The organism is Aeromonas sp. 96A, assembly GCF_051919165.1.
GTDB classification, from domain to species: domain Bacteria; phylum Pseudomonadota; class Gammaproteobacteria; order Enterobacterales; family Aeromonadaceae; genus Aeromonas; species Aeromonas veronii.
In genome coordinates this window covers 973,245-1,030,915 of record NZ_JBQBFE010000001.1, presented here as the reverse complement: position 1 = coordinate 1,030,915, position 57,671 = coordinate 973,245, and the positions used below count along the sequence as shown (strand labels likewise).

Below are 57,671 nucleotides of genomic sequence, written 5' to 3'. Positions count from 1 at the left end.
TTTTGGGGTCGGTCTTGGGTATCACTTGGGCTATTTATACGAACAGTGTAAGATCGGTACTTTATTTCTTTTTGAGCCAGACTTAGATCTCTTTTATGCATCTCTTTTTTGTTTCGATTGGGACCTTCTGCTAGATTATCTTTATCAGGAGAACCTCGGTTTACATATTCTATTAGGGCAAGACGAGAAAACAATCATTACTGATTTTGGCTCTGCAATTCATAGTCGTGGAGCATTTCTTATTGCAAACTCTTTTATCATGTGGGGATATCAGAATGACACGATAAAAAGTTTAATGGAAAAAGTTAAACTTGAATATCACCTTTTAGTTATGGGGTGGGGGTTCTTTGACGACAATCTTATTGCTCTCTCACATACAATAAGCAATATTGAACAGGGTGTGCGATTTTTAAAAAATAATGAAAAAATATTTAAAGAACAGCAAGACATACCTGTTTTTGTTATTGGTAATGGTCCTTCACTGGATGAGACACTTGCTGTTATAGAGAAAAATAGAGATTGCGCTATATTAATTGCTTGTGGAAGTGCAATTACTGCATTGCATAACGTGGGTATAAGGCCTGATATTTATGTCGCAACAGAGCGAACCAAAAGTGTTTATGATTTTCTGGTCAGTATGAATGACCCAGAATATTTAAAAGAAATCATTTTTTTAAGTTTGGATGTGATCCATCCATATTGCGCCACGTTATTTAAAAATTCGGCTTTGTTATTCAAACGCTCGGAACCAGGTGTCATGTTGTGTAAGACATTTTTTCCTGAAACAAGACTTTTTACCGATTTAGGTGGTGTGAACCCTATGGTTGGTAATATTGGTGTCAGCGTACCGATCCATCTTGGATTTAAGAATTTATATTTGTTTGGCTTGGATAATGGTTATAAAGATAAAAGCCACCATCATTCAAAATTTAGTGCTTATTATAACAGCGAAGAGGGGGCGAAAGCTCTAACGGAGATAGTATGTGGTGAGCGCCAATTAATAAGAGAAGGCAATTTTGGTAGTGTTGTTATTAGTGATGCAATGTTCGATACATCTCGAAAAGTTATAGAGCAGGTATTGAAAATTCATGATGATGTGCAGTGTTTCAACTGTAGTGATGGCGCTAAGATAACAGGTGCTACACCTCTCCGTAGTCGTGTATTAGGCCAACTCCAGCCAGTAGACAAATCATTTTTACTAAGTGAAATTGTAACACGCATGTCTGCTCCGTTATCGTTATCAAAGCAAGATTTTTACCCATTACTTGATATTGAATATTTCAATTACTTTGTTGATAAAATGATTGATGAATGGCAGCAGCATTTCTCATCTAGAAATGAAATTAATCAGCTGATGCTACGACATTTTAATTATCTTCATCAAATAGCAGCGACTCAGCAAAAGCATATCACGATATTTATGATTGGTTCTATGAATTATGTATTCACTCTATTAACATCCATTGCTTATTCATTTGATGGGGAGAAAAAAACACTTTCACTAATTGAACCAGCAATTGACATTTGGTTGGATTTTCTTCGTAAAGCAAAAGAAATGTATCCAATGGCTCTCGACAGCGTAGATATGATAGATAATGATGTGGTTAATTTATTTAAAAAGTAAAATGTTATGGCTATGTAATTATCTGTTCAGGTGAGTGTTGAAATTATGTTATGCCCATGCACTCTGTGTTGCTTTCTTGCAGAGTGATGGAAGATAATTTATAAAGAGAGGTATCTAAATGACTGATGATGACAATAATATATTCAATAAGCTTTACTTGGAAAATGGTGCCGCTTCACAGCGGCGCTATCCGAATGAAAGCTTGATAGGTTTTTTGGCCTCCAGTTTATTTCATCTATCTAAAAAAGAACGAGGTGAGTGTCGAATTCTTGAGGTAGGTTGTGGCAGTGGGGCAAATATATGGATGCTGGCAAAAGAAGGCTTCGATACTTGGGGGATAGATTTATCATCAGCAGGTATAGATCTTTGCAAGCAAGTTATTGCATCTTGGAATGTTAATGCTCAACTTGATGTCGGTAGCATGACAGAATTACCATACCCTGATAGTTATTTTGACGCAATAGTCGATGTAGTATCCATGCAGCACTTAACCCTTACACAGCATATTGCAACGATCTCTGAGATATATCGCTGTCTAAAACCAGGGGGGTATTTATTTTCCTACCATCTTGGAAAAAACTCTTCTGTTTGCCAATCTTCTGGCCTTACTTGGTGTGATGATATATCCATCACTGATATTCCGATGGGGTATCCACTGGCAGGAAATGGACTGACATCATTCCTTGATGTTCAGACTGCTGAAAAGTTGTATTCAGACTTCAATTCCCTAGAGATTGCATCAATCCGAAGGGAATATGCTAAAAGTAGTAATGAAGTAGAGTATTTAGTTATTAGTGCTAAAAAATGAAAATAGAAACCTTATCTAACAGTGAATTTGAGAAGTTACTGGGTGTACGATTACTTGAGTTCGGTGGTTTGAGGACTCCTGGGCATATTGAGTATTTCAAGAAATATTATAACTCATCCTTTGAAGACTTATCTTTTGGGGTGTTCTATCCAGAGGGTGAGATTATTGTTTTACTTACTCGCCATATTGTAAATGACTCTGCACATTATGGTTGGTATGGACAATCTGCTTTGCTACTTTGCAAGGGTAAAGCAGAACAGCAACGCCAAGCTGAGTTAGTGGCTCAGGCCCATATTCTTTCCTTATTGCAAGAAGGAGGCGTTATCGATTTTCAGGAGTCTTCTAGTGAAATAAGTTTTGTCGCTAGAACTCTATTAGTGTTGGGGATATCACCACGAGTTTATTCTGAACAAATTATTAGGCTGGTTAGTGATGAATTAATGCTGAGTGATATGCGAAAAGTTTTCCGCCAAAATATCAACTGGGGAGCCCGTCATCTGGAGTGCAAGATTATCGATGCTAATAATGTAACAGAGCAAGATTTTCTGGATTTCGAAGAGTTTCATGTCGCTGTTGCTGGTAGGCGAACCCGAAGCCATGACTCTTGGGTAGAACAGATGAGGTTAGTACAGACTGGAGAGAATTTTCTTGTTGTTAGTCATTTAAATGAAACGCTGGTTGGCATGTCTTTGTTTGCAGCATCAGGGAAACTTGCCTATTACTCTGTTGGTGTGTATGAGCGAGAACTGTTTCACTTCCCTCTTTCTCATTATCCGATTTGGCTAGGTATTTTGCACTCCAGAGATATGGGATGTGTTGAGTTTAGTATGGGGGAGAGTGTTTATAATAATGTGATTAACTCTCTTGGCCATTTATCGACAGAGAAGGAATGCAATATTAGTCACTTCAAGCGAGGATTTGGTGGCGATATCAGGTCGTCATTACGTTTTTATGGTGACTTGAAAGTTTAAAATAGTCATTGGCTTATATGTGCCAATGACTGTTTTTTATAAAAAAATATCTTTAAGACTGACGGCTTGGCCGCGATAAATATCTTGGCGAGCTTTTTTTCCCAATATTTTTGGCAATGCTTCAGGTGGCAACCCATAACCTGGCCGGATCCGTCGGATGTGTTCCGGTTTTATGGTGGTGCCCGCTGGAATGTCGGTAACAAAATACAAAGAACGACGAAATCTCAGGTTTGCCTGTTCAGCCTGGTTGTCACCACTTTCTCCTGACCCCAACGCTTGCCAGCAGAGTTTTGCCTGGCTGCAGAGCTCTTTAAGTTCACCTGGTTCAAGTGAGAACTCGGCATCCGGGCCGCCATCAGCGCGAGCCAAGGTCAGGTGTTTCTCGATGGCCACAACGCCCAATGCTATTGCCAGCTGAGCGGCGGTATTTCCCATCGTGTGATCAGAGAGACCAACGGGTACTGAAAATGTCTCTGCCAAGCGGGTAATCCGCTTGAGATTGATATCAGCAAGAGGGGTTGGGTAGCCACTGACACAATGAAGCAGCAGGATCTGTGAGCAACCATTTTCACGCAAAATGGTTATTGCCTTGGCAATTTCATCTTCAGTTGACATGCCAGAAGAGATAATTACCGGCTTTCCTTGTTGAGCTATGTAGCTGAGCAGGGGAAGATCGGTAATTTCGAATGAGGCAATCTTGTATGCAGGAGTACCCAGCTCCTCCAAAAAATCAACAGCACTCTCGTCGAAGGGAGTGGAGAAAATAGTCAATCCGCGTGACTTTGCTCGTTCAAAGAGAGGCTGGTGCCATTCCCATGGGGTATGGGCTAGGGTGTAGAGATCGTAAAGGGTATGGCCATCCCATAAACCGCCCTGAATATGAAAATCCGGTAGATCACAGTCGATTGTCATGGTGTCAGCGGTATAGGTTTGCAGCTTGATGGCATCAGCTCCCGCGTCGGCAGCCGCATCTACCAGCGCCAGTGCCCTCTCCAGCTGGCCATTATGGTTGCCGGAGAGTTCGGCAATTATATAGGGAGGGGTATCTGGACCGATTATACGTCCATTGATTGTAAATTCAGTCATAGTTATCATTAAATCCTTGAAACAATTTTGATTTTAATCGTTATGTTTCTGTATGCGAACATGTGCTTCTATATCTCCAGATAATCGCATTATCGGATGCGAAAAAATTAACCTATATTTACCAACGTCAATATAAGCTGGAGGGTAACCATCAACATCTAAAACTCTTATTTTATCAAAAATATGTTCAATGCTGTTATTCATATCAATATTGCTTTGCTCGTTTTTTCTACGCTCAAATAATGTGACATCCCCAATTTGTGGTATTGGCGTAGGGAGTTCATGCAATAGTTTATTCATCATTGATATGCTAGCGAGATAGATCCTTCTGAATACCTCCTCGCCACCGCCAAGTAGGGATACATCTTGGCGTAAATATATAGGGCCGGCATCTAGCTGATTTGTCATTTTAAGTGCCACTACTTGAGTAGTTTGATGTCCATTCAGCACCATATTCTGAATGGGGCTACCTCCTCTGCCGTAGGGTAAAGGAGTGCTATGAAAGCAGATGCATGTACATTCTTCTATTAACTTATTAGAAACAATCCATGACCAATGTGGAAAAAAAATCAAATCTATATTTTTTTTAGACAACAGGAGTAAATCCTCTTGATATTTACAAATATAAGCTGCATTGTTAAGCAACGCAGGTGATTTTTCCTGTAGCAAACTCCAGAATGAGTTGCTTTTGCAAGCAATAGCATATTTCATTTACAGCGACCTCGATTTAATTATTTCAAAAGCTTCTGAATAATTAAAGCCAGCCTGAGAGCCTCTAACTCTATTTATATTTTCTATGGAGGATATTGATCTTGGGTGAGGTATATCTCTCATCTCCATCCAATAACAGTTGAGCGCTTCAATTTTTTTATGCATAAACTTATCGATGTTTACAAATAAGTTAGGGTTAAAGGTACGAACTCCCCATTCTGTTGAGGATGCAATTTCATAAGCTCTTATTTCTTGCCATGACTCATTTGGCTGAGCTCTAAAAGCAACTAATGTTGCCTCATGAACTCGCCTATGATTGATGTTAAGATCTGCAGACGAATGAGTATATATTATATCAGGAGATATATGTTTTTTTACTTCCTCTATATATCTTGCTAATTCGAGGAGTGGCACAGTATCAAGCATATTATCTGGAAATTGACCTCTTCCAATCCAAGTGAATCCAATGGTTTTGGCTGCTAGATCAGATGCTTGCTTTCTCTCTTGCGATAAATTTCCATCGTCAATATTATTTACTCTGGCACCGATACCATTAGTAAATGATAATACATATACAATATCACCTTGGTTAATGTGTTTGGCAATAGTGCCACCACACCCAATGGTTTCATCATCAGGATGGGCTGATATAACTAAAATAATTTTTTCCTTATAATTCATCTCACCTCCTATTTTTAGTAAGTTCCATTTCTAGGAACCCCTCATTTGAGCCTCTTTCGAGGAAGTTAGATTTTTTATATAGTTTAAAAGCTACATCATTAGTTACTTTTACACACAAATTTAGCTTTTCTAAATTTGCTATATCAAATGCGATATATTCTATTGCCTGAAGTATTTTATTTCCAAACCCTAACCATTTATCACTAGGGTGTCTATATATGTCTAACCAGGCCTCTTTTTTTATCCAATCGATTCTATGTAAAGATGTAGAACCCATGATTTTATTTTCATAGAAAACCGCATAGTTTAAATTGCAAGGATCCTGTTCTTGACTTTTGATGAAGTTAATATGAGAGGATATTGATATACGCTTTGTGTCATGCATTTCTTTGCGAACTTTATATCTATTCCTTATAGATAAAACAGTTATTTTTTCAGATTTATTTAATTGAGTGAATGGGATTAATGTCAACTCTCTATAAGTGATAGCTGTAGATATTTTTGAATAATAAAAAAGTAAGTGAGATAGTCGTTGTGCCCCGTCAGGAATAGGATATTTACTCATGTTCACAACATGATTTTTTCTTGTTTGAAAGTCATTTAATATCGACATAGAGGTTATTATTTTTTCTATGATATTATCATTTTCCCAGTTGTCAATAATTTCAAATAAGTTATGGCTAGAGATACTCTCTAGTTGTGAAGACTGGTTTTCGGCTGTTTTTATAATAATTGAAGGTAGCAAAGATGCTATTAACTCAAAAATTGTCTGCCCTGCAGCACAAATAGATATGTCACTTTGATACATTAACTCTGCTACCTGTTTGGCGCTAAGGTTAGAGTAATAGATACAATTTGATGAACATGCTGTCTGTATATTTGTTATTATGTGTATTGTTGCAGTTGGATATATGTCTTTTGTGATGTTAACTATACGGTTAGTTATCCCCAGAATATCTGTTCCACCCATCATAACAAGAATATTATTAATGGTTTTTTTTGGTGCTTTATTCCTTTTGCGGATGTCAATGAAATCTGGTCTGATGGGTTGCCATGATGTGCCGATGAGCCATCGAGATGGATGGTTTGTAATTTTAGTTACGTTTGGTGTGGGATGTATAACTAGACCTTTTGGATATTTCACGCGAAAAGTATCATCAACATATGCTGTTATTTTAAAAAACGATGATAACTTTTTAAGTTGTGTTACTGATGCTGTATAGCTATCTATAATAGCAATATCCATGTTCAAGGAAATCGTTATTTTTTCGAACTGCCATTGTTTCCATACTACGTTATTCCCATTAATAAACTGATGTGCAATTGAATCGCCATCAATCACCCATTGAACTTTACCACCTAATTTTTCCCATGCAGTGGCATATGAATGACATCGACTTAGATGCCCCAAGCCTCTCTGTTTATCACCCTCGGTAAAAATCCAAAGTGTCATCATTTAGCGTACCTTGAACACTGGCTGTATAGGTTTGCCGTGTAGTTTGGCTGTTAGAGATTTATCGTGATCATGGTGGATTAGCGCTGGCAGTATGTCGCGATAGGCGGCCAGCAAAGCGGCCACATCCTGTTCGCTATGGGCCAGATTCATATTGTGACTGCCAAGGGTGAGGATCCCTCGCTTGCACAACTCCTGGATCAGATAGCTCTTGAGAAGCCAGGTAGAGTGGTTTACTGAATCCGCAACCAGCAGAAAGCTCCAACTCGGGTGTCCGGCGGTGTGCAGCCAGTCCGGGGCATCGATCTCTTTTAGTAAGCTATCGAGCCCATCCAGTACCTGTTGTCCCCGCTCTGCGAGCCTCTTTGGTACATCCAGTCGCCTCATCTTTTTGATGACGGCGTTGGCTGCAGCGAGGGCAATTACATCCCCGCCGAAGGTGCCGGAGAAGAAGATATCTTCCATCCGTTTCATATATTGGCAGCGGCCAACAACGGCGGAAATCGGGAAACCATTGGCCATGCCTTTGCCGAACGCAGCAAGATCCGGCGTCACACCAAAGAGGCTCTGTGCCCCGCCCAAGTGGTAGCGAAAACCTGTAATGGTCTCATCAAAGATGAGTAGTGCGCCATGGGCATCGCAGAGTTGGCGCAGACCAGGCAGAAAATCCGGGGTTGGCCAGGTTACATTCATCGGTTCCAGAATGACGGCTGCAAACTCGCCCGGGTGAGCTTCCAGCAAGCGCTGCAGCGAGGCAAGATCGTTGTAGTCAAATCTGTGGGTCAGCTCTCTCACACACTCGGGGACCCCCAAATGGCGGGTGGTTGAGCCGATGTACCAGTCTTGCCAGCCATGATAGCCACAGACTGCTACCCGCTCGCGGCCTGTGACTGCTCTGGAGAGCCTGATACAGGCAGAGGTGGCATCAGTCCCGTTTTTGCCAAAGCGAACCATTTCGGCACAGGGGATAAGCTCAATGAGCTGTTCAGCGACTTCAGTTTCCAGCCGGTGGGGAAGGGAAAAGATCGAGCCAAGACTGAGTTGCTCCATTACCGCTTCATTCACATCCGGATCGCAATATCCAAGACTGATGGCCAGTAGGCCGCTGGCAAAATCAAGATACTCGTTGCCATCTACATCCCAAACATGCGCCCCATTGCCGCGCTCGATAAAGAGTGGGGCGGCGCCATAGGGGAAACAGAGGCGACTTTTGGAGAAGGTTTGGGAGCCGAGTGGAATGCTCTGTTCCGCCCGTGCCGAGAGAGCAAGTGAATGTTGATAACGTGAGGTCATATATGATTCTCCTTGGCCAGCGAATTAGCCAATCCTTCGTTGCGCTTGTGTCGGGTATTAAGTGTTGTCAGCTCCGGCTGCTGCGCCAGCAGGGCGAGGATATCGTCGGTCGTAAAGGTTGGGTTGGCAGGATAGAGAGCCTGATAAATTCGCTCTACCAGTTCAAAGTCGGCAGGCTCATCGACAGTCCAGCGCAGGTGGGCCAGCGAAGGCGAGCGCTGCAGTTCGCCGATAGAAAACTGTTCGGAATGACAGCGAACGTAATAGGTGACATGTTCCCGCTCGGTCTGCGTGGTGGCCTTTTCCTGCAAGGTTGCCAGAGTCGCTCCACTCATGACCTCGGCATCCAGCCCATCCGGATAACTGGGATGGCCGCAGTTGCTGCTGTAGTCGAACTTGCCCGAGAGATGGAGGGCTATCAGCTCGTCTATTACCATAGGATCAGCCAGTGGGCAGTCACCGGTGAGACGCACAACATGGGTCGGACTGTAGGGTTGGGCCGCCAGATAGAAACGCAGCAACACATCGTCAAGAGGACCGCAGAAACAGGGGATATTCAACCTCTCGCACAGATCGGCAATGGCGCGATCTTCCGACTGATCGCTGGTGGCAACCAGCAGCTTGTCCAGTAGCTTGCTCTGTTGCAACCGTTCAATCTGCCTTGCCAGCATGGGTGCGCCCAGCAGTTCCTTTAGTACCTTTTTGGGCAGGCGGGAAGAACTGGTTCTGGCCTGCAGAATACCCAAGATCATCGTGTTCTCCAGAGTCCGGGGTTGATAAGTTCCTGTTCCATAGACGCCAGGTGTGCGATATCGGCCTCGTAGCACTCGTGCTGTACTTGACTGGCCGCAACGATGGCGGCCAGCTCTTGGGCATGACAAACACCGACAACAAAGCGGCTCACCTGTGGTAGGGCTGTCATGATGGAGAGGGCTCTGCCAAGCGGGGCCACCGAGGGATGCCAGTGGTCAAACCGTTCAAGTGCGGTAGCGAAACGCTGAAAATAGTCAGGTCGCTGCGCTGGTTGCATCAATAACAGGCCCTGTAAAAAGAGCGAGCGAACATGGATTTCACACCCCATATCTACCAGTTTGTCGAGCCATCCAGTGCGTAAAAAGCGTTGATCGAGCAAATTGGCAGGTAATTGCACCAGTTCCAGAGGATAGCCAGCTGCGCTCCAGGTATCGAGCTCCTCCGGTGAGTAGACGGAGATCCCGAGTTTTCCGATCGCGCCCTGTTGCTGCAAATCGGTGAGTAACTCGAACAAGGCAGGTGAGGCATCTTGGCTACGGTGCAGCAGCAAGCCATCGAGCCGTTTTCGCCCCAGCCAATGCAAGCTGTTGTTGAGCGCGGCCTTAACATCGGACAGCAGTAGCCCTGGTGCCAGCTTGTCGATGAGAGTGAAGTCGGTGATATCTCTTTGCCCCAGCCTCTGCTCGGCATTGCCATAGGCTTGCGCCGTATCCAGGGTATCGATACCTGCTTGACGAGCTAACGCAATGATCGCGTCGAGTTCCTCATCGCTGACTTGTCCGTCGTGATTGCTGATCCCGTAATCCAGACCGAATTGCACTGTGCCCAGAGCTAGCCGCATAGAGCCTGCTCCAGCGCATCTACGACCTGTTGCTGCTCTGAAAGAGTCAGAGCCGGGAACAGTGGAAGAGAGATTGCTCCCTGATAGTAGGCTTGTGCGCCCGGATAGTCTGCTGGGTCATGTCCCAGCCCACGGTAGTAGGGCTGGGCTGGGATAGGAATATAGTGAACGTTGACGCCAATGCCGGCAACACGCAGGCGGGCAAACACCTGATCGCGTTCAGCCACCTGAATGACATAGAGGTGATAACCGCTCTGGCGATTATTACTCTGCTGCAACGGCTGGACTGGCAAGAGGGATAACAGCGCGTCATATCGCCTGGCAAGTTCACGACGCTGGGTAATGAACTGATCAAGACGGCTCAACTGACTAAGCCCTAGTGCCGCCTGAATGTCGGTCAAGCGATAGTTGAAGCCCAGAAGTTGTTGCTCGTAATACCACTCTCCGGGAGAGGGCATGAGCAGCGCTTGCGGATCTCGAGTGATTCCATGGCTGCGATAGAGTCGCAATTTGTCGGCCAGCACCTGATCTCGGGTGGTGACAGCGCCTCCTTCTGCGGTCGTAATCGGTTTGACTGGATGAAAGCTGAAGACCGTCATATCGCTGTGACGGCAACTACCGATAGGTGACCCCTGATAGTGGGCACCCAGTGCATGGCAGGCATCCTCGATCAGAACGATTCCGTACTGGCGACAGAGCGCACCGATCTCTTCGAGATCGCAGGGCTGTCCGGCCAGATGTACAGCAATCAGCGCTTTTGGAAGGGAGTGGGTGCGCATAGCTTGCTGCAGTTTCTTATCCAGTGCCACTACATCGAGGTTACCGGTAGCAGGGTCAACGTCGACAAAATCAACGTTGGCATTGTAGTAGCGAACGCAGTTCGCCGACGCAACAAAACTGACCGCAGAAACCCAAACTGTATCTTGGGCGCCAATATCCAGTACTGCGCAGGCCAGATGAAGCGCAGTGGTGCCGTTACTGCAAGCAACCACATGCGGCACTTGGCAGTAATCGGCCAGTCCTTGTTCGAAAGCGGGAACGGCTTGGCCTTGGGTCAGATAATCAGATTTCAGTACGGCAACGACGGCTTCTATATCGGCATCGCTGATCGATTGGCGGCCATAAGGGATCATTCGGACAATACCTGCTGGTTCATGCTCTGTAGTTCGGCTATCGACAGAAAGTGCTGATTATTTAGGGAATTGTATTCAAAGCCCGGAGCAACCAGTGTGGCTGTTTCACCTAGAGCATTAACGCTGAAATCATTGTTGCGGCTGGTGAAACTGATGCTGGGTGCAATCACGTAGTAATCGTTGAACTCATAAGTGTGGAAAGAGTCGTCAGCCGGACACATCACCTCGTGCAGCTTCTCCCCCGCACGAATGCCGATGATCTCCTGCTTAAGGGTCGGAGCCATGGCTGCCGCCAGATCGGTGATCTTGACCGACGGGATTTTCGGCACGAACAATTCGCCACCGCGCATACGCTGGAAGTTGCTAAGAACAAAATCTACGCCTTGCTGCAAGGTCAGCCAGAAGCGGGTCATCTCGGGGTGGGTGATAGGCAGCGTACTGGCGCCGCTCTTGATCAGATTGTCGAAGAAGGGAACCACGGAGCCCCTTGAGCCGACCACGTTGCCATAACGTACCACCGAGAAGATAGTCGGGTTCTTGCCCGCCATATTGTTGGCAGCGACAAAGAGCTTGTCAGAACAGAGCTTGGTTGCCCCGTAAAGGTTAATCGGGTTGGCAGCCTTGTCGGTCGATAGTGCAATGACCTTCTGTACGCCATTGTTGAGCGCGGCCTTGATGACGTTTTCGGCTCCTCCAACGTTGGTCTTGATGCACTCCATCGGGTTGTATTCGGCTGCTGGCACTTGCTTGAGCGCAGCGGCATGCACCACAAAGTCGACATCGCGCATCGCCATGTCGAGGCGCTCGGCATCGCGAACATCGCCGATAAAATAGCGCATGCAGGGATGGTTGAAACACTGCTGCATTTCAAACTGCTTGAGCTCATCACGGGAGTAGACGATCAGTCGTGCGGGTTGGTAGCGGGATAGCACGGTTGCAATGAATTTCTTGCCAAATGACCCCGTGCCACCGGTAACTAGGATTGTTTTTCCATTAAACATGACGGTGTCCCATGATGAAGATTGGTATCTATGGAATTCTAAAGCACTTTTTATGCCATTTGCAGACGTAAATTGGAAGGCGTGATCTGAATGGCTGTTTTTTGGCTATTTGTTGCTGCGTTGGGCAATGGCTCGGCAAACCTGCTCCACCGCATTGAGGGCTCTCGGGGTGAAGCGGTGCAGTTCATCTGAGTTGATCAAATCGAGTCGCTGATGCTGCACCGCGTCGAGATTAGGCCACTTCAGCCAGTGACGCAGAGCGTCAGGATCTTGACTCCCTGCCAGGATCAGCGATGGGTTGGCTCTGATCACCTGTTCCATGTCCACTTGAGGGTAGGGGGTCTTGGCATTCGCCATGATGTTGATCCCGCCGCAAAGTTCGATGGCCTGAGCAGGCCAGGCGTTGCTGCTCACGCTGGTGAGCGGTGGGTACCAGAGCTGGTAGAACACCTTGACGCCGGTTGGTTGGCCATAGCGCTGTTGTAGCTCATGCAGACGTGCCAGATAGCGATCGGCGGCTTCGTTGGCACTCGTTTCCACTCCCAGCAATTTGCCGAGAGCCCGCATTTCGGTCGCCAGCGAGGCAAAATCGGTAGGCTCAGAGTAGAAAACCGGGATACCCAGCTGCTCCAGCGGTGCCAGCATACGTGACTGGGCCGAGCGCCAGCCGAGAATGAGATCCGGCTTTTGCGCCAGCACAGCCTCGACGTTGATGCTGCGATAATTCGCCACCTTGGGCTTGTTTTTCACTTCTGCGGGATAGTCGGAGGCATCATCGATGGCCACCAGCTTGTCACCGGCACCGATATCGTAAAGCAGTTCGGTAAGATGGGGTACCACGCTCACCACCCGGCTCGGAGTCGCGGCAAACAGAACACCGGGCAACCAGGCAAGCAGCACGCAGGGCAGCCAGACAGGCAAGCGCAACACTCTACCCATGAAATAACCCCGCTACCGTGACAACCAGCGCCAGTATCAACCAGCCCCAGCCGCACCCTTGCAGAATGTTGAGCACCTTGCGCGGTGTCTCGCTATCTGGCTCAGCACCAGTGCCGATGACGGGCCAGCGCTGGAGTGCTCCCTGATAGTAGCGAGGGCCACCAAGGCGGATCCGGCACTTGTCTACCAGCAGAGTGAGCAGCATTCCCATGGCGGGATAGGGCCAGCGCGCGCCACTGCGCAGCAGCTGTGCGGCCTGTTTGAGACGGCTTGCCAGCAGTGGCAGCCCCAGCAGCAAAATGACGGAGGCATTGAGCCCCTGATAGAGGGCGCTGGCGGCGCGACCAAAGTGGTCGAAGGCGGGATCTTTGCGACTCCAGCTCAGGTTCATCAGCTGCACCAGCCGCCAGAGCAGGGCGCCCTGTACGCCAGCCAGGGCAAATCCCAGCAGCGGGCCAGCCCATTGGCCGACTAGACGCAGTGCGCAGCTCTCCGTCACCGCTTTGGCGAGCCCCATGGCCGAGAGTTTGCCAGTCTCCCGCTTGAGCCAGGGTGTCGCCTGCAATCTCGCCAGCGGCAGGGTCTCCTGGGTGGCGAGCGAGCGGGTGGCATGGGCGAGTTCGCGCAGCGGGCGGGATTCGAGCATCAGCAGCAGGAACAGCAGGTCGAAGACTGGCTCGCTCAGGGCCAGATTGCGCAGCGACCAGAGCCCGGCGGCGCAGGGGAGCCAGACTACCAGCATTGCCAGCAGGCCGGCCTGCATTTGCTGGCCGGGTGAACCATCGGGTCTGTGTACCTTGTGCCCAAGCCGGGTCAGCAGGGGCGTGACGGCCGAAAGACGCAGATGGGATGGCCACGGGATCACCGCCTCCAGTAGGGCCGCCCCCACCAGAATGGCCGCCGTCGTCGAGAGGAGGGCGTCGGCCATCAAATCAAGCGAGCCGGTCTCGATCACAGTTTGCCGAGCATCTTGATAATCACTTCGGCGGAGTGCTTGCCGGCCACTTCGATGAAGGCATCGAAGGATTCAACCTGTTCCTTGCCGGCGATATCGGACATGGCGCGCACCACCAGATAGGGCACTTTGAACATGTGGCACACCTGACCGATGGCGGCACCTTCCATCTCGACCGCCAGCATCTGCGGGAAGTCGGCGCGAGCCTTGGCGATGGCGTCCGGTTTGCACATGAACTGATCGCCGGTGCAGATAAGGCCAACCTTGGTCTGGTGCTTGCCCTGCTCGGCGATGCAATCCTGAGCGACCGCGATGAGTTTCTCGTCGCAGGGGAAGGCGGCAGGTTGCTGTGCCATCTGGCCCATCTCGTAACCAAAGGCTGTCACGTCTACATCGTGGAAACGCATCTCGCTGGCGATCACCACATCACCGATGTGCAGATCCTGGGCAAAACCGCCTGCAGAGCCGGTATTGATGACGCAGTCGGGGGCAAATTTTTCCAGCAGCAGGCTGGTGGCCACGCTGGCGGCGACCTTACCGATACCGGAGCGGGTCAGGATCACCTCTTTGCCTGCCAGCATCCCTTGATAGAACTCGCAGCCGCCCAGTTGTAGGGTGGTGGGGTTGCTCATCTGGCTGCGCAGCAGGGCCACTTCTTGCTCCATGGCGCCGATAATACCTACTTTCATTGCTGACCTCGTCTTGATAGCCGTGTGGCTGAATTTAAGTTGCTGTAGATCATAACAAAAGATGGCGTCGGCGCCGAGAGGCACGAGCGAAAGGTGAGATGAAGTGCAGCGCTCCATATGGGAGCGCCGCAGGTGACAAAAAGCATTGATGAGAGAGGGGCTAGTGTCTTTAGCCGAGCGCGGTATCGAGGGTCATCATCAGGGCAAAGCCCGCCATCAGGCCGAGGGTGGCATAGGTCTGGTGACCGTTGCGGTGAGTCTCCGGGATAACCTCGTGCGAGACTACAAACAGCATGGCGCCGGCGGCGAGCCCAAGTCCGATGGGGTAGGCGATGGCAAGGCCGCTGGAAAGCCCCACTCCGAGCAGGGCGCCAACCGGTTCGAGCAGGCCGCTGGCGATGGCAACCAGCACGGCGACAGAGGGGCGAAAACCGGCGGCGCACATGGCTAGCGCCACCGCCAGTCCTTCGGGAATATCCTGCAGCGCGATGGCGGTGGTGAGCGGCAGCCCCACCGACATATCCCCCTGCGAGAAGCTCACCCCGATAGCCATCCCCTCCGGCAGGTTGTGCAGGGCGATGGCAAAGACGAACAGCCAGACCCGGGAGCAGCTCTCGTGGCCGGGACCGCAGGGGCCGGTCTTGTCATGCTCGTGGGGGGTGAACTGATCCAGTCCCAGCATCAACAGCACCCCGAGGGTCATGCCGACCACCACCACGGCGGCGGCGCTAAAGCCGTTGCCGGTGATCCCCTCGGCGGCCTCCAGCCCCGGCAACAGCAGGGAGAAGGCACTGGCCGCCAGCATCATGCCGGCGGCAAAGCCCAGCATGGTGTCCTCTACCTTTTGCGGCACCGAGCGCAGAAACAGGGCGGGCAGGGCGCCGATGGCGGTGGCGGCAAACCCGGCGGCACCACCGACAAGGCCATAGCGCACGCCGCTGGTCACCTCGCCGGTAGCGAGCATGATGAGACTCTGCAACAGCAGCAACAAGACGGCAGCCAGCGCGATAAAGAGGCCGAGAGCAGTGAGCGGGCGGCTTTGCATCTGGCTGCGCAGTTGCTGTGACCAGGATAACGGAGGAAGAGCTGAGAGATGGTCCATGGCATGACCTCAAGGTGTGCAAAGTGGATGGTGGCATTACATCCACTTGGCCGCCCCTTGTCCATGCCTGCAAGGCGATTGCCGCTATCTGAAAATCTGGAAAGAGTTTATCTAGGCAAACACATGGGAACTCTTATCGGTAGCCAAAGGCGGGGGGCAAGAGGGGTTGTCTGCAAATGGCTGAAGTGGATGTTGAGTGGCAAGTGGGGATGCATCGCGAACTCTTTTAAATCAGCTGTAGATGTCTGCCTTGGTGTTCGGATAACAGATACAAGAAAACCGGCTTGCGCCGGTTTTGTTATCTGTCTGCTCGAAGGCTGGCTTATTTCGCCAAGGACTCCGGCAGCTCTTCACGGATCTTGCCCAGCATCTCTTTCAGGACGCGCGGGTTGGCAACCACGATGTTGCCGGAGTTTTCGTAGTTGTGACCACCTACGAAGTCGGTGACGATGGCGCCAGCTTCTTTGGCCAGCAGTTCACCGGCCGCGGTGTCCCAGGGTTTCAGGCCGATTTCCCAGAAACCGTCGACGCGACCGGCAGCCACGTAGGCCAGATCCAGTGCGGCAGAGCCGGAGCGACGGATGTCGGCACATTCGATGAACATGCTCTGGAACATCTTCAGGTAGGACTCGATGTGGTGCTTTTGCTTATAGGGGAAACCTGTGGCCAGTACGGTGCCAGCCAGCTCTTTGGCTTTCCCTACACGGATACGGTAGCCGTTTAGCTGGGCGCCGCTACCACGGGTAGCAGTAAACAGTTCGTCACGGATGGGATCGTAAACAACGGCTTGTTCGGTTTTGCCTTTCACACGCAGGGCGATGGAAACGGCAAAGTGCGGAATGCCTTTGACAAGGTTGGTCGTGCCATCCAGTGGGTCAATGATCCATTGGTAGTCCGGATTGGTACCGGCAATCTCACCAGACTCTTCAGCAACAATGCTGTGCTCCGGGTAAGATTTTTTGATGGTGTGAATGATGGCCGCTTCGGCTTCACGGTCAACGTTGGTCACGAAGTCATTGCTGCCTTTTTGGATAGCCTCAATGTTCTCGGGCTGGGAGAAGGCTTTTACTACAACTTGACCGGCGTTGCGCGCAGCGCGCACGGCGATATTCAGCATCGGATGCATAGGTTCACCACTGGATGTTAAAGAACGGGGGATAAAAGGACGCGGTATGATACCAGTATTTTGTGCGATGGCAACTGTTATCCCCCTACGACCAATTGATTACCACTGCCAGATTTGACGGCTCCAATATAGACCAGATCTGCGCTAGTCTTATCCCAGCAGCCGGATACAGGCTGTCATGAGCATAGGGATGTGAACCATGAATTTGTCATTAGTGAGTCAAAATGTGTCTACTGCCAGCGAGGGACTGCTGGCCATTTTACGATCGTCACCCGAGTATGGTGATCACTTTGCCCACATCACCGTGACCCCCCTGGCCCAGTGGCAACCGGCCAAGACGGAGGCGGCGATCCTACTGATCGACGGCGATGCGCCCTGGCAGGATGCCGGATTTGCCCGGGGAGAGGATGAGACGATCGGTTTGCCGGTATTGCCGCTGTTGATCCGCAAGGGAGACAAGGAGCTGACGGTCTGCGGGCACGGATGTGCGTGACCCCCGTTTCTATTTTGTCTCAAACGGCATCCTGCTGGATGAGTCGGAGCTGGCCGAGCCTGCCTGCAGCCGGGTGCTGTTGCGCAAGCTGGAGTCCTACTTCCCGCTGCTTTCCCGCCTGATCATGCTGCGCCAGCGCAAGCCGGTCGCCGTGATTAACTAATATCTACTATTGCCAGAGAGCACCAGCGGCGCACCGTGGCCTTGTTTGGCCTACGGTGCGCCGCTTTTTAATGGTCTGGAGCCGGTCACTTGTTGCAAGATGAGGCGGCTATGGTGTTGCACCCTGTTCCAACCGTGCAATCTGGCTATGACCAACAAGGAGTGAATCATGATCGACTTTTACACTGCCGCGACCCCCAATGGTTTCAAAGTGGCGATCGCCCTCGAAGAGCTGGGTTTGCCCTATCGGGTCATTCCTCTCGATCTTTCGGCGCTGGATCAGAAGAAGCCCGAGTTTCTCGCCATCAACCCAAATGGCCGTATTCCGGCTATCGTCGATCGGGATAACGACGATTTCGCCGTATTCGAGTCGGGGGCCATCCTCATCTATCTGGCGGAGAAAGCAGGCAAGTTGCTGCCCGCTGATCCCAAACGCCGCTCTCAGGCCATCCAGTGGTTGATGTTCCAGATGGGTGGGGTAGGGCCCATGATGGGGCAGGCCAACGTCTTCTATCGCTACTTCCCCGAGAAGATCCCCGCCGCTATCGAACGCTACCAGAAGGAGGGGCGCCGCCTGTTCGAGGTGCTCGACAGCCATCTGGCCCATCATGAATATCTGGCGGACGAGTACAGCATCGCCGACATTGCCACCTGGCCCTGGGTGCGTATTTATGACTGGAGTGGCATCTCCATCGAGGGATTGCCCCATCTGCAAGCCTGGATGGATCGCATGGCACAGAAACCTGCCTGCCAGAAGGGGATCACCATACCGCCACGCAAGGAGCAGCCCGATGAGCTGATCAAGCAGGCGCAGCAGATGGTAACACGTTGATTTTTAACTGCTGACGGGGCGTATTGCCCCGTAGTATTAGAAAAACTAAGGCAAGCCGATTATAAAGATTCGTTCGTTTTCTGTGAGCTGAATCACTATGATGCCCCCATACCACCAAGCGTCCTGTGCGGTGGTCTGGCGGGCTCCCCGCCTACTGTTTCCAACACTGTTTTTGATTGCATCACAGCCTCTGTGATCAGATTCCTCTGGGCCATTTTGTGCCAGAGGGCGGCAGCATTTTTTCGATTTTTTGGGACTGATATGGATCGGCACAGTTTTTATCCGTTGTTTTTACTGACCATTCTGATGGTCGCTGTGGGCCAGATGACCCAGACCCTCTATGTCCCCTCCATTCCCATGATGGCGGGGGACTTCAATGTGGCCTCGGGCCAGCTGCAGGCGGTGATGGCCTGTTACCTGATCCCCTATGGCCTCTCCCAGTTTGTCTACGGACCGCTGTCGGATCGCATCGGTCGTCGTCCGGTGCTGATCGTCGGCATGATGGTGTTTCTGGTGGGCACCCTGATCATTCAGGTCATCCCCCATTTTGCCGCCCTGCTGGTGGGCAGCTTTGTTCAGGGGCTGGGTACCGGTGCCGGTGGCGCCATGAGCCGCACCGTGATGCGCGATCGCTACAATGGCGCCGAGCTCAACCGCGCCAACAGTCTGGTGAGCATGGGGGTGATCTTCTCCCCGCTGCTGGCGCCAGTGCTGGGTGGCTGGCTGACCGAGCTGTTCAACTGGCGCGCCGGTTACTGGTTCCTGTTCGGTTTTGGTGCCGTAGCCACCCTGGCGATCATGGCCTGGTTTGGCGAGACCCTGCCTGCTGCTGCCCGTCAGCCACTGCGCGTCGGTGCTGCCTATCGCCATGTGCTGGGCAACCCCAAGTTTCAGGGCAACCTGCTCTGCCTCATGGCGACCTTTGCGGGACTCGCGGTATTTGAAGCGGCGGCCGGTGTGCTGCTCGGCGATGTGCTGAAACTGAGCGCCCGTACCGTGAGCGTGCTGTTCGTGCTGCCGCTGCCCGGCTATCTGTTCGGGGCCTGGCTCTCTGCCAAGCTGAGCTTCCGTTTGACTCAGGGCAAACTGATGCGTCTTGGCATCGCCTTTCTGGCGCTCGGCTCCCTCATCATTCTGGTACCGGGGCTGTTCGGGGTGGTGAGTGCCGCCTCGCTGGTCGGTGGTGCGGCCGTCTACTTCATCGGTAGCGGCATTCTCTACCCGACCGCCACTTCCTGTGCCATCGAGCCCTTCCCAGGGCAGGCCGGCACCGCGGGGGCCATTCTCGGCGGTATGCAGAATCTGGGTGCCGGTGTGGTGACCCTGCTGGCGGCCGGTTTCCCGATGACCGGTCAGGTGACTCTGGGGACCATCATGACCCTGATGGTGCTGATCGTGGCGCTGAGTTTTGTCTGGCTGCGCCACCACGGCTCGCCGCACGAGCAGATGGCGATTTGATGCCCGCGCTTGCTCTCTGAAAGCCCGCCTTCTGGCGGGCTTTTTCTTTGCCAGAACCTAATGCGGTCTACTGCTCGGCCTGTGTCAAGGCGCGTTTGCCGGTTCACCTTCTGCCACCAGTTCAAGAAAGGCGCGCATGGCGGGGGTGATGCTTTGCTGGCGGGTCAGAAAGGCGGTATGGCCGATATTCTCCAGCGGAGCGAGTGGCAGGCAAACGAGGTCCGAGAGTTTGCTGGCTGAGCGGGCGAGGCCGGCGCTGACGATGGCCCAGCCCAGCCGGTGGCGTACGGCGCTGACCAGATGGAACAACGAGTCGGTCTCCAGTACCACGTTAAGCGAGGTCCCCGCCTGCTCGGCGGCGCGATCCAGATACTGACGAAATTGCATGGTGCGGCTGGGCAGCACCAACGGTTGTTGCTGCAGTTCAGCAAGCGCAATATCGCCGCTGTGCGGGTATTGATCCGCTTCGTCACGGTTCATCAGCACCGCCATCTGGTTGGCGCCTTGCGGGTAGACATGAAAGGCGCGCCGGCCAGATCCGCCAACCGGTTCATCAAATCCCAGCCCGATATCGCACTGATGCAGCTCCAGCTGTGATAGCAGGGCTTCGTTGCTGAGCACCGACAGGCGAATGACGATGTCGGGATAGCGCTGCTTGCAGCGGGCGATAAACGGCATGATGTCGAGATTGGACTGGGGCACGATGCCGATACGCAGGGTGCCGGAGAGTTCGCCCTGGAACAGGGCCAGCTCCTGCTTGAGCGCCTCCTGTTCCAGCAACATCCGTTCGGCATATTGGCGCACCAGCTCGCCCGCCTCTGTCAGGGCGACAAACTGGCTGGTGCGTACTACCAGATCGGTGCCAACACTCTTTTCCAGCGCGGTAATGCTGGCCGAGAGAGTGGGTTGGGTGATGTGGCAGGCTTTGGCCGCTTTGGCAAAATGCCGGTGTTTGGCCAGCTCGTGAAAGTAGTGAAGTTGCTTGATGTTCATCTGGTTGTAGTGGAGGCAGTGGAACCGGCTATTGAAGAATTAATCAATTGAAAAAACATCTTTGATAGAACAACTCTATCAGGATATAGATTTATTTCATTGGTTTTGCGTCAGTCGCCTCTCTAAACTTGAATGCAGTTTGCATTTTTAGGCCAACCTGCATGTCTGCCCATTCTCCCGTCGCAACCCCCGCCAACTTGCCGTCACTGGATCATCTGGTGGAAGAGGTAGCCGTCGCCATCAACATCAATGGCATCAACCATGCGGTCATGATGGCGACCCCGGACGATCTCGATGATTTTGCGGTCGGATTTCTGTTCTGCGAGTCGATCATCCGGCACAACCACGATGTGCACGATATCCGGGTATACCCCGCCGAACATGGCTTTGTGCTGGATGTTACCATCGCCAACCGCTGCCTGGCGCAGCTCCAGCTGCGTCGGCGTAGCCTGACCGGCGCCACCGGCTGCGGCATCTGCGGTGTGGAGGCCGTCGAGCAGGCGTTTCCTCCCTTGCCAACGCTGCCGCTCACCCCACCCCTTGATAGCGCTTTGCTAGCCGGACTGCGTGCGCAGATCGCCCGCTGGCAGCTCAAGGGGCAACACTCCGGCGCCCTGCATGCGGCACTGGCGCTGGATGAGCAGGGGCAGATCCTCCACTGCCGGGAAGATATCGGGCGCCATAATGCCCTCGACAAGCTGATCGGCCTGCTGCTGCGTCAGCAAAGTGCGTGCGACACCCTGGTGGTGACCAGCCGCTGTGGCAGTGAGCTGGTGCAAAAAGCCGTCCACTTCGGCGCCCGTCATCTTATCTGTCTGGCATCGCCCAGCCAGCTGGCGGTCAGGTTGGCCCTCAAATACAACCTCAACGTCGTTCATATTCCCAAGTTTGATGCCCCGGTCAGCTATTCCAGCTATCGCCCGGCGGATCCCATCGGAGAGTGCCATGAGTCATATTGAAAAGCCCGCCAAAGCCGGCGGTTTTTCGTCCCTGCAATCCACCATGAAACAGGTGCTGCGCAGCCAGAAGACCCGTCAGAACATCAAGAACCTGCTGCGGGTCAACCAGACCGACGGCTTCGATTGCCCGGGCTGTGCCTGGGGTGACAACGACCACGGCACCTTCCAGTTCTGTGAGAACGGCGCCAAGGCGGTGGCATGGGAGTCTACCGGCAAGACGGTGGGGGCAGAGTTTTTCGCCGCCCACTCGGTGCGCCAGCTGGCTACCCAGAGCGACTACTGGCTCGAGTATCAGGGGCGGCTGACCGAGCCGATGCGCTACAACCCGGCGACCGATCACTACGAGCCGGTAAGCTGGGACGACGCCTTCGCCCTGATTGCCGGCACCCTCAAGGGGCTGAATAGCCCGGACGAGGTGGAGTTCTACACCTCGGGGCGTGCCAGCAACGAAGCTTCCTACCTCTATCAGCTGTTTGGTCGCCTGTTTGGCACCAACAACTTCCCAGACTGCTCCAACATGTGCCATGAGGCGAGCGGGGTAGCGCTGATCCAGTCGGTCGGTATCGGCAAGGGGACTGTGGTGCTCGATGACTTCGACCGGGCCGATGCGGTGTTCGTCTATGGCCAGAATCCGGGTACCAACCACCCGCGCATGATGAATGCCCTGCGCCAGGCAGCGCGCGGCGGCTGCAAGATCGTCAGCTTCAACAACTTGAAAGAGGTGGCCCTCGAGCGCTTCGCCAGCCCGCAGAGCCCGCTTGAACTGCTGACCCCGGCGGCCACCACCATCAGCCACCAATATCTGACGCCGAAACTGGGTGGCGACATGGCCGCCATCCGCGGCATGGCCAAGTACATCCTGGAAGAGGCGCCGGAGGCGGTGGAGCGCGACTTTATCGCCCGCCACACCCGCCACTTTGCCGAGTACGAGGCGCAGGTGCGTGCCACCGACTGGGCCATGATCGAGCAGCAATCCGGCCTGCCCCGCGCCGACATCGTGCAGGCTGCCCGGGTCTTTGCCGCCAGCCAGCGCATCATCAGCTGCTGGGCCATGGGGGTGACCCAGCACCTTCACTCGGTTGATACCATTCGCGAAATCGTCAACCTGCACCTGATGCGTGGCCAGATTGGCAAGCCGGGGGCGGGGCTCTGTCCGGTACGGGGTCACAGCAACGTGCAGGGTAACCGCACCATGGGGATCAACGAAAAGCCGACCGCTGCCTTTATCGAGCGGCTCGAGCGTCACCTGCAGGTGAGCCTGCCGCGGGTCCGTGGCCACAACGTGTACGAAGCGCTCAAGGCGTTGGACGAAGGCAAGAGCAAGGTGCTCATCTGCTTGGGCGGCAACCTGGCGGCAGCGGCGCCCGATACCGACTTCACCTACGGGGCGATGAAAAAGGCCGAGCTCAACGTGCAGATCAGCACCAAGCTCAACCGCAGCCATCTGCAGGTGGGCAAGGCTGCGCTGATCCTGCCCTGCCTTGGCCGTACCGAGCTCGATATCCAGCGCAGCGGCAACCAGAAGATCACGGTAGAGGACACCTTCAGCATGGTGCACGCCTCGACCGGCGCAGCCGAGCCGGTATCGCCGCTCTGCCTCTCCGAGACCGACATAGTCGCGCGGATGGCTCATGCCACCGTGGGCAGCGAGCGGGTCGACTGGCTGGCTCTGCGCGATGACTATGCCCGTATCCGTGATCTTATCGAGCAGACCATCGCCGGTTTTGCCGATTTCAATACCCGCATCCAGCAGCCTTGCGGTTTTCATCTCGATAACTCAGCCGCGCAACTGACGTGGAATACCCCCAGTGGCAGCGCCGAGTTTCGTGCCAGCACCCTGCCGCAATCGGTGCTGCCGGAGTGTACTCGCCATGCCGAACAGATGGCGGATCAGCCGGTACTGCTGCTGCAGAGCCTGCGCTCTCACGATCAGTACAACACTACTATCTACGGCATGGATGACCGCTATCGCGGCATCAAGGGCCAGCGCAACGTGGTGTTCATGAACGAGGCGGATGCTCGCCAGCTTGGCTTTGCCGAAGGGGATCGGGTTGACATGGCGGCCATCTGCAACGATGGGCGCGAGCGCAGCGTGACAGGTTTTGTGGTGGTGATCTACGAGATCCCGCGTGGCAACATCGCGGCTTATTACCCTGAGACCAACCCGCTGGTGCCCATCGACAGTATCGGCGCCGGCTCGTTTACCCCCACCTCCAAGTCCATCCCGGTTCTGGTGACAGCCTCCCGCCAGCAGGAGAATCTGTTGCTGGTCAAATAAAAGCGCTAATGTGACTGGCTGCCTTAACACAGCCTGCACAGTGAATGCGGTGATGCCCCGGGTGATCTTTTCATCCGGGGCATTTTTTCAGCTCTGAAAGGGGTAGGGTTCGTTGATCATCAGGAAAAGAAAAAGCCCGTCACGCTGGTGACGGGCTTTTGCTGTTGGTACCCCGAGATGCCGTTGCCGGTTTGGGCCCTTGAACCGTCGGTTCAAGGCGGGGATCGGATCTGACCGCAGGCTTCTCGGTCGTGCCGAGCATGCGCAATAGCCAGAAGGCAGATCCCCTGTTTGGTATGAATATCGGCTCGGGGACTTGAACCGGCTGACAAACATCCCAGGGAATTTTAAAACGGTTTGCGATTAGGGCTGTTGCCCCTCTTCGCTGGAATCACCATATTGTCCGTGCTCGATCAGGGCCGCTTCGATGGTGCGCTGCAGCATCTTGATCCGCTTGTCCATGGTCTCAGAGTATTGGTGGTTCTTCTCTTTTTCAAGGCAGAGCTCATGACAGAAATTGAGCGCCGCCATGATAGCCAATTGCTCGTTGCTGGAGACTTTGGAGCGTTGACGCAGGTCGATCAACTTGTCGGTCAGCTGCTCGGCGGCCTGGCGCAGGGCATCCTGCTGTCCCAAGGGACAGGATACCTTGTAGGGACGTCCCAAAATGACGATTTCTACGGCCTCTGTGCTCATGCCTTCCTCAATACGGCGGAGCTGATTTCCGCCTTTATCCACGTGGACAACTGGGCGGGACTATATAGCGCAGATGCATAAGTTTCAAGGCCTTGCTGGCTCTGCAAGAGGGAGAATGCTAGGATCCTGACCATTAATTCTGCAAATTTGACTGAACTTTGAGCGGATCCTCGATGAGCAAAACGAACCCCCTTAAATATGCGGCAGTGGCCGACATCATGGAACAGCATGAGCTGATGGCCAGCGCAGTAGAAGCCCATGGTGTGATCTGCGGTCTGGTGTGTGGCGGCGTAGCACTGGACGACAAGAGTTGGCTGCCCCATTTCAACGATCTGGTGAACGACGGTTTCGGCCTGCCGGCCCCGGTGCGCCAGGTGATGACCGATCTTTATCACAATGTGGTCGAGAGCCTGATGGCTCAAAAAGGGGTTGAACTGCTGTTGCCAAGCGATGATGCCCCCCTCGATGAGCGGATCGATGCGCTGGTTGACTGGTCCCAGGCGTTTCTGGCCGGTTTCGGCGTGGTGCAGCAGGAGCTGTCGCGTGCGTCGGAAGAGTTGCAGGAGATGATCCAGGATATCGCCAGCATCACTCAGGTCTCTGCCGAGTTCGATCAGGAAGATGACGAGAACGAAGCCTCCTTCCTGGTGCTCTACGAACACGTCAAGCTGGGGGTCATGATGGCCTTCGAAGAGTTTGGCAAGCGCCCCGATACCCCGAGCGCGCCGCCGACCCTTCATTGAGGTGCGGGTCAACGCGACCCTTACTGAATCTGCAAGAGCGCCTGATGGCGCTCTTTTTTATTCCCTTGTGGTGGCTAACCCTGTGAGGCATAACCGGTTTTTTGCCGGTGACCTCGCATTCGGCCAGCGGCTTTGTGATAGCATGAGGCCACCTTTTTCACTTCTTCCTCTCTGCTTATGTCTCAATCTGATGTGCGACAGGTCGATGTCACCCTGGTCGGCGGTGGAATGAGCGGTGCCGTGCTGGCCCTCTCGCTGGCGGCCCTGCTCCGATCCGATGGCTCCCCCCTCGAGATCCTGCTGCTGGAGGCAAGCGTCCCCGAACAGCAAACCCATTCAGGGTTCGACACCCGCGCCATTGCGCTCTCGGCCGGTACCTGTGATGCACTGTTGCGACGCGGACTCTGGCCGCTATTTGCCCCCCATTGCGCTCCCATTACCCAGATTCATGTCTCGGATCGGGGCCACTTCGGGCAGGCTCGCCTGTCGGCGGCCGAATACGGTCTGCCCGCTCTGGGCCAGGTGATCGAGCTTGCCGCTGCCGGTCATGAGCTGCAACGGGCGATGGCGGCCTCTCCCAATATCCGGGTCTGTTGTCCGGCCCGGGTGAGCGAGATTGCGCCCGATGAGGAGAAGGTGACCCTCACCCTCGAGAGCGGTGAACAGATTGAGACCCGCCTGCTGGTGGCAGCAGACGGCGGCAACTCCTTTGTGCGTCAGCACTTCAAGTTGCCGGTGACCCGCCACGACTTTGAGCAGCACGCCATCATCGCCACGGTCAAAACGGCGCAAGACCCTGAGGGACGCGCCTTCGAGCGTTTTACCGAAGGGGGGCCGCTGGCCCTGTTGCCGATGCAGGATGGGCTCTCCTCGCTGGTATGGAGCGTCGGGCAGCATGAGGTGGATGAGCTGATGGCCCTCGATGAGGCGGCATTTCTTGCCCGTCTGCAGCAGGCCTTTGGCTGGCGGCTTGGTCGCTTCGAGCGATGCGGCGTGCGTAACGTCTATCCGCTCATTCTGACCGCCTGCGACTACCCGCTGGCCCAGCGCACCGTGCTGGTCGGTAATGCCGCCCACGCCCTGCACCCGATTGCCGGACAGGGCTTCAACCTCGGGATGCGGGATCTCGACCTGCTTACCGGCGCCGTAGCCAAGGCGTTGGCAGAGGGGGAGGATATCGGCAGCTTCCAGGTACTGAGTGGCTACTGGCAGCAGCGCAAGCAGGATCAGGAGCAGACCGTCTGGCTCACCTCTTCGCTGGCCCAGATCTTCTCCAATGGTCACGATCCGCTGGTGGCGGGGCGCAATCTGGCGCTCACCCTGATGGGGCGATTCCCGTGCCTAAAGGCGCCGCTTGCCTCGCGCACCCTGGGCTTTGTCGCTGATGTGTGCGGCAACTAGCCAGCACTTGTTGAGTGGAACCTGTTGACCGGAAGATGGTGACCGCCATTCGTTGATCAAAACCTATTGAATAAAGAGGTGATGCCTGCGGGCGTCCCCTCGCTGGCCAGCCGGTCAGCCCTGAAAGGATGAGATGATGCAGATGCAAAATGTGGATGTGGTGATTGTCGGTGGCGGCATGGTAGGGCTTGGGCTCGCTGCGGCCTTGAAACATAGCGCCCTCAAGGTACTGGTGGTGGAGGGGCAACTGCCCGACCCGCAGCTGGGGGAGGTGGCCGATAATCGGGTCAGCGCCCTGAGTCTGGCCAGCCAGCAGATCCTGCGCCATGTCGGCGCCTGGGACGGCATTGAAGCGCGCCGCCTGCAGGCCTACGACAAGATGGCGGTGTGGGAGCAGGACAGTTTCGGCCATATCGACTTCGATGCCGCCAGCCTGCGTCAGGCCAACCTCGGCCATATCGTCGAGAATCGGGTGATCCAGCTGGCGCTGCTTGAGGCGATTGATGGTGCCAGCAATATCCAGTTGCTCACCCCCGCCAGAGCCAAGAGCCTGCAGAGCGGCCCGGCGGGCGCCCTGCTGCTCCTTGAAGATGGTCAGGCCATCTCGGCCAAACTGGTGGTGGCTGCCGATGGCGCCCACTCCTGGGTGCGCCGTCAGGCTGATATCCCGCTTACCAGCTGGGATTATGGCCACCACGCCCTGGTGGCGACGGTGCGCTGCGCCGAACCCCATGAAGCTGTTGCTCGCCAGATCTTCACCCCGGATGGTCCGCTCGCCTTCCTGCCACTGTGGCAAGAGAACCTCTGCTCCATCGTCTGGTCGCTGCCTGCGGCTCGTGCCGAGGCGCTCTGTGCCTGCGATGACGAGCAGTTCAATCGCCAGCTCACCGCCGCCTTCGATGCCCGGCTCGGTCTGTGCAAGGTGGAGGGGCAGCGCAGCGCGATTCCGCTTACCGCCCGCTATGCTCGCGACTTTGCCCGCGAGCGGCTGGTGCTGGTGGGAGATGCCGCCCACACCATCCACCCGCTGGCGGGGCAGGGGGTCAACCTTGGCCTGCTGGATGCTGCCGCGCTGGCGGAGCAGATCTTGCAAAATCATGCCGCGGGTGAGGATATCGGCCTGCTCGCCAACCTGCGCAGCTACGAGCGCTGGCGCAAGAGCGAAGCGGCTCGCATGCTGGCTGCGATGGAGGGGCTCAAGCGGCTGTTCAGCGGGGCCAACCCGTTCAAGAAGCTGGTGCGGGGCGTGGGATTGCGCGCGGCCAATCTGCTGACGCCCTTCAAGGAGGGGATGATCCGCGCCGCCATGGGGCTGGAGGGAGAGTTGCCCGCATTGGCCCGTCCTGACTGGGTCGTTGCTGCGACCAAGGGCAGTGCCATGCAGGCCAAGGGTGAAAAAAACTAATATTACTCGCCGTTTTTGACAACAAAAGTAATCCGACAAGGCTGACGACCCGTTTTGGGTGTCAGCCTTTAATTTTGCTCTGGAGCGAAACGTTTTTCTGCAAATTGTGACGAAACGGTAAAAATCAAAATTTAATCTCGCCTGAGTCGGCTTATGGCTGTTTTTATCACTGCATTTATCTTAGTGTCTGGAGTCAGTTTTACGGGAGGGGATTAGTTTTTTTTGAGCGGCACGCTCGCCTGCTTGTCATATAATCCGCTCCGTTCAAGGAATCCCTCTTGCCTGGCAAGGGCAGGAGCGAGCACACACTTTTGGATCCGGTCGCTTTTTGTTGCACGCAGTGCAGTCAGAGCGGTGGCGCGGGTCGCAAGGGTGGTCGCCAAAGCGAAAAGGCTTTTTGCTAAGGAAAGAATGCGATGATCCAGACTACTGTACTGCATCCCAAACACCTGGAAGCCGGCGCCAAGATGGTGGACTTCCACGGTTGGGAAATGCCCATCAACTACGGCTCCCAGCTGGAAGAGCACCACGCGGTGCGCAGCGATGCCGGTATGTTCGATGTCTCCCACATGACCATCGTCGATTTGACCGGCGAACGGGTCAAAGCCTTTCTGCAACACCTGCTGGCCAACGACGTGGCCAAACTCACTGCCCCCGGCAAGGCCCTCTACAGCGGCATGCTCAATCCGGAAGGCGGCGTGATCGATGACCTCATCACCTATTATCTTGGCGATACGTTTTACCGACTGGTGGTCAACTCCGCTACCCGCGAGAAGGATCTGGCCTGGATCCGCCATCACGCCATCGATTTCGACATCACAGTGACCGAGCGTCCCGAGCTTGCGATGATTGCGGTGCAGGGCCCCAACGCCAAGGTCAAGGCTGCTGCCGTGCTGAGCGCCGCCCAGCGCACTGCTGTGGTGGGGATGAAACCCTTCTTCGGCGTGCAGGCTGGCGATCTCTTTATCGCCACCACCGGCTACACCGGCGAGGATGGTTATGAAATCGTGGTGCCGCAAGAGAAAGCCTGCGAGCTGTGGCAAGCGCTGCTGGATAACGGTGTGGCCCCGTGCGGCCTCGGTGCCCGCGATACCCTGCGCCTGGAGGCGGGGATGAACCTCTACGGTCAGGATATGGACGAGTCAATCTCTCCACTCGCCGCCAACATGGCCTGGACCATCGCCTGGGAGCCGAGCGATCGCAATTTCATCGGCCGTGACGTGCTGGAAGCGCAGAAAGCGGCGGGCAACCAGCCCAAGCTGGTGGGGCTGGTGATGGAAGAGAAAGGGGTGCTGCGTGCCGGTATGCCCGTTACCTTCACCGCGGCAAACGGTGAGAAGCGGGAAGGTGTGATCACCTCCGGCTCTTTCTCCCCCACCCTGGGCTACAGTATTGCCCTGGCGCGGGTGCCCCGCGATATCGGTGAGCTGGCCGAGGTGGAGATCCGCAAGAAGCTGGTCACCGTGAAGGTCACCAAGCCCGCTTTCGTCCGTAACGGCCAGAAGCTGGTTTAATACCGTCTTGGGGGAGGGCAGTGCCTCCCCCCCATCCCTTTTCATATTCGTTTTTAAACGCGACTCAAAGATCAAAGGAAGCACAAATGAGCCATATCCCGAGCGAACTGAAATATGCCACTTCCCACGAGTGGATCCGTGTTGAAGCCAACGGCGAGGCCGTGGTCGGTATCACCGAGCACGCCCAGGAGCTGCTGGGTGACATGGTGTTTGTCGAGCTGCCGGAAGTGGGCAAGCAGGTCAGTGCCGGTGACGACTGCGCCGTGGCCGAGTCGGTCAAGGCGGCCTCCGACATCTACAGCCCGGTGAGCGGCGAGATCATTGCCGTTAACGAAGAGCTGGAAGGGAGCCCCGAGCTGGTCAACTCCGACCCCTACAGCGCTGGCTGGCTGTTCCGCATCAAGCTCGATGACGAGAGCGAGCTGGCCAACCTGCTGGATGCCGAAGGCTACCAGAACGTGGTGGACGAAGAGTAATGCCCCCGGGCCCTGCCAACACAGCAGGGCCCCTTTGTATGACTGCCAGCCGGACAAGCACCGGCCGGTGGAAGGGTGAAGTCGCCCGCGCCTGCCGTTTTCTTGCCTGCTTTTGCCAGGGCAAACGGGCCGGTTCGCAACAAGGCGATCCCCTCTTGATGCTGCCGCAGCATCCGGTGCCGTACCCTGTCTGCGGGACCCAGAACATGAGTGGAGTCGGTACCAGCCGACGATCAGGAACATCAGGTCTTGGTTATCAGGATGTCATGCCAGGACTTATTTATCAGGAAATAGGGAAATGACCCAGTCACTGTTTGAACTTGAGCAAAAAACCGATTTTGTCCGCCGCCATATCGGCCCGGGCGAGGAAGAGCTGCGCCAGCTGCTGGCGACCGTCGGGGCCGAAAGCCTGGACGATCTGATTGCCCAGACCGTGCCCGCCGCCATTCGCCTGCCGGGTCCGCTGGGGATCGGTGCCGGCATGACCGAAGTGGAGGCGCTGGCCAAGCTCAAGGGCTATGCCGCTCAGAACAAGATTGCCAAGAGCTACATCGGCATGGGTTATCACGATACCCATGTGCCCCACGTTATTTTGCGCAATGTGCTGGAAAATCCGGGCTGGTATACCGCCTACACTCCCTATCAGCCCGAGCTGGCACAGGGCCGTCTCGAAGCCCTGCTCAACTTCCAGCAGCTGACGCTGGATCTCACCGGCATGGATCTGGCGAGTGCCTCCCTGCTGGATGAAGCGACCGCCGCCGCCGAGGCGATGGCGCTGGCCAAGCGGATGGCCAAGTCCAAATCCAACCTCTTCTTCGTGGCCGATGATGTGCACCCGCAGGTGATCGACGTGGTCAAGGAGCGTGCGGTTCACTTCGGTTTTGATGTGGCGGTTGGCGCCGCGATCGATGCAGTGAGCGAAGAGGTGTTTGGTGCCCTGTTCCAGTACCCCACCACCACAGGTGAGGTGAAAGATCTGCGCGCCCTGATTGCCGCGGTACAGGCCCAGAAAGGGCTGGCCTGCGTCAGCGCCGATCTGCTCTCCCTGCTGCTGCTCAAATCCCCGGGCGAGCTGGGCGCCGACGTGGTGTTGGGCTCCGCCCAGCGCTTTGGCGTACCCATGGGTTACGGTGGCCCCCACGCCGCCTTCTTCGCCACCCGCGATGCTTACAAGCGCTCCATGCCGGGCCGTATTATCGGCGTATCCAAGGATGCCCGTGGCAAGGCTGCGCTGCGCATGGCGATGCAGACCCGCGAGCAGCACATCCGCCGCGAGAAGGCCAACTCCAACATTTGTACCGCTCAGGTGCTGCTGGCCAACATGGCGAGCTTCTACGCCGTCTATCACGGCCCGGTGGGACTGAAAACCATCGCCTCCCGCGTGCACCGTCTCACTACCATTCTGGCGCTTGGCCTCAAGGCCAAGGGGGTCGCCCTCAAGCATGCCAGCTGGTTCGATACCCTGACTGTGCTGACGGCAGATAAAGCAGCACTCATTGCCAAGGCCGAAGGGCTGGGCATCAACCTGCGCGCCGATCTCGACGGTGCGGTAGGGGTCTCCCTCTCTGAAACCACCACACGTAGCGATGTGGCCGAGCTGTTCGATCTCTTCCTCGGTCAAGGTCACGGGCTCGATATCGAGGCACTCGACAAGGCGGCGCAGGCCCATCACGCCATCCCGCAGGATCTGCTGCGCACCGACGCCGTGCTGACCCACGAGGTGTTCAACAAGTACCACTCCGAGACCGAGATGCTGCGCTACATCCACCGTCTCGAAGCCAAAGATCTGGCGCTCAACTACGCCATGATCTCCTTGGGCTCCTGCACCATGAAGCTCAACGCCACTGCCGAGATGATCCCGGTGACCTGGCCCGAGTTTGGCAAGTTGCACCCGTTTGCTCCGCTGGCGCAGGCCAAGGGCTACCAGCTGCTGCTGGCCGACCTCGAAAACTGGCTGGTGAAGGTGACCGGCTACGATGCGGTCTGTATGCAGCCCAACTCAGGTGCGCAGGGCGAGTACGCGGGCCTTTTGGCCATCAAGAAGTATCACGAGTCCCGCGGCGAAGGGCATCGCGACATCTGCCTCATTCCGGCTTCTGCCCACGGCACCAACCCGGCCTCTGCCCAGATGGCGGGGCTCAAGGTGATCGTCACCGCCTGTGACAAATCCGGCAACGTGGATCTCGACGACCTGCGGGCCAAGGCGGCCGAGGCGGGGGAGCAACTCTCCTGCCTGATGGTGACCTACCCCTCCACCCACGGGGTGTATGAGGAGACCATCAAGGAGGTGTGCGACATCGTTCACCAGCACGGTGGTCAGGTCTATCTGGACGGTGCCAACATGAACGCGCAAGTCGGGTTGACTGCGCCGGGCTTTATCGGGGCAGACGTCTCTCACCTCAACCTGCACAAGACCTTCGCCATTCCTCACGGCGGTGGCGGCCCGGGCATGGGCCCCATCGGCGTGAAGAAGCATCTGGCACCGTTCGTGGCCGGTCACGCCGTGGTCAAGACCGACAAGGAGAGCCGTGACAACGGCGCCGTGTCGGCGGCACCGTTCGGCTCGGCCAGCATCCTGCCCATCAGCTGGATGTATATCGCCATGCTGGGTGACGAGGGGCTGAAGAGATCCACTCAGGTGGCTATCCTCAACGCCAACTATCTGGCCAAGAAGCTGGGTGAATCCTTCCCGGTGCTCTACTCTGGCCGCAACGGTCGGGTGGCCCACGAGTGCATTCTGGATATCCGTCCGCTCAAGGAGGCTTCCGGCATCAGCGAGATGGACGTGGCCAAGCGGCTGATGGACTACGGCTTCCACGCGCCGACCATGAGCTTCCCGGTAGCGGGCACCCTGATGGTCGAGCCGACCGAGTCGGAATCCAAGCGCGAACTGGATCGCTTCGTCGAGGCGATGACTTCTATCCGCGCCGAGATTGCCAAGGTGCAGGAGGGGCAGTGGAGCCTCGCCGACAACCCGCTGGTCCATGCGCCGCACACGCAGGATGACGTGATGGATGCAGAGTGGTCCCGTGGCTACAGCCGCGCCGAGGCGGTCTTCCCGTCCGACGCCGTGCGCGCCGCTAAGTTGTGGCCGTCAGTGAACCGTATCGACGACGTCTACGGCGATCGCAACCTGTTCTGTGCCTGTATCCCGACCGAGGATTACGCCAAGTAAGTGGCGTTTATGATCACGACCATTTAAGTTGGATACCGTGACATTGAAGTTGGAAACCGACCATTTAAGTTGGAAACTAAAAGGCCCTGCAATAGCAGGGCCTTTTTTATGCTTGGTTTGATAAAACGTAATTAAATTACAAATTAAGAATTTATTAGACCGTCGTTAGTAGATCAGTAGCATTCATATATCAAGGGCGCGGTATACTTTATACAAAAGTTTGCGTTATTACTCAAATTTCCCTATCGGGCTAAGCACCGGCATGGTGCCAAAGGATAATCTGGGTACCGAAGGAGGGCCAACGATAGGCACATGAAGGGGTAAAGCAACTCACCAACACATAATGGTAACAACATCAGCCATTCACAACACTAAGTATGCGATGTTCCGTCGTGGGCATTGCACCTAAACATTGAGCTAACGCAAGCATAGCTTAGATAATCTAAAAAATCCTAACTTGAAAATTCACTTCGATACCTCATTTTTGGTATAGTTGAAGAGTTCTTTGTTTTCCTCATATGTATTTCCTGAGTGTAATCATGATCGTAATTATCGACCCTTTTTTCAGTAAAGATGCCATATTGCGAACTTGTTACGGGTTTGCAGGTAATTTTAATTTCGAAATTCAAATGAAAAGTGGAATGTATTTCATTACTGTTGCGGCATTGGATACCACTCCGATAGCCAGCGACTTTGAGGCTGAATTTAAAAATGCGCTGATTGACCACGAGTTGCGGGTAGTGATTGAGGAAAAAACGAAGGTAGTGAAAGAGGCGTTGGTGTGTGCTGCGCTGCGTGAAGCATGGAGCGAACCGGTTGATGCGAAATAAATTTAAGAATAAAGCCTATTTTGCTGACAAAGATAAAGACTATACACTGTTTCCTTTTAACTTTGAACGCTTGAGTCAAGATGAAGTACTCATCGTCAATGCAGTTGGTGAATTTTCATTTATTCAGGATCGAGAATTGCAAGAATTGGTGGCTGGCGAACTGCCAACTGACACTGAGTTATATCAAGAGTTAAAACGAAAGAGTTTCTTGGCAGGTTCTGAGGATTCGTATGCACTGCGCTGTTTATCAGCCAAATACAGGCAGCGCAAATCTTTCCTCAGTGGCGGGCCGGGACTGCATATCTTTGTGATCACATTGCGTTGTGGAAATTCTTGCGAGTATTGTCAGGCGAGCCGCAAATCAGTGACATCGTCACAGCACGACATGTCACAAGAGACGGCCAGAAATGCGGTAGATCGGGTGTTCGAATCACCCAACCAGCGCATCACCATTGAGTTTCAGGGAGGTGAGCCTTTGCTCGCCTTCGATTTAATTAAATTTATCGTGGACTACGCTCACGAAAAAAACAGTGTGCATGGCAAGAGCCTCGTGTTTGTCATTGCCACTAGCCCGCAATACATTACCGATGAGATGCTGGATTTTATCAAGCTCCACAGTATTCAGATCTCAACGTCGCTGGATGGCCCAGAAGCGCTACACAACAAAAATCGGCCATCCTCATGTGGTAATAGCTATCAAAGTACCCTTGCGGGTATTCGAAAGGTGAGAGAGGCCATTGGCGATGAGGCCATCGCCGCCATGACCACCATCACCAAAGACAGTCTACCTTTTCACCAGGAGATCGTAGATGATATGTGAAGCATGGCTTCCATTCGATATTCTTGCGGCCGCTCAACATGTATGGCTTTGCCGTCAAAAGGGAAAGCAAGGTCAGCTATACCTCTGCCGAGTATTTCGCGTTTTATCAAAAGAGCCTGCAATACATCATCGATATCAATAAAGCAGGCTACTACCTAGATGAAGTCACGGCGTCCTTGGCACTGAACAACATGCTGACCGGACGTGCGGTGGGCTATGTGGATCTGCGCTCGCCCTGTGGCGATGGCACCGGGGTGCTGGTCTATCACTACAACAGCTATGTATACCCGTCCGATGAAGCCCGAATGCTCTATGACATGGGCGATAACAAATTCTGTTTGGGCTCAGTAGAGGCGCCCTATGTGGAGCTGATTTCGTCGGATGTGATGGGTGAGATATTGATGAGCGGGGTGGCCGAATCCCTTCCGGCTTGCGCCTATTGCGCCTATTTACCCTACTGTGGTGCCAACCCCATCCAGAACTATTCCCGTACTGGCGACTTGGGTGGACACAGGGCTAAGAATGACTTCTGCAATAAGCAGAAACCGTTGTATCGCCACTTGTTCAGCCTCCTTGAAGAGAACAAGGATGTATTCACTTCATGGGTCACAAGGGGTAAGTGAGCGATGAGCTTCAAACTGAAATTAAGAGCGGTCATTCATTATCCCTCTACAACTCGCCGCCCGTTGCGGGTAACGACAGTTGATAGCTACATCGCCACAGGAAGATCACCGGACGAGTTATGCCTGATCTACCCCGACGGGCAATATAGAGGCGAAGCCCTGCTTTCCATCAAGTGGGGGGCTATTGTCATTTATGACCATGCAACCCCGCTTTTTGACGGTCAAATCATTCACGTCACCGAGGAAGGTGAGCGCCTTGACGATGGCGACATCATTGTGACGTTAACGGATGCCGTGTATATCGCCTACAAGCAGCGCAGTGACTCCAACTCACTGTTCTTGACAGAGCGGTGCGATAACTTCTGCATCATGTGCTCGCAGCCGCCGAAAAATGTGGATGACGCGTGGCGGGTGAATGATGCACTGGACATCATTGATTTGTTGGACGATGAGCCGCGCACTTTGGGGATCAGCGGCGGTGAACCGACGACGTTAGGGGCGGATTTTTTGAAAATTCTGACCCATTGCCACCAGAAATTGCCGCAAACCCAGCTTCATATTTTGACCAATGGAAAAAACCTGAGTAATAGGGAGCTGATCGATGAGATTCAGCAGATTGGGCATGAGCGGGTGCTATGGGGTGTCCCATTGTATGGGGCAATGGCCCGCGATCACGATTACCATGTGCAGTCTCGCGGGGCATTCAATCAGACCATCAACGGCCTCTATCACCTAAAAACGATTGAACAGTCCATCGAACTGCGGATCGTCTTGACGAAAGATGTACTCAGAAATATCGAAGCGCTGTGTGAGTTTATTGTCAGAAATTTATCGTTTGTCTCTTTTGTTGCCCTTATGGGGATCGAATTTACGGGCTTTGCCAAGCAAAATTACGCTACGGTGTACTCTCCCATTGCTGAGCATTTGCCCGCGTTAAGCTCTGCCATGAATACCCTGAAAATGAATAATGTGCAGTACTGCCTTTACAATATTCCGCATTGTCACTTGCCGCTGAGTTTGCGCGATTTTGCCGCGCAAAGTATTTCCGACTGGAAAAATGGATTCCCGCAAGGTTGTGACGATTGTGCTTCGAAGGCAGTCTGCTGTGGCTTCTTTGCGTCGAACCTTGATCACAAGTCGGGTGTTTTAACTAAATCATTATGTAGTGTTGATGATGACTCTTATATTGGAGTAATAAATTTGTTATGAAAAAACTAATGTCCACGTTGCAGCGTTGGGGTGTACTGGGTCTGGGTGTGCTAAGTGGGCATGGGGTCACGGCTAGCGAAGCGCATCTCTCCGATGACGCCTTCAATCAGTTGAACTTAGACAACTTGCCCAACATGGAAGCCTCGTTGAACATGGATGTGAACAACCTCTATGCAGGCCACCGTTCACATCGCTCGCACAGTTCACATCGCTCGCACTCCAGTCATCGTTCTCACTACTCAGGCTACGGCACCTCGACCTATTCGGCCCCTGTCGCTGTGCCTTCGCGAGCATATGGCAGCAGTGTAAACAGCCTTAACCAAAGCTTGCAGGCCCCTCTCGAAGTCACTTCACCAGCCAGACGGCTGACAGCCAATGATAGCGCCATGATGGATCTGGTCATGCGGGTGCAATTAGCACTGTTCACCAAAGGCTATGATGTAGGTATTATCGATGGCAAGATTGGCCCGAAAACCCGCGCCCAGATAAAACGCTATCAGAGTGATAACAGGTTAAGTAGTACGGGAACACTGACGACCTCCTTACTCACAAGTTTGGGTATTCAAATTCAGTGAGTCATCCGGGCATTCTTAACTTAATTTAAAAAGGATTACAGATGAAAAAAATAACAATCACTCTAGCTTTCTTTGCTGCAATAATGTCTTCTAATATTTATGCATGGGAAGGTGTTGACAATGATTCTGGGAGTGACATTGAGATTGAAAGCGGTAATTTAGTAAGAGCTGGGGAGGAAATTGAATATTATGACCATGATTATGGAGAGTATCGTTCAGCGGATGTTGAGAGCGTAGAGTCTAGTGGTAGTGGTGCAGAGGTAGAAGTATATGATCATGAATCAGGTGAATATCGGACATTTGAAATGGAATGACTTCGCAGTTTCACTTGGGTAATACCTCTAATCGGTTGAGCACCGTGCCCTGACCAGCTAAGGAGGGTGCGAATAAGTGTCCTCTACAATAAAATTGAAATTTTTAGTCCTTAAAATTCAACTTGTTATAAAGGCATGGCATTGTGTTTGGTGGCTTATTCGCATCATCCCCCTGTGGGGGCGCTGTTCCCCCCATGGCCGGATCACGCTTAACCCACACCTCGTCAAAGCGTCTCGCGAGTGTATCGATTACGTCATCCTGCACGAGCTCTGCTACATTGCCGAGCACAACCACAGCGAGTCGTTTCGGCTGATGAGCCAAGTGATGCCAGGCTGGGAAAAGACAAAAGAGCGATTGGATGGGATGGCGGCTCGATTGTTGGCGTGAGTTATCTGATCGTCAGTCACTCCCACAGCCCGGCAGGTTACCCTTGCCGGGCTGTTTCTTTGGTACTGATGCCTTCTACTGATCCTCAAAGGATCCCTCTCATGGCCGAAAAGGCCATTTTTTCTGTGCAGAACAATCGATAGCCTCAGAATCATGCTCTATATCAGTTGTCCTCTTATATCTAAATTGGAATAAAAAACTTGTACTTATTATTTATAAAAATAAATATGCACTGTTGTGTGTATTTATGCGCATATAGGTAAGTTTTTGTTTTTAAAGGGGAAATATAAAAATTCAATACGTGTGGAGTTTTCACCACAGCAGCATCATCAGTTAATATTTATAAAAATAAATAAGATAAAACAACATCTTACGTTCATTCTTGTTGTTGACGATCCCCTGCCTGCTGACTAGGTTGTATGCAAGTCAGATAGGAGCGGTCATGAAACAAAAGATGGTTAAGCAGCCAATTATCACAGATGCGGAAATCGCCAAAACGGAGCGATACAACCGAGACATCCAGGCTTGGGGGTATCGGCCCTGGGTCACAGTGCGACAGTCCCATACCCATGGGCAGGGTCAGATTGTGTATAGTCACAAGACCAAACGTGAGCATCATCTGCTCAGCCGTGGTGAGCGACGCCCATTTTTTTACTTCGAACATGACCCAACGGTTATCGATATTCTGGAGCAGTACCCGCTGCCCCTGCATAAAACTCTAGAAATTGCTGCCTCTCTGAACATTGTCCATCCAGGTAATTACAAAGAGAGGGGCAATCATGGTGGTCGTATTCCAGCCAAAACCATGACTCAGGATTTTTTAGTGTTGAGGCAATCCGATAGTGGCAACGCGCGATTGACAGCGTACAGCTATAAATATTCCGATGCTCTGGATCCTGCCATCACCAATCCTCGAGTCGTTAATCGAACACGAGCAAAAGAGAAAATTGCCCTTGAATATTGGCGTGCTGAAAATATCGATTTTGTGATGGTAACTGAGAAAGATTTTGATGCTACATTTATCTACAATGTAGAGTTCTTGCGGGAGTGTTTTGATTCAAAAAATCTTCTCCAAGTTTCAGCAGATCTTTATGATCATGTAGTTTTAAAATTTAAAAATCACATGATTATGGCACCCTTATCCACACTTAGGATGTTAGCCTTGCTGGTCGCTCAAGAGATGAACATTGATGAGAGGCATGCTGTTTGCTTATTCCAACATGCAGTATATACCGGTCGTATTGATATGGATTTGACACAGCGTATTGAGTTATACCACCCTCTTCCCGCATTGCGAGGGTCTCATGAGAATTAACCAAAAAATTGTATCTAACACAAAAAATAAATCCGAGTTGCTTATTGTTGATATCTGTCTGGATAACAGGTTAATAGCTGTATCAGATTTGTTGACTGACTCACCTAAGCGCCCATTTTTTATTTCTTTGGAACATGTCGAGTCTGATATAAATTCTGCTAGGGTTTCTATTGCAGATCATGATTTTCCAGAGATATTCTATCAACCAGATTCAGCTTTTGATCCTAGATGGATTGATAAAAGAGATCAATGTCTTGCTACTATCAAACCACTGATAGTAGATCCAGATCTTAAACATCGTTATCTATATGGTGAATCAAACGGCATATTGAAACAACTCATAATTCAGTCAGGTCGTAGTAAAAAATATGTAAGCAGTTGTTTGAATCGCTATTTCAAATGTGGAGGGATGAAAAATTCACTATTGCCACGATATTACGAGTGTGGTTTGAATCATCAACTACCAACTAAAACTATTAAGTTGGACGATGGGAAAATCTGTCTGGCCTCAAAAAGAGGACGTGAAACTAATTACGGCAATCCTTATCGAGGTATTACCCAGCAGGACATTAAAAACATTGATTTATTCTCAAAGTCGATTCGCTCTGGAGAGGAAGTCGTTCTCTCTAAATTATATTTAGACTATTGTATGACCTATGCATCTGTCGAATTGAGTCCAAAAAGTGTTGGAGATGGTGAAGTATCAGAATCAGTGAAAGTATTACTTCCAAAAGATCACTTGATTTCTCCCCGTTCATTCAAACGACAATTAATGAAATGTATCGATAAACTAACATTTATCAAAAAGCGAGTTGGTAGCATTAATTATGCGCGAGATCATGCGGCTAAACCTGGTGTGGCTAAAAAAGGGCTGCGCGGACCAACTTATCGGTATGAAATAGATAGTACCATTGCCGACATTTATATTCGTGATGAATATTCACAAGATGAATTAGTGAGTATTGGACGACCTACAATATATTTGGTTGTTGATACGTATAGTACCATGATTGTTGGAATTCATGTGGGATTTGGCAATCCCTGCTGGCATGGTGCCAGTCAGGCTCTTTTTAATGCCATGAGTAATAAAATTGATTTCTGTCGGGAGTATGGCGTTGATATAAAGGAGTCTGAATGGCCCTGCCAAGAAGTATGTCGTGAGTTAACGATGGATCGGGGATCTGAAAATTCGGATAACAATATTACTGCAATATTGCAAGGCCAAATCGGCATCAAGGCCGCAAATTTAAATGCACTCCACCGTGGCGATATGAAAGGCACGGTCGAAAAAAGCTTCCATTTACTGCAAGAAATGGCAATACCACCTCATGCAGGAAAAGTGATGAAAGTGCCGAAAAAAGAGGACCAACATCCGTCTCGTAAACCATTGTATAGTTACAGCGACTTTATGAACCGCTTGATAAATACTATTCTCTTTTTGAATAATAATCGCGCTAGTATTAATTCTCAAAACTTTGAAATGTCACGAGATGGTGTTGGTTTTACTCCTCGTGATGTCTGGAATTGGGGGCTAAAGCAAGCTGTCATAGGTTCCAGAGTGTCCGCAGATAAGCTGCGTTTTGCATTATTGCCCGAGGCTGAGGCAACGGTTATGTCACAGGGCATTTATTTTAGAGGCTTGTACTATAGTTGCAATGAAATTGTTCGTAGGAACTATCTGGATAAAGCCAGGAATCTTGGTAGGTTTAAGATTAAAATTCGCTACTCAGATGTCACCACCAATTATATATGGCTTAAAGATGCGGTATTGGGCGATGTTATCCAGTTGGATATTAATGACCGGAGTGAGGCCTATAAAAATCATAATTGGGAGAATGTCATGCGACAGCAGGAAATCACTAAGGAACGTCTCGCAAATATGAAGGAGCGCGAGTTCAGTGAGCGAGTCGCACTTGTACAAAAGTTCGATAAACAGGATAAACAAATACAGGCCAGTATCAGGCGGCATATAAAAAGCAATGCCAAAAGCATTCAAGGCGGCATGAAAGATCGCAAAATGATAGATGCTGCCATGCAACGACATCGGGAGGGGCAGTCCATTGTTGCCGAATTGGTTCCTGTCGCTCAGCTAGATACAAATCCTCGACCATTATCGGCGATAGGCCAGCAAGATCTCACTGATCCAACAATATTCACAGTTCAGGAAAAGTAACCATGGCGGAACCGAAATATTTTGCACACCCCAATGTGAGTTATCGTGGTAATCCCTATATTGAGGGGTTAGGTATGCCACTCTCTTCGGCACAGTTTTATGCGAACTGTGAGATTCCTTTTCACTATGAATTAGATCTTAGCGGGGTAGATGAATCGCTACATTCATATTTTATCCGTACTGCCATTGACCAACTGGCGGCGGTTTATACATCTCCAGATGAGGCGTACCGTTTATACGACCAGATGCGACGGATGATCGAGGCCGGGTATGTTCGACGCAACCCAGTTGGGGCTGATGTACGTCGGATATTAGCTGCGATTGATCGTGATAAGGCTGAACCGTGGAAGGCTGCACATGTATTGGAACTGGAGTTGTCGGTTCAATACAGCCTGTTACTGCTGGGACTGAGTGGACGTGGAAAGTCCACGATGGTAAAGCAGATTTGCAGGCAGATCCCACAGACGATAGAGCATGGTGATTATACGGATCACCATGGCAACGAGTTTGTTATTAACAGAATACAGGTGACCTATCTGTATATCGAGGTACATGATCGCCGTGGCCAAAAGGCATTACTACTGAACTTGTTGGAATCGCTGGATGCAGTCACTGGCGAGGATTACAGTCATGCGCATCGAGGTAGATCTGTCAATGAATTGATTTCGGTGGTGCAAAAGGCGTTTATCAGCCATGGGGTTGGTTTGTTGATCCTCGACGAAGCACAGAATCTGGCCAAGTCGGCCAAGAGTGAGGTGATCAGCAACAACGAAAAAACCACCATGAAATTTCTGGAGGAATTATTCAATCGAGTTGGTATACCACTGATGTTTGTCGGGACGCTGGCCACGATGAAATTATTTGAAAGCGAGATGACGCTCACTCGCCGAGCGACCAAAAATGGTTCTATGCAATTGGTGAGTTGTGACCTCGAAAGCTCATTTTGGCACCGCTTTATTCGCCTGATCTGCCAGACTAGATTGCTGAAAAACCAGACAACCTCGGAAGACGTGTTGCGCCAGCACATTCATTATTTAAGCGCAGGTATTCCAGCTATTGCGACTAGCCTAGTGCGGGTCACGCTTTCGTATCTGACCCATTTGAAACCTCAAGATCAAGATCTCTCGATAGCTGCATTGGATCGCTGCTTTAATCGCGATTTTAGAATACTCAATCCTGCGCTGACCGCATTGCGTAATGGTGCCTATTACCAATTTGAGGATCTCTCACCGATGCTCATACTGGAATCGGTGGCGAGTGGTCATGAGGTCGCTCAGCAGGTGCAACCACAGTCTGGAACTCATCTGCTGCAAGGTGATGTTAAGCTCAGCAATAAGTCGCAGAAAATAGATGTAAAACAACAGAAAACATTGGAACAGTTATCGCCGGAATTATTGTTAGGCCAGCTTGGGTATCACCTGGATACAGGTAAGCCGAAATGATCCTGCATCGATTGGAGTTGCTACCGGGCGAACATCTGGGGGCGGTGGTAGGCCGGATGCATGTGTTGAGCACGCACGGAACGTTTACAGCAACGGCCCGGGCGTTGGGGCTGAGCAGCCCACAAATCCGCCCTCACCGTTTATGTCACCCCGACGATCCTACCCTCGATACCCAGTTTCGGGCACGAGACGTTCAACGTGCGTGGCAGGATCACTCTGTCGGCAATTATTTAGCCCCCTTCCTGACTCCGCACGAGCAAGGGAGCGTGGTGGCAGCGTTGGCGGGTCATACGCCGCTCCGGCTGAGGGTGACCGGCCAACATAATATACAGCACCGACACTGGCGCTGGTGCGCAGGCTGTATCGCAGAAGATCACGAGATCCATGGCATGCCGTATTACCACCGGGATCATCAGTTGCCAGGGGTGTTTCATTGTCATCGACATCAACTCGGCTTGTCCGGGTGCTGCGCAGGCTGTGGTTTTACCGCCACGCTGTTGTCGGAACAACCCATCCCTCCCTACGATAACCTCTGCTCACAGTGCGGCCACTGGGTGGGGGGATATGATGGTCATTTTACCGAGCCGATGCGCGAGATCGAGTTAGCGTCGCTGGTATTGGCCCATTCCGCCAGCGCACTTACCCTACGCTCGCTGACCCAGTTGGTGAGTGATTCGATGGGGATATCGGGCGAGGCGATGCGCACGGTCAAGAGTATTAAAGCGATCAATATGTGGTTCAAGCAGATGGATGCGCAGAGCGATCCCCAGACATTGGCTGCGTATTTCATCAACTCTGGACGGATCGGTCAGGGCTGGCAGTTACCCCCCCAACTGCGTAATGCACGGGGCTATCATGAGCAGTCAGCCCGAGATCCGTTGCATCCTCTGGCCCACCTTCTGCTATTGCAGCATGCAGGTATCGATCTGGTAGGGCTCCTGGGATCTGAGGGGTGAGCGGTGTTGACCTCAGTGAGCCCAACCTATATTCCTGGCGAATCAGCCTACAGCTGGGTTAGCCAGTGTTTCGTACATTCTGCCTACAGTGACCGAAACCGCTTCTGTGAACGATTGTTCCATCGTCCTGCCATTCGGTTGCATCCGGTATTGCCAGGCCATATTGAGGTTACTGCCCAGGCTGCTGGAGTGGATCCGCAATACCTGCTGCACTATGGCACGGGCTTCCCGCTCTATGCCTTCGCGCTGGACGAGCAATCCCAAGTCCACGCCCTAGCGGCCGCCATGCTGGGTGAGGGGAGGGGGATCATCGCCCTGTCAGGGCAGGCCGCCAGCAAACTACATTTTGGCGGTGTCTGCCTTAAATGGTGTCCCGCCTGCCTGCGGGGGGATGAACAGGTCGTGGGTTGCGGCTACTGGCATACGGCGCACCAACTGTACGGGGTCACCGCCTGTGAAACGCACCAGCTGCGTCTGCATACCCTGGTGGCCGGTGCAGGCGGCATCGACCGCCGATTGTTCCTGCCGGATCCCGCGATACCCTGTGAACCATCACGACCATCCGCACATGAAATCTATCTCTCTGCATATATCACCGCTCTGCATCGGCATCTGTGCGTCCAGTCACCAACGGAGTCGCTAGCGGAGCTGTACCAGCGATGGCTCGGGCAACAGGGCTATCTGACGGCCCGAGGCCATCTGCGCAGCCAGGCCCTGTTGCAGGCCATGACGGAGTTCTGGCAGGGGTTGTTTGCCGATATAACGCCGATAGTGCCGCCGGGACTGGCCAACTATCGATACGTCTCGGGGCTGGTGCACGGTGACCGCAGTCACCACTACCTGAAACATGTGATGCTGATGGCGTTTGTGAGTCGCAGCCCAGCGGAGTTCTTCTCCATCGAGGCGCAGCAGGTGTTGCCTGTGCCGCCAGCGCGTGACGCGCAAGCCGCCGAGCGAGCAGTGCTAAGGTGGTTGGCAGAGCCGCTCTCCATGCGCCAGATCGCCCGCCACACCGGTTACAGTGTCGGTTATATCAAGCAACTCGCGTTGCGACACAACCACCCCGTCGAACACCGAATCCAGCGCATCACTGCGGCAGTGGCGCAGGGGATATGGCGGCAGGCGTTCATGGGGGTAAGCCGACAGCAGATCGCCCATTGCCATGGCGTCTCAGTCGGTGCGGTCGAAGCCATCATTCAGAGCCATCAGGGGTTGTCTGATTGGCGGCGGCATTTGGGCAGAGTGCGCAAGCTGCGTGAGCACCGCGATACATTGACGACATATCTGGCACAGCATGTCCATGCCAGTCGCGGTGTCATCGAGCAGGCGTGCCGAACGGCATTCAGCTGGCTCTATCAGCATGATCGCGTCTGGCTGTATCAGCAGTTGCCCGCTCCCAAACGGGCTGTTCACCATCCCAGCGTGGATTGGGCACAACGGGATCTGGAACTGGCTGCACGACTTGGGCAGCTGGCCGCACAGGCAAGATCATTGTCAGCCCTGGAGCGTGCGCTTGGCAAACCGGATTGGCTCAGGAAATACAAAGCTAGATTACCGCTCAGCTATGCGCTGGCTGTGCGACTTGTCGCTGCTTACGCAGCCCAGCATGCCAAACCCTGATGGTTGCCGTCGATATAGGCACGGCTGTCAGGGGTCAACACGAGGAGTATTGCCATGAAAGTCGAAGCCATCGTCCCCACCACGCAGGTCGTCGATATTCTCTGCGATGTCTGTGGCAGTAGCACGACAACCACCATTGGTACGCAGGAGTTCGGCACGCTGGCAGCGCGCTGGGGGTATGGTTCGCAGCACGATGGTGCGCAATATCAGGTGCATCTTTGCGAAACCTGTTTTTTCGAAGCGTTGGCAAACCTGAGGCAGGCTCATCGGTTGCAAAACCTGTTCGCGGAAGACTATCAACCCGCCGATCCGGACCACTTTGGGCGAGTTGAAGGAAATCAGGAGCTTATCTAACGATGAAGCGATTGAGACCCGTCGGCTCACGCAGGAGCGTGCCAGCCTGCGCCCAACGGCAATCAGACAACAGATACTCTCGTGTTGCATGGGAATAATTGCATTCTGCCCGTCACAGCAGGTTGTCCAAGAACCTAATTTATCCTGCGCTATGAAAGGAGCCGTGGTATGAAAGTTACACCAGAGGGGTGGGTGGTATTGCGTATCCCACCAGATGAAAAGGAGGAGCGAGTTGGCGTATTCAAAATATTTGCATCTTGGCGACAAGATGACAGATGGCGACTTTCCAGCGGAACTGGAACCCTATCAACGATAGCAAGACAGGGTGACTTTCTAGTATGGAAACAGTCATCTGGTAATGATTACTGGCTGCCATTTGATGGGGAAAATGGCATGACTTTTTATACCTGCGGGGTCCTTGAGAACATGTTAAATGCGCTTGAACTAGATCAAGGCGAGGTCATCATTCATCTCCTCAGGGATGGGCAGTTTGACTACGAAGAGCTTCGTCACCTTGAGTTTTGATTGCGTCAAAATAGCTTCGGAAATACTGGCCATTCATGTTAATGGATTCGTTTGGGCTTAAGCGGGCGATTCGACACGCTGCAAGCGGTTGAAAGGGGTCGTTCTGGTATAAACGATGACATGTACGGGTGAATCAATAAGGGACGCCGTGTTCAATTCCTCCTGCAAGGTCGATAACCGCCTGAGCGCCCATCGGTGAGGTGAGCACCTCAGCGGGCCTTTCACCCCCAAATCCCCAGGCTGGTCGAGTGAGCCATCGTAATGACTTGGTAATATCGCCGTTGTACAGGGATATGACAGCCTCCAGCGCTAGTACAACCCAGTAGAGGCGATCTCCCTGAGCGGGAGATAGGTGAACTCCCCGCCTGATTTGGCGACTCAACTCATCACGGTGAATGCCGATCATCGCACAAACAGTACGAGTGTCCGACCCTAGCAGGGCAACCAACTTGATGACGACCTCAGGGGAGACTCCGGCAACAATGTGCTGATGAGCCGCCAGCCTATTGCGAGGCATATCGAGGGATGCAAGAACATCGGTCACAGATGAACTGCTAGCGGTGAGAGCGTGGTTAGCACGATTCATGTAGCCAGTTGTCTCCATATGGGCTCTGTTGATGATGGTCGTGAACGTTGTCGGGCCCAATGTAATCCATCACTCAAGAGTTCATTGGGATCTCACCTAGTTTGGCGCACTTCGTTGGCCGTCGACGAAAGCGTTGGCGCTTTTGTGACGAATCAGGACCTGATTTGGCGATGAGCCGATTAGTGACGTTAATCGGCTCATTATCTAGGCCTTTTTGAGCCGATTAGGTTCTGGCATCGGCAACGCAGGCGTGTGTCAACCGGTGAGAGGTGTCATCTGATGACGAAAGCTTTCGCTCAGTCTCCGCTTTGCCGTCTGGCATCTCGCCCGAGCAGGGCTATCAACTGGCGTTCGCGTCTGCCGGTAGCGGGTGGGTCATTGAGTTAAACCGATCAAAATACCCGCTTGATGGCTTTTCTTGGAGTAAATCAGAGTGGCCTCCTCGCTGAGTCAAACTCACCAGCGATTTGTCATAAACTTTCACGCTAATCAGGCCCAGACTAGCTTCGGCTGAGGGTGTAAAACTGGCGCTAATTTACTATTTGGCTGCGAAGTGACCATTTTGCTAAGCAAACACTGCAATTAAACATAATGGGCATTATGCGCTGACAGATTGGCATGGTGGCTTGCAATTGTGGAGGACAGTTCTTTATTCTGTTTACCATACTTTCAGTATGGCGACAGTCGTTATGGAGTAGCGTTAATACTACTCAAATAATATGGCTTGCATTGTAGGTTCTCGTAGTAGTCCAATGTGTTACATTCACAATTTCTGATGCTGTGCAACGGTCGGTTTCACGTCTAGGAATTGGGGGCATTCAGTTACCATTACCATTTAAAGAAATGGCTGTGAATTGCTCTGATTTTTCGGGTGGACTGCCCTGCCGGGATAGAAAAACCTCAGTATAGTCAGTGCAACTACATACAATCCGCATCCAACTATCCACACCCAACCATTCCAAGATTCGTGGGTTGCACTATACAAAAATGCAAAAATAAGTGGACCGATTACACCCGTGAGGTGTGTCAAACTGGTCAGCAACCCTTGCAATTGTCCCTGTGCTACCTGACCGACACGAACAGATATAATTCCCTGCAAAGCGGGAAGAGTTATGCCACCACAAGCGAGTAACAGCACAACTGGCCAAACCATCCAGCTTTGCGTAATGACTGCCAATAAAAGTAGGCCACAGCCATCAGCCAAGATGCCAACCACGATAGCTCTCTGTTCTCCCAAATGTTTAGCGATAAAACCAGCAGCAAGTCCTTGAAACAGAGCGTGTGTAAGCCCAAACACAGCCAATGAAACACCGACCATTACGCCATCCCATGCGAAGCGCTCTTCTCCGAATAAAACCCATAATGTTGCAGGGATTTGGCCAATCAATTGAATGATGAAAAAGACAACTAGCAATCCCGATAATGGGGAGATCATCTCGCGTATGGAGGATGTGGTTTCATTGATTGTTTCATTCTTTATCTCGTCACTAACCTGATTAGCATTATGGGTCTCATGTAAAATGAATAGGGAGACCAGAAATGCCAGCCCGTTAATGGCAGCAGCGAACATAAACGGTGCCTGTACCGAAAGTTGACCTGCAAAACCACCAATGACTGGTCCAGCAATCATACCGCCACCAAAACAGGCACCCATCATACCAAACCAATGTGTCCTGGATTCCTCAGGTGTGACATCGGCAATTGTTGAGGCTGCAACAGCTCCAGTCGCACCGGTAATACCAGCAATTAAGCGTCCCAGATACAACACCCACACTACGCTGGCTGTTGCCATTAATGCGTAGTCCAGTGTTGCACCTAAAAGTGAAAGTAATAATACAGGGCGACGACCTATGCGATCTGACCAGCGGCCGAGAAGAGGGGCAAAAATCACTTGCATCATTGCATACAGCGCCAATAAAACACCGTAGTTCTCCGCAACATTAGCCTTTCCAACAAACTCCCGTAATAACGCCGGTAAGACAGGCATAATTATGCCAATCCCTATGGCATCTAAAAAAATGATGACCAGTGCCATCATCACAGTGCGGTTCATAGTTAACGCTCTCTATCGGTGATAGGGTTTGAAAAGTAACTCTATCAGTGATAGATTGTCAACAGCGAAAGGAGATAGTGATGGCACGACTAAGCTTGGACGACGTAATTTCAATGGCGCTCACCCTGCTGGACAGAGAAGGGCTAGAGGGCCTGACTACGCGTAAGCTGGCGCAGTCCCTCAAAATTGAGCAACCGACTCTGTATTGGCACGTGCGCAACAAGCAGACCCTTATGAACATGCTTTCAGAGGCAATACTGGCGAAGCATCACACCCGTTCAGTACCGTTACCGACTGAGAGTTGGCAGCAGTTTCTCCAGGAAAATGCTCTGAGTTTCCGTAAAGCATTATTGGTCCATCGTGATGGAGCCCGATTGCACATAGGGACCTCTCCTACGCCCCCCCAGTTTGAACAAGCAGAGGCGCAACTACGCTGTCTATGCGATGCAGGGTTTTCGGTCGAGGAGGCTCTTTTCATTCTGCAATCTATCAGCCATTTTACGCTGGGTGCAGTATTGGAAGAGCAAGCCACAAACCCGACAGAATACAATACAGTGATGGACGCTGTGCCACCATTATTACAGGAGGCATTTAATGTTCAGACGAGAACCACTGCTGAAACGGCCTTCCATTTCGGGCTGAAATCATTAATAGTTGGATTCTCTGCACAATTAGATGAAAAATATATGTCCATCCAGGGTAATAATAAATGATGCTGTCTATGGGGCAGTGCTAACGGTAGTAATTTTAAATCTATCGCCAGTGATTTTTATTTTTCACGCGACAAGTATTCTTGAAAATGTGTATGTGCATAGCCTTTGATAAATTAGGGAGATCCGAACAAAAGGGGGATTTCTTTGCGGGTCTGGCGGTGTTTGCCATTGAACTCGTAGTCAGCGAAGGTCAGTTGATGGCTCACGTTGGTTCTCATCCATGGTACTAAGAAAATCTGATGATCTCGTGTCAAGGATTTGTTCGCACCCTCCCCATCACGTCAAATAGAGCCTGTTTTCCAACTTAAATGTCCTGTTTGCTCACGGAGCAGATGTAGTATTACTTTTGAGTTTCCAACTTAAATGTCACATTTGGTATCGTTAACTCATTGAATACTTTGATCTGCCAGTTTCCAACTTAAATGGTTGTGATCAGTTTAGGAGCTACAGTTAAGCCTTATAAACAACAGGGCCACCCAGACGGGTGGCCCTTCGTTTACATGGACTTTATCTGCATGCTGCTATCCGAATGTCCGGCTTAAGTCCTTGAGCTGGCTCGCTTTGCTCTGCAAGTTGGCACTGGTTTCACTCACCTGATCGATTTTGAGGCTGTTATCGTGAGAGAGCGAGGATATCTGGTTGATATTGCGACTTATCTCCTCGATGACCGCTTGTTGCTCGGTGGCCGCGGCGGTGATCTGGTTGGAAAAATCAGAGACCTTGTCTATCTCGACCACAACCTGATTCAGGTTGCCGGTACTTGCCCGGGTGGTGGCGAGGCAGGCGTTGGTTCTGGTCACATTGAGATGCATCATCTCTTTCCATCCCCCCAGGGTTTGCTGGATATGGCCAATGCTGTTCTGGATCTGCTCTGTCGCCTTATGGGTTCTGGTCGACAGACTGCGAACCTCGTCCGCCACCACTGCAAAGCCGCGCCCCTGATCGCCTGCCCGTGCAGCTTCGATGGAGGCATTGAGCGCCAGCAGGTTGGTTTGATCCGCAATGCCGCGAATTTCGCTCATGATGGTGCCGATCCGCTCGGACTCGCTCGCCAGCTCAACGGCTGACTGAAAGGCTTGCTCCGCCTGGGTGGCCAGCGCCGACATCTCTTCTCCTGCTTCCGAAAGCTGGGTGCTGGTGGTGATGCAGTGGCTGCGGGCCTCTTCAATCTGGCTGTTGCTGTCTTGAATATTGCGGTTGATCTCCTCGGCGGCCGAGGCCATCTGGGTGACGGCGGTGGCAATCTGCTGGATCTGCGTGTCTTGCGAAGAGATATCCTGGCTGGCCAGCGAGGCGGAGCCGCGCAGGTCATTGGCCATGGCATTGAGCGAAGCCGTGGTGTCATCCACCCGGCCGAGTACGGTACGGATCTTCGCTTGCCCGAGCTTGATATGGAAATCGGCGATGCTGTGAGGGGCATCCCCCGAGAAGATAAGGCGGCTGATGCTGTCGTAATCCTGCTCGAGCTGCTGCAAGAATCGCGGCGTGAGGAAGAGAGGGTGGCGATTGAACCAGATTGTTGCCAAGAGGGGAATGATGACCCAGAGCGCCTGCAGCGGTGAGAGCAGCCAGAGCGCGCTGATCACGCTGACGAGCAGCAGGGGGATGGTCATCATGGCTGGCGTGAGTTGACGCAGGCCCATGTGAATGGCAGAGCCGGTTTCACGGGCTTTAAGGGTTTTGTACATCTGGCTGGCACGCGCTTTGTGCTCTGCGGCGGGGCGGCAGCGGACGGATTGGTAACCCACCATCTTGCCATCTTCATAAATCGGGGTGACATAGGCATCAACCCAATAATAGCGACCATCTTTGCAGCGGTTTTTTACCATCCCTCGCCATGGTTTACCCGCCTGCAGGTGGGCCCAGAGATCGGCAAATGCTGCCTTGGGCATGTCGGGGTGGCGCACCAGATTGTGATGCTGCCCCAACATCTCTTCCAGGCGATAGCCTGCCACCTGACAAAACGCCGGATTGGCGTAGGTGATGTCCCCTTTGAGATCGGTCGTCGATACCAACTGGATATCGTCGGCAAATTCAACCTCGGTATCTGTGGTGTGAAGCGAGCTGGTTACCATGATCAGACTCCGGTTTCGGCGTAACGGAATACTTCGTCTGAGTATGGCAGAGGATGTTCATTTATTGTGTTGTTGCACATTAACTCTTGTGCTACTGCGTGGGGACGGGATGGGTCTCACATTTTTACAGCGCGGTTTGGCGAGGGGAGGCAAGCCAAGTAACATGGCGTGACTTATGGCTGTGAAGCGAGACAGGTAACGCAATGAAGTTGGATGCGATTTTATGGGATTATGACGGTACTCTGGTCAATTCGGTGCCGAAGAATATCGATATCACCAAGCAGATCCTGGCTGAGGTCGCCCCCCATCTGACCGGAGAACATCTGCCGCGCTATCTGCGCAGCGAAGCGGAGTATCACCATGCCAATCACGCCGCCAAGAACTGGCAGGCGCTCTATATGGATTACTACGGTTTGTCGCGGGACGAGATGGTGCTGGCTGGCAGTCTGTGGGCCAAGCATCAGGAGATGAACCGGACCGAGGTGCGTTTTTTTGCGGGGCTGGAGGCGGTGATTGACCATTTCTCTGCCATTCCCCACGGAATTTGTTCGCAGAACTCCCAAAAGAACATTCGCCGCGTACTGGAGCAGCATGGCGTGAACAGCCTGTTCAAGGCTGTGGTCGGCTATGATGACGTGCCCGGACAGCAGCAAAAACCCCATCCTTACGGTGGCCTCAAATGTCTGGAGTCTATCTTCGGCCCAGCCAAGTGCCAGTCGCTGATCTATATCGGTGACCATGAAGCGGATGTGCAGTTTGCCCGTCATTTGCAAGGGGCGCTTGGCGAGCAGAGCCGTGTGATATCGGTGGCTGTCGCCTATAGCCGCGCGACCCCGGAGCGCTGGGAACACCAACCCGACCATATCGCCCGTGACGTCGAGGATCTGCTCCCCATCGTCGGGCAATATCTGTAACGCCGGTTGCAGATTGCCGTACGGAATAGATAAAACGCCGATCAGTTGATCGGCGTTTTATCTATGGGAAGCCTGATGGTTTCACACTCGGCTGGCTTAACACCCTGTCTGTTTAATGATGGGCGACTTAAAACAGCAGTTGCGTCAGGTAGCCCATCAGGATCGCCATGCCGAGGATCACGGTAAGGAAGGCCACAATCATCGGGGTTCTGAACATGGATTTGAGCAGGATCACCTCGGTCAGGCTGGCTCCGGCACTGCCGATGATCAGCGCCATGACGGCGCCCATCCCCATCCCTTTGCCCAGCAGTACCGACGCCAGCGGGATCACGGCCTCGGCGCGGATGTAGAGCGGGATCCCGACGATGGCACTGAAGGGGATGGCCAGCGGGTTGTCGGCGCCGGCATGGGCGGCGATCCACTCGGCCGGAATAAAACCGTAAATAAACGAGCCGATGAGCACCCCCAGCAGCAGGAAGGGCAATACCGCTTTGAACTGCTGCCAGGCATCGATGCGAGCTTTGACCCAGGCGGTGGGGAGCTGTGGCGCACTGGCTAGGGTTGCAGTGCCATCGCCGCAGCAGGAGAGGGCGGCCTGCTCTGCCATCTCTGGTTGCGGAGCCGGGCAGCACGCTGCCCCGTTGAGGGGTTTGATTGCGCGAATGGCACTGCGTTGGTTGTCACTGCAATGTGCTTGAGTGGTGGCGCGGGTTGCCGGGCCACAGCCGCTACCGCAAGAGGGGGTGGCCTCTTTGGGGTCGATGACATGGCGCTCGAACCCCAATCTGTCGAGCAGCATGCTCGCCATGACGGAGACGCTGGCGGCGATCACGGCGTAGAGCAGGGTCACTTTCCAGCCAAAGGTGGCCCACATCAAGCCGACGATGATGGGGTTCAGCAGTGGCGAGATAAACAGGAAGGTGAGGGTGGGGCCAAAGCCAGCCTTGGCCGAGAGCAATCCTCTCAGCATGGGGATGGTGGAGCAGCTGCAAAAGGGGGTGACGGCACCGAGCAGGGCCGAGAGCAGATAGCCCTTGCCATGGCGCGCCCCCAGCATCCGCTGGATCTTCTCGTCGGGGATCTTCTGGCGGATCAGGCTGACCCCGGCGCTAATGACCAGAAACAGCACCGACAGCTCGACAGCCAGAAACAGGAACATCTGGGCTGCATCGGTCAGCATGGTTAACCACTCATTCATTGTCGTATCCTTACTTGGTTTCTATATTTCCAAAATAATCGAAATGAATGGCCGGTCAAGATATTTCTGGTATTATCGAAATATCACATTCGTGGAGGGAGCAGAGATGCAACTGGAAGAGGTCGCCAAGGCATTGAAAGAGCTGGGTCATCCGACCCGGCTGTTTATCTTCAAGCATCTGGTCAAGGCGGGAGAGCAGGGGCTGCCGGTGGGGGAGCTGCAAAAGCAGCTGGCGATCCCCGCTTCCACCCTCAGCCACCATATCGCGGCGCTGGTCTCGGTGGGGCTGGTGAAGCAAAACCGGGAGAGTCGCACCCTGCTTTGCGTCTCTCAATACGCGGTGTTGGAGGAGATCATCGCTTTTTTCCGCGATGAGTGTTGCGTCAACAGCCCGGAGCATCGGCAAGATCAAAGGCAAGAGCTGCCTTCCTGAGGGCTATGGCTGCTAGTAGTGCGGTCAGTTGCGCTGCGCGCAATAAAAAAACGCCGATCATGTGATCGGCGTTTTGCATTGATGTCGCTAGATTCGGGCATTAACCCAGATTGGCTGCGACCTTGCTTTGGGCTTGTCCTTTGCGCTTGATGACAAAGCCAATGCCCAACACCACCAGCCAGGCTGGGATCAGTTCGACCGAGATGCGGAAATCCGGGGTCATATACATGATCACCAGGATACCAGCCATGAACGCGAGGCAGAGATAGTTGCCGAAGGGGTACCAGAACGCCTTGAACTTGGGCTGGACACCCTCTGCGACCTTGGCCTTGCGGAACTTGAGGTGCGCGAGGCTGATCATCGCCCAGTTGATCACCAGTGCGGAGACCACCAGCGCCATCAGCAGGCCGAACGCCTTGCCCGGCATCAGGTAGTTGATCAGCACGCAGAGCAGGGTGGCGATGGCCGAGACCGAGAGAGCAACCAGCGGCACGCCGCTCTTGTTGGTCTTGAGCAGGGCTTTCGGGCCGTTGCCCTGTTTGGCCAGACCGAACAGCATCCGGCTGTTGCAGTAGACGCAGCTGTTGTAGACCGACAGTGCCGCCGTCAGTACCACGATGTTGAGTACGGTGGCGACCAGATTGCTGTCCAGAGCGTGGAAGATCATCACGAACGGGCTGCCGCCTTCCACCACTTTACCCCAGGGGTAGAGGGACATCAGGATAGCCAGGGCGCCGATGTAGAAGATGAGGATGCGGTAGATCACCTGATTGGTGGCCTTGGGAATGCTCTTCTCGGGGTTGTCCGCTTCGGCGGCGGTAATGCCCACCAGCTCCAGACCGCCGAAGGAGAACATGATCACTGCCATCGCCATCACCAGACCGCTGATGCCGTTGGGGAAGAAACCGCCCTGAGCCCACAGGTTGGTGACGCTTGCCTCGGGTCCGCCGGCACCGGAGAGGAGCAGATAGCCGCCAAAGCCAATCATGCCGATGATGGCGACCACCTTGATGATGGCGAACCAGAACTCCATCTCGCCAAACGCTTTGACGTTGGAGAGGTTGATGGCGTTGATCAGCACGAAGAAGAAGGCGGCCGACATCCAGGTCGGGATCTCGGGCCACCAGTACTGGACATAGATGCCCACCGCGGTCAGCTCGGCCATGCTCACCAGCACGTAGAGCACCCAGTAGTTCCAGCCGGACGCAAAACCGGCAAACTCGCCCCAGTATTTGTAGGCAAAGTGGCTGAAGGAGCCAGCTACCGGCTCTTCCACCACCATTTCACCGAGCTGGCGCATGATCAGGAAGGCGATAAAGCCGCCGATTGCATACCCCAGCAGGACTGAGGGGCCTGCCATCTTGATGGTTTGGGCAATGCCCAGAAAGAGGCCGGTGCCGATGGCGCCGCCCAAAGCAATCAACTGAATGTGGCGGTTTTTAAGGCCGCGCTTCAGCTCCTCACCGTCTTGTTTCAAATCCATGGGTCTGTCCTTACGTCTCTGTTGTCTCTGTCGGTGTTGGGCTCATCCTGAGCAGGCCGCAGTGCGTAGCCAAAACCTGACGAAAGCTGTATTTATTTCGTTACGCCATGCCGTTTTCAATTTTTAGTATTGGCTGGCAACTGAAGCAGAATAGTGATAATCCGCCATGAATGCACCTGTTTTCCATCTCTAATGGCCGTATTTTGTACCAAAGGCAGCTTTTTAATGATTTGAAGAGGCTACTTGGTAGTTTTTGGTTGATGTTTGCGCAATCGAATTCTGTTTTATTGACATTTTGTCTTGTTGGTGTGCTTTTGTGGTGCCAAGCCACAAATGGATGCAAATGATGCCAAACAAGCAAGAGTACAGGGAGTTGGAGTACAGAGAGCGCGAAAGCGTGCTGCAACAAGGGGTTGCCCGGGGTGTGCTGGTGGCGCTCTGGTTAGGGATTGCTGCCAGTCCGCTGTTGTTGCTGGTGGCCGCGATTATGTTGCTGGGTTGGCTGTTACTCGGTGATCAGGGATTGCTGCACTACTGGCAGTCGCTGTTGCTGGTGAGTGGGGTAACGGGGGCACTCGTTGGCGGCTGGCTGGCGGAGCGGGTTCGCCTGCGCCACGGTTTGCTGGCCTTCTATGCCCGGTTGATGAACAACCCTGAGCTCAATCGTTAGTTAACGCTGGCTGTTTGCCAAGCGCAGCAGAACGGAATCGAATAGCGGCTGACTGGCAGCGGGTGACAAGGGCACAACGCTAAGGTCGACAAGAAGAGGGATAAGCATTTGTGGTGCTTATCCCTTTTTTATCCACGCTTTTCACTGTCATCTATGTGAATTGCAGTTCGCCACAGCTGACTTTCGCCGCGACACTGTAATTTTTATCTTTTGTTGATGCCGATAGCTGTCAAGCTGTCTTAACAGAGCTGGCGGCGCAGACCGGTCGCCTCGAGGACCTTGGCGCTGATCTCCTCCACCGAGTGGGAGCTGGTATCGAGGAAGCGGATCGCCTCCTGGCGAAACAGTCGCTCCACGCAGGCCAGCTCCTGCTCGCACTGTTCGATGGAGGAGTAGCGGCTGTTGGCACGGCGCTGGTTACGGATCTCGTGCAGCCGCTGCGGCGCTATGGTGAGGCCAAACAGCTTGTGACGGTTGGCCTTGAGGGGGGCGGGCAGCTCCAGCATCCCCATGTCCTGCTCGATAAAGGGGTAGTTGGCGGCGCGAATGCCGAACTGCAGCGCCAGATAGAGGCTGGTGGGGGTCTTGCCGCAGCGGGAGACCCCGATCAGGATGATGTCCGCCTCATCGTACTCCCTGGTGGTGATGCCA

Annotated in this window: 54 protein-coding genes, 1 other RNA gene and 1 pseudogene (2 of these 56 cut by a window edge); 32 read left to right on the top strand and 24 right to left on the bottom strand. The window is 53.0% G+C overall.

The genetic code is table 11. The annotated features are described in order from the left end of the window. The 3 genes from ACTG2W_RS04700 to ACTG2W_RS04690 form a co-directional block, all read left to right on the top strand. Positions 1-1,624, top strand: the 3' portion of a protein-coding gene (locus ACTG2W_RS04700) for a motility associated factor glycosyltransferase family protein (protein WP_106843022.1). 467 nt of this gene lie to the left of the window's left edge; 1,624 of the gene's 2,091 nt are visible here — the last part of the coding sequence; the start codon falls outside the window, past its left edge; it ends in the stop codon at positions 1,622-1,624. Between the two features lie 118 nt (positions 1,625-1,742). After that, positions 1,743-2,432, top strand: coding sequence for a class I SAM-dependent methyltransferase (locus ACTG2W_RS04695; protein WP_106843021.1), 690 nt, complete (start codon positions 1,743-1,745; stop codon positions 2,430-2,432). After that, the gene (locus ACTG2W_RS04690; protein ID WP_128835977.1) at positions 2,429-3,403 is read left to right on the top strand and encodes a hypothetical protein; all 975 of its coding nucleotides are present in this window, start codon (positions 2,429-2,431) and stop codon (positions 3,401-3,403) included. Before ACTG2W_RS04695 ends, ACTG2W_RS04690 begins: the two co-directional genes overlap by 4 nt. A gap of 36 nt (positions 3,404-3,439) precedes the next feature. On the opposite strand, the gene pseI is transcribed toward ACTG2W_RS04690, so the two are convergent. From pseI to suhB, 14 genes are all read right to left on the bottom strand, one after another. Then, positions 3,440-4,489, bottom strand: coding sequence for a pseudaminic acid synthase (pseI, locus tag ACTG2W_RS04685; RefSeq protein WP_128835975.1), 1,050 nt, complete (start codon positions 4,487-4,489; stop codon positions 3,440-3,442). Positions 4,490-4,522: 33 nt separating this feature from the next. Next, positions 4,523-5,200, bottom strand: coding sequence for a formyltransferase family protein (locus ACTG2W_RS04680; RefSeq protein WP_128835973.1), 678 nt, complete (start codon positions 5,198-5,200; stop codon positions 4,523-4,525). Then, positions 5,201-5,881, bottom strand: coding sequence for a PIG-L deacetylase family protein (locus tag ACTG2W_RS04675; protein ID WP_439983808.1), 681 nt, complete (start codon positions 5,879-5,881; stop codon positions 5,201-5,203). It abuts the gene before it with no gap. Between the two features lies 1 nt (position 5,882). Next, complete coding sequence (gene pseH / locus ACTG2W_RS04670; RefSeq protein ID WP_128835970.1) at positions 5,883-7,337, bottom strand: UDP-4-amino-4,6-dideoxy-N-acetyl-beta-L-altrosamine N-acetyltransferase; 1,455 nt, start codon at positions 7,335-7,337, stop codon at positions 5,883-5,885. After that, entirely contained in the window at positions 7,338-8,627 is a 1,290-nt protein-coding gene (locus ACTG2W_RS04665) for an aminotransferase class III-fold pyridoxal phosphate-dependent enzyme (RefSeq protein ID WP_128835968.1), read from the bottom strand. Further along, a complete protein-coding gene (locus tag ACTG2W_RS04660) occupies positions 8,624-9,379 on the bottom strand; it encodes a cytidylyltransferase domain-containing protein (protein ID WP_128835967.1) in 756 nt (251 codons plus the stop codon). The genes ACTG2W_RS04665 and ACTG2W_RS04660 overlap by 4 nt, the downstream gene beginning before the upstream one ends. Further along, entirely contained in the window at positions 9,376-10,221 is an 846-nt protein-coding gene (locus ACTG2W_RS04655) for an aldo/keto reductase (protein ID WP_106843016.1), read from the bottom strand. Before ACTG2W_RS04655 ends, ACTG2W_RS04660 begins: the two co-directional genes overlap by 4 nt. After that, the gene (gene pseC, locus ACTG2W_RS04650) at positions 10,212-11,354 is read right to left on the bottom strand and encodes a UDP-4-amino-4,6-dideoxy-N-acetyl-beta-L-altrosamine transaminase (RefSeq protein ID WP_106843015.1); all 1,143 of its coding nucleotides are present in this window, start codon (positions 11,352-11,354) and stop codon (positions 10,212-10,214) included. Before pseC ends, ACTG2W_RS04655 begins: the two co-directional genes overlap by 10 nt. After that, the gene (gene pseB, locus ACTG2W_RS04645; protein WP_106843014.1) at positions 11,351-12,355 is read right to left on the bottom strand and encodes a UDP-N-acetylglucosamine 4,6-dehydratase (inverting); all 1,005 of its coding nucleotides are present in this window, start codon (positions 12,353-12,355) and stop codon (positions 11,351-11,353) included. The genes pseC and pseB overlap by 4 nt, the downstream gene beginning before the upstream one ends. 105 nt (positions 12,356-12,460) lie before the next feature. Continuing rightward, entirely contained in the window at positions 12,461-13,294 is an 834-nt protein-coding gene (locus tag ACTG2W_RS04640; RefSeq protein ID WP_167566355.1) for a cobalamin-binding protein, read from the bottom strand. Beyond that, positions 13,287-14,249, bottom strand: coding sequence for a cobalamin biosynthesis protein CobD/CbiB (locus ACTG2W_RS04635; protein ID WP_106843012.1), 963 nt, complete (start codon positions 14,247-14,249; stop codon positions 13,287-13,289). Before ACTG2W_RS04635 ends, ACTG2W_RS04640 begins: the two co-directional genes overlap by 8 nt. Beyond that, positions 14,246-14,938, bottom strand: coding sequence for a 5'-methylthioadenosine/S-adenosylhomocysteine nucleosidase (gene mtnN / locus ACTG2W_RS04630; RefSeq protein ID WP_040067225.1), 693 nt, complete (start codon positions 14,936-14,938; stop codon positions 14,246-14,248). Before mtnN ends, ACTG2W_RS04635 begins: the two co-directional genes overlap by 4 nt. Before the next feature lie 169 nt (positions 14,939-15,107). Beyond that, positions 15,108-16,040, bottom strand: a complete 933-nt coding sequence (locus tag ACTG2W_RS04625) for a ZIP family metal transporter (RefSeq protein WP_047440409.1) — start codon at positions 16,038-16,040, stop codon at positions 15,108-15,110. A 322-nt stretch (positions 16,041-16,362) separates the two neighbouring features. Further along, entirely contained in the window at positions 16,363-17,166 is an 804-nt protein-coding gene (gene suhB / locus ACTG2W_RS04620) for an inositol-1-monophosphatase (protein ID WP_005352992.1), read from the bottom strand. Between the two features lie 199 nt (positions 17,167-17,365). Between suhB and ACTG2W_RS04615 the strand changes: the two are divergent. The 3 genes and pseudogenes from ACTG2W_RS04615 to emrD all read left to right on the top strand — a co-directional run bounded on the left by ACTG2W_RS04615 (position 17,366) and on the right by emrD (position 20,111). Continuing rightward, a pseudogene (locus tag ACTG2W_RS04615) lies at positions 17,366-17,822 on the top strand (hypothetical protein). 168 nt (positions 17,823-17,990) lie between these two features. Further along, positions 17,991-18,653, top strand: a complete 663-nt coding sequence (locus ACTG2W_RS04610) for a glutathione S-transferase family protein (protein WP_058056648.1) — start codon at positions 17,991-17,993, stop codon at positions 18,651-18,653. A gap of 261 nt (positions 18,654-18,914) precedes the next feature. Continuing rightward, on the top strand, positions 18,915-20,111 hold the full coding sequence (gene emrD, locus ACTG2W_RS04605) for a multidrug efflux MFS transporter EmrD (RefSeq protein WP_106843010.1): 1,197 nt from the start codon (positions 18,915-18,917) through the stop codon (positions 20,109-20,111). An 84-nt stretch (positions 20,112-20,195) separates the two neighbouring features. Here emrD and ACTG2W_RS04600 read toward each other — a convergent pair whose 3' ends face one another. After that, positions 20,196-21,104, bottom strand: coding sequence for a LysR family transcriptional regulator (locus ACTG2W_RS04600; RefSeq protein WP_106843009.1), 909 nt, complete (start codon positions 21,102-21,104; stop codon positions 20,196-20,198). Positions 21,105-21,265: 161 nt separating this feature from the next. Between ACTG2W_RS04600 and fdhD the strand changes: the two genes are divergently transcribed. Further along, positions 21,266-22,063 (top strand): formate dehydrogenase accessory sulfurtransferase FdhD, encoded by a 798-nt coding sequence (fdhD, locus tag ACTG2W_RS04595; protein ID WP_162516180.1) that lies wholly within the window; start codon positions 21,266-21,268, stop codon positions 22,061-22,063. Then, the gene (locus ACTG2W_RS04590) at positions 22,050-24,341 is read left to right on the top strand and encodes an FdhF/YdeP family oxidoreductase (protein ID WP_106843007.1); all 2,292 of its coding nucleotides are present in this window, start codon (positions 22,050-22,052) and stop codon (positions 24,339-24,341) included. Before fdhD ends, ACTG2W_RS04590 begins: the two co-directional genes overlap by 14 nt. A gap of 165 nt (positions 24,342-24,506) precedes the next feature. Here the strand turns inward: ACTG2W_RS04590 and ssrS are convergent. Next, a non-coding RNA gene (gene ssrS / locus ACTG2W_RS04585) (6S RNA) lies at positions 24,507-24,688 on the bottom strand. Positions 24,689-24,704: 16 nt separating this feature from the next. Beyond that, complete coding sequence (gene zapA / locus ACTG2W_RS04580; protein WP_005333910.1) at positions 24,705-25,037, bottom strand: cell division protein ZapA; 333 nt, start codon at positions 25,035-25,037, stop codon at positions 24,705-24,707. 173 nt (positions 25,038-25,210) lie between these two features. Here zapA and ACTG2W_RS04575 point away from each other — a divergent pair, with 173 nt between their 5' ends. The 3 genes from ACTG2W_RS04575 to ACTG2W_RS04565 all read left to right on the top strand — a co-directional run bounded on the left by ACTG2W_RS04575 (position 25,211) and on the right by ACTG2W_RS04565 (position 28,586). Beyond that, the gene (locus ACTG2W_RS04575; protein ID WP_106843006.1) at positions 25,211-25,780 is read left to right on the top strand and encodes a UPF0149 family protein; all 570 of its coding nucleotides are present in this window, start codon (positions 25,211-25,213) and stop codon (positions 25,778-25,780) included. Positions 25,781-25,957: 177 nt separating this feature from the next. Then, entirely contained in the window at positions 25,958-27,181 is a 1,224-nt protein-coding gene (gene ubiH, locus ACTG2W_RS04570) for a 2-octaprenyl-6-methoxyphenyl hydroxylase (RefSeq protein ID WP_106843005.1), read from the top strand. A gap of 136 nt (positions 27,182-27,317) precedes the next feature. Continuing rightward, positions 27,318-28,586, top strand: a complete 1,269-nt coding sequence (locus tag ACTG2W_RS04565) for an FAD-dependent 2-octaprenylphenol hydroxylase (protein WP_106843004.1) — start codon at positions 27,318-27,320, stop codon at positions 28,584-28,586. A 212-nt stretch (positions 28,587-28,798) separates the two neighbouring features. Here the strand turns inward: ACTG2W_RS04565 and ACTG2W_RS04560 are convergent, their stop codons facing one another. Next, on the bottom strand, positions 28,799-29,026 hold the full coding sequence (locus ACTG2W_RS04560) for a hypothetical protein (RefSeq protein WP_041915404.1): 228 nt from the start codon (positions 29,024-29,026) through the stop codon (positions 28,799-28,801). On the opposite strand from ACTG2W_RS04560, the gene gcvT reads away from it, so the two are divergent. The 17 genes from gcvT to ACTG2W_RS04475 all read left to right on the top strand — a co-directional run bounded on the left by gcvT (position 29,003) and on the right by ACTG2W_RS04475 (position 46,895). Continuing rightward, positions 29,003-30,100 (top strand): glycine cleavage system aminomethyltransferase GcvT, encoded by a 1,098-nt coding sequence (gene gcvT, locus ACTG2W_RS04555; RefSeq protein ID WP_005352980.1) that lies wholly within the window; start codon positions 29,003-29,005, stop codon positions 30,098-30,100. The two genes, ACTG2W_RS04560 and gcvT, sit on opposite strands and share 24 nt — an antisense overlap. 86 nt (positions 30,101-30,186) lie before the next feature. Beyond that, on the top strand, positions 30,187-30,576 hold the full coding sequence (gcvH, locus tag ACTG2W_RS04550; protein WP_005333898.1) for a glycine cleavage system protein GcvH: 390 nt from the start codon (positions 30,187-30,189) through the stop codon (positions 30,574-30,576). Between the two features lie 298 nt (positions 30,577-30,874). Then, positions 30,875-33,751 carry an aminomethyl-transferring glycine dehydrogenase gene (gene gcvP, locus ACTG2W_RS04545; RefSeq protein WP_106843003.1) on the top strand — a complete coding sequence of 959 codons (2,877 nt, stop codon included), beginning with the start codon at positions 30,875-30,877 and terminating at the stop codon, positions 33,749-33,751. Between the two features lie 539 nt (positions 33,752-34,290). Then, positions 34,291-34,581 carry a His-Xaa-Ser system protein HxsD gene (hxsD, locus tag ACTG2W_RS04540; protein ID WP_157868080.1) on the top strand — a complete coding sequence of 97 codons (291 nt, stop codon included), beginning with the start codon at positions 34,291-34,293 and terminating at the stop codon, positions 34,579-34,581. Continuing rightward, positions 34,571-35,401 carry a radical SAM protein gene (locus ACTG2W_RS04535; RefSeq protein ID WP_440016070.1) on the top strand — a complete coding sequence of 277 codons (831 nt, stop codon included), beginning with the start codon at positions 34,571-34,573 and terminating at the stop codon, positions 35,399-35,401. Before hxsD ends, ACTG2W_RS04535 begins: the two co-directional genes overlap by 11 nt. Further along, positions 35,398-36,024, top strand: a complete 627-nt coding sequence (locus tag ACTG2W_RS04530) for a hypothetical protein (RefSeq protein ID WP_440016069.1) — start codon at positions 35,398-35,400, stop codon at positions 36,022-36,024. Before ACTG2W_RS04535 ends, ACTG2W_RS04530 begins: the two co-directional genes overlap by 4 nt. Before the next feature lie 3 nt (positions 36,025-36,027). Beyond that, positions 36,028-37,233: a His-Xaa-Ser system radical SAM maturase HxsC gene (gene hxsC / locus ACTG2W_RS04525; protein ID WP_011899283.1), complete on the top strand. Its 1,206-nt coding sequence runs from the start codon at positions 36,028-36,030 to the stop codon at positions 37,231-37,233. Further along, entirely contained in the window at positions 37,230-37,808 is a 579-nt protein-coding gene (gene hxsA / locus ACTG2W_RS04520) for a His-Xaa-Ser repeat protein HxsA (RefSeq protein ID WP_011899282.1), read from the top strand. Before hxsC ends, hxsA begins: the two co-directional genes overlap by 4 nt. Before the next feature lie 41 nt (positions 37,809-37,849). Next, entirely contained in the window at positions 37,850-38,122 is a 273-nt protein-coding gene (locus ACTG2W_RS04515; protein ID WP_042657574.1) for a DUF5334 family protein, read from the top strand. 76 nt (positions 38,123-38,198) lie between these two features. Continuing rightward, on the top strand, positions 38,199-38,510 hold the full coding sequence (locus ACTG2W_RS04510; protein ID WP_011899280.1) for a M48 metallopeptidase family protein: 312 nt from the start codon (positions 38,199-38,201) through the stop codon (positions 38,508-38,510). Between the two features lie 442 nt (positions 38,511-38,952). Next, a complete protein-coding gene (locus ACTG2W_RS04505) occupies positions 38,953-39,825 on the top strand; it encodes a TnsA endonuclease N-terminal domain-containing protein (protein ID WP_011899279.1) in 873 nt (290 codons plus the stop codon). Continuing rightward, positions 39,815-41,998 carry a hypothetical protein gene (locus tag ACTG2W_RS04500; protein WP_011899278.1) on the top strand — a complete coding sequence of 728 codons (2,184 nt, stop codon included), beginning with the start codon at positions 39,815-39,817 and terminating at the stop codon, positions 41,996-41,998. Before ACTG2W_RS04505 ends, ACTG2W_RS04500 begins: the two co-directional genes overlap by 11 nt. Before the next feature lie 2 nt (positions 41,999-42,000). Further along, a complete protein-coding gene (locus ACTG2W_RS04495; RefSeq protein WP_011899277.1) occupies positions 42,001-43,440 on the top strand; it encodes an AAA family ATPase in 1,440 nt (479 codons plus the stop codon). Next, complete coding sequence (locus ACTG2W_RS04490) at positions 43,437-44,396, top strand: TniQ family protein (RefSeq protein ID WP_042657575.1); 960 nt, start codon at positions 43,437-43,439, stop codon at positions 44,394-44,396. The genes ACTG2W_RS04495 and ACTG2W_RS04490 overlap by 4 nt, the downstream gene beginning before the upstream one ends. A gap of 3 nt (positions 44,397-44,399) precedes the next feature. After that, a complete protein-coding gene (locus ACTG2W_RS04485; RefSeq protein WP_011899274.1) occupies positions 44,400-46,016 on the top strand; it encodes a TnsD family Tn7-like transposition protein in 1,617 nt (538 codons plus the stop codon). Between the two features lie 54 nt (positions 46,017-46,070). Continuing rightward, positions 46,071-46,370 carry a hypothetical protein gene (locus ACTG2W_RS04480; protein WP_011899273.1) on the top strand — a complete coding sequence of 100 codons (300 nt, stop codon included), beginning with the start codon at positions 46,071-46,073 and terminating at the stop codon, positions 46,368-46,370. A gap of 168 nt (positions 46,371-46,538) precedes the next feature. Beyond that, positions 46,539-46,895: a hypothetical protein gene (locus tag ACTG2W_RS04475; protein WP_011899272.1), complete on the top strand. Its 357-nt coding sequence runs from the start codon at positions 46,539-46,541 to the stop codon at positions 46,893-46,895. Between the two features lie 133 nt (positions 46,896-47,028). Here ACTG2W_RS04475 and ACTG2W_RS04470 read toward each other — a convergent pair whose 3' ends face one another. Both ACTG2W_RS04470 and tet(E) read right to left on the bottom strand, forming a co-directional pair. Next, the gene (locus tag ACTG2W_RS04470) at positions 47,029-47,412 is read right to left on the bottom strand and encodes an antitoxin Xre/MbcA/ParS toxin-binding domain-containing protein (RefSeq protein ID WP_223945911.1); all 384 of its coding nucleotides are present in this window, start codon (positions 47,410-47,412) and stop codon (positions 47,029-47,031) included. Between the two features lie 904 nt (positions 47,413-48,316). After that, positions 48,317-49,534 carry a tetracycline efflux MFS transporter Tet(E) gene (tet(E), locus tag ACTG2W_RS04465; RefSeq protein ID WP_011899270.1) on the bottom strand — a complete coding sequence of 406 codons (1,218 nt, stop codon included), beginning with the start codon at positions 49,532-49,534 and terminating at the stop codon, positions 48,317-48,319. An 80-nt stretch (positions 49,535-49,614) separates the two neighbouring features. Between tet(E) and ACTG2W_RS04460 the strand changes: the two genes are divergently transcribed. Continuing rightward, on the top strand, positions 49,615-50,247 hold the full coding sequence (locus ACTG2W_RS04460) for a tetracycline resistance transcriptional repressor TetR(E) (protein ID WP_011899269.1): 633 nt from the start codon (positions 49,615-49,617) through the stop codon (positions 50,245-50,247). 521 nt (positions 50,248-50,768) lie between these two features. On the opposite strand, the gene ACTG2W_RS04455 is transcribed toward ACTG2W_RS04460, so the two are convergent. Beyond that, positions 50,769-52,322, bottom strand: coding sequence for a methyl-accepting chemotaxis protein (locus tag ACTG2W_RS04455; protein WP_106843002.1), 1,554 nt, complete (start codon positions 52,320-52,322; stop codon positions 50,769-50,771). Positions 52,323-52,525: 203 nt separating this feature from the next. Between ACTG2W_RS04455 and ACTG2W_RS04450 the strand changes: the two genes are divergently transcribed. Further along, a complete protein-coding gene (locus ACTG2W_RS04450) occupies positions 52,526-53,236 on the top strand; it encodes an HAD family hydrolase (RefSeq protein WP_106843001.1) in 711 nt (236 codons plus the stop codon). A gap of 127 nt (positions 53,237-53,363) precedes the next feature. Here ACTG2W_RS04450 and ACTG2W_RS04445 read toward each other — a convergent pair whose 3' ends face one another. Further along, positions 53,364-54,434: a permease gene (locus ACTG2W_RS04445; protein ID WP_106843000.1), complete on the bottom strand. Its 1,071-nt coding sequence runs from the start codon at positions 54,432-54,434 to the stop codon at positions 53,364-53,366. Between the two features lie 106 nt (positions 54,435-54,540). Here ACTG2W_RS04445 and ACTG2W_RS04440 point away from each other — a divergent pair, with 106 nt between their 5' ends. Then, complete coding sequence (locus ACTG2W_RS04440; protein ID WP_005344826.1) at positions 54,541-54,867, top strand: ArsR/SmtB family transcription factor; 327 nt, start codon at positions 54,541-54,543, stop codon at positions 54,865-54,867. Positions 54,868-54,967: 100 nt separating this feature from the next. On the opposite strand, the gene ACTG2W_RS04435 is transcribed toward ACTG2W_RS04440, so the two are convergent. After that, complete coding sequence (locus ACTG2W_RS04435) at positions 54,968-56,350, bottom strand: amino acid permease (RefSeq protein ID WP_005352966.1); 1,383 nt, start codon at positions 56,348-56,350, stop codon at positions 54,968-54,970. A 346-nt stretch (positions 56,351-56,696) separates the two neighbouring features. Between ACTG2W_RS04435 and ACTG2W_RS04430 the strand changes: the two genes are divergently transcribed. Further along, entirely contained in the window at positions 56,697-57,020 is a 324-nt protein-coding gene (locus ACTG2W_RS04430; protein ID WP_106842999.1) for a hypothetical protein, read from the top strand. Between the two features lie 239 nt (positions 57,021-57,259). Here the strand turns inward: ACTG2W_RS04430 and ppsR are convergent, their stop codons facing one another. Continuing rightward, positions 57,260-57,671: the 3' portion of a posphoenolpyruvate synthetase regulatory kinase/phosphorylase PpsR gene (gene ppsR / locus ACTG2W_RS04425; RefSeq protein WP_005333888.1), read on the bottom strand. It continues 401 nt past the right edge of the window; the window shows 412 of its 813 coding nt (coding positions 402-813); its start codon lies off the right edge, out of view; its stop codon occupies positions 57,260-57,262.

Coding starts and splice junctions, on each gene's coding strand:
- gcvP (WP_106843003.1), top strand. CDS start 30,875: ATGACCCAGTCACTGTTTGAACTTGAGCAAAAAACCGATTTTGTCCGC.
- ACTG2W_RS04445 (WP_106843000.1), bottom strand. CDS start 54,434: ATGAATGAGTGGTTAACCATGCTGACCGATGCAGCCCAGATGTTCCTG.
- ubiH (WP_106843005.1), top strand. CDS start 25,958: ATGTCTCAATCTGATGTGCGACAGGTCGATGTCACCCTGGTCGGCGGT.
- ACTG2W_RS04480 (WP_011899273.1), top strand. CDS start 46,071: ATGAAAGTCGAAGCCATCGTCCCCACCACGCAGGTCGTCGATATTCTC.
- ACTG2W_RS04470 (WP_223945911.1), bottom strand. CDS start 47,412: ATGCCTCGCAATAGGCTGGCGGCTCATCAGCACATTGTTGCCGGAGTC.
- ACTG2W_RS04460 (WP_011899269.1), top strand. CDS start 49,615: ATGGCACGACTAAGCTTGGACGACGTAATTTCAATGGCGCTCACCCTG.
- ACTG2W_RS04505 (WP_011899279.1), top strand. CDS start 38,953: ATGAAACAAAAGATGGTTAAGCAGCCAATTATCACAGATGCGGAAATC.
- ACTG2W_RS04590 (WP_106843007.1), top strand. CDS start 22,050: ATGAGTCATATTGAAAAGCCCGCCAAAGCCGGCGGTTTTTCGTCCCTG.
- ACTG2W_RS04675 (WP_439983808.1), bottom strand. CDS start 5,881: ATGAATTATAAGGAAAAAATTATTTTAGTTATATCAGCCCATCCTGAT.
- ACTG2W_RS04680 (WP_128835973.1), bottom strand. CDS start 5,200: ATGAAATATGCTATTGCTTGCAAAAGCAACTCATTCTGGAGTTTGCTA.
- ACTG2W_RS04435 (WP_005352966.1), bottom strand. CDS start 56,350: ATGGATTTGAAACAAGACGGTGAGGAGCTGAAGCGCGGCCTTAAAAAC.
- pseC (WP_106843015.1), bottom strand. CDS start 11,354: ATGATCCCTTATGGCCGCCAATCGATCAGCGATGCCGATATAGAAGCC.
- hxsD (WP_157868080.1), top strand. CDS start 34,291: ATGATCGTAATTATCGACCCTTTTTTCAGTAAAGATGCCATATTGCGA.
- ACTG2W_RS04560 (WP_041915404.1), bottom strand. CDS start 29,026: ATGCAGTACAGTAGTCTGGATCATCGCATTCTTTCCTTAGCAAAAAGC.
- ACTG2W_RS04600 (WP_106843009.1), bottom strand. CDS start 21,104: ATGAACATCAAGCAACTTCACTACTTTCACGAGCTGGCCAAACACCGG.
- ACTG2W_RS04515 (WP_042657574.1), top strand. CDS start 37,850: ATGAAAAAAATAACAATCACTCTAGCTTTCTTTGCTGCAATAATGTCT.
- mtnN (WP_040067225.1), bottom strand. CDS start 14,938: ATGAAAGTAGGTATTATCGGCGCCATGGAGCAAGAAGTGGCCCTGCTG.
- ACTG2W_RS04640 (WP_167566355.1), bottom strand. CDS start 13,294: ATGGGTAGAGTGTTGCGCTTGCCTGTCTGGCTGCCCTGCGTGCTGCTT.
- gcvT (WP_005352980.1), top strand. CDS start 29,003: ATGATCCAGACTACTGTACTGCATCCCAAACACCTGGAAGCCGGCGCC.
- ACTG2W_RS04565 (WP_106843004.1), top strand. CDS start 27,318: ATGCAGATGCAAAATGTGGATGTGGTGATTGTCGGTGGCGGCATGGTA.
- ACTG2W_RS04625 (WP_047440409.1), bottom strand. CDS start 16,040: ATGGACCATCTCTCAGCTCTTCCTCCGTTATCCTGGTCACAGCAACTG.
- ACTG2W_RS04575 (WP_106843006.1), top strand. CDS start 25,211: ATGAGCAAAACGAACCCCCTTAAATATGCGGCAGTGGCCGACATCATG.
- ACTG2W_RS04665 (WP_128835968.1), bottom strand. CDS start 8,627: ATGACCTCACGTTATCAACATTCACTTGCTCTCTCGGCACGGGCGGAA.
- ACTG2W_RS04655 (WP_106843016.1), bottom strand. CDS start 10,221: ATGCGGCTAGCTCTGGGCACAGTGCAATTCGGTCTGGATTACGGGATC.
- zapA (WP_005333910.1), bottom strand. CDS start 25,037: ATGAGCACAGAGGCCGTAGAAATCGTCATTTTGGGACGTCCCTACAAG.
- ACTG2W_RS04535 (WP_440016070.1), top strand. CDS start 34,571: ATGCGAAATAAATTTAAGAATAAAGCCTATTTTGCTGACAAAGATAAA.
- ACTG2W_RS04660 (WP_128835967.1), bottom strand. CDS start 9,379: ATGATCTTGGGTATTCTGCAGGCCAGAACCAGTTCTTCCCGCCTGCCC.
- ACTG2W_RS04495 (WP_011899277.1), top strand. CDS start 42,001: ATGGCGGAACCGAAATATTTTGCACACCCCAATGTGAGTTATCGTGGT.
- ACTG2W_RS04610 (WP_058056648.1), top strand. CDS start 17,991: ATGATCGACTTTTACACTGCCGCGACCCCCAATGGTTTCAAAGTGGCG.
- emrD (WP_106843010.1), top strand. CDS start 18,915: ATGGATCGGCACAGTTTTTATCCGTTGTTTTTACTGACCATTCTGATG.
- pseB (WP_106843014.1), bottom strand. CDS start 12,355: ATGTTTAATGGAAAAACAATCCTAGTTACCGGTGGCACGGGGTCATTT.
- ACTG2W_RS04455 (WP_106843002.1), bottom strand. CDS start 52,322: ATGGTAACCAGCTCGCTTCACACCACAGATACCGAGGTTGAATTTGCC.
- ACTG2W_RS04690 (WP_128835977.1), top strand. CDS start 2,429: ATGAAAATAGAAACCTTATCTAACAGTGAATTTGAGAAGTTACTGGGT.
- suhB (WP_005352992.1), bottom strand. CDS start 17,166: ATGCATCCGATGCTGAATATCGCCGTGCGCGCTGCGCGCAACGCCGGT.
- ACTG2W_RS04440 (WP_005344826.1), top strand. CDS start 54,541: ATGCAACTGGAAGAGGTCGCCAAGGCATTGAAAGAGCTGGGTCATCCG.
- ACTG2W_RS04475 (WP_011899272.1), top strand. CDS start 46,539: ATGAAAGTTACACCAGAGGGGTGGGTGGTATTGCGTATCCCACCAGAT.
- pseH (WP_128835970.1), bottom strand. CDS start 7,337: ATGATGACACTTTGGATTTTTACCGAGGGTGATAAACAGAGAGGCTTG.
- pseI (WP_128835975.1), bottom strand. CDS start 4,489: ATGACTGAATTTACAATCAATGGACGTATAATCGGTCCAGATACCCCT.
- ACTG2W_RS04500 (WP_011899278.1), top strand. CDS start 39,815: ATGAGAATTAACCAAAAAATTGTATCTAACACAAAAAATAAATCCGAG.
- fdhD (WP_162516180.1), top strand. CDS start 21,266: ATGTCTGCCCATTCTCCCGTCGCAACCCCCGCCAACTTGCCGTCACTG.
- ACTG2W_RS04695 (WP_106843021.1), top strand. CDS start 1,743: ATGACTGATGATGACAATAATATATTCAATAAGCTTTACTTGGAAAAT.
- gcvH (WP_005333898.1), top strand. CDS start 30,187: ATGAGCCATATCCCGAGCGAACTGAAATATGCCACTTCCCACGAGTGG.
- hxsA (WP_011899282.1), top strand. CDS start 37,230: ATGAAAAAACTAATGTCCACGTTGCAGCGTTGGGGTGTACTGGGTCTG.
- ACTG2W_RS04490 (WP_042657575.1), top strand. CDS start 43,437: ATGATCCTGCATCGATTGGAGTTGCTACCGGGCGAACATCTGGGGGCG.
- ACTG2W_RS04430 (WP_106842999.1), top strand. CDS start 56,697: ATGCCAAACAAGCAAGAGTACAGGGAGTTGGAGTACAGAGAGCGCGAA.
- ACTG2W_RS04450 (WP_106843001.1), top strand. CDS start 52,526: ATGAAGTTGGATGCGATTTTATGGGATTATGACGGTACTCTGGTCAAT.
- hxsC (WP_011899283.1), top strand. CDS start 36,028: ATGAGCTTCAAACTGAAATTAAGAGCGGTCATTCATTATCCCTCTACA.